The following is a 41,838-nucleotide window of genomic DNA, read 5'->3' on the forward strand; positions in this document are numbered from 1 at the left end:
GACATAGCCGCCCGAGGTGCCGTCCCAGCGCTTCTTCAGGGTGATGACCGACCGGTCGATCACGGCCGTCGCCCGGCCGAAGATGAAGTCGACGTTGCCGACGACGTAGGAGTTCGTCATGCGGACGCGGCCGAGCCGGTCCTTCGACGCCGTGTCCAGGAGCAGTGTGTCCTGGTCCCCCGTGACGATCACGCCGTCCAGGAAGACCTTGTCGGCCGCCGTGCGCAGGGCCACCGCCTGGTGCCCGGACAGGGACTGGTTCGCCTTCTCGTCGAAGTCGTTCGAGATCGTCAGGTTGCGGGCCTGGAAGTCGTCGGCCTCGACGGCGACCGTGGCGCTGCCCGCGGTGCCGTAGGTCCCGGAGCCGTCCGGCTTCGGCGTCCCGGAGGCGTTGCCGTACACGATCACCGTGTCCTTGCGGCTGCTGCCGGTGCCCTGGAGGGTGACGTGCGGTTTGTTGGAGGGGATCCTGACCGTCTCGCGGTACGTTCCCGGCTTGACCGCGATCACGACCCGGTCCGGGTTGTTCGCGGGTACGGCGTTCACGGCCGCCTGCACGGTCCGGTACTGGCCGCTGCCGTCCTGGGCGACCGTGAGGGTCGTCGCCGCCTTGGTGGCGGCCGGCGTCGTGCCGATCGAGCCGCGCGGGCCCGTGCCCGACCTGAGCAGCGACGGCACGTCCGCCGCCTTGTCGAGCGTGTAGGCGTAGTACGTCTTCGGGTCGAAGGCCGTGCCGCCGCCGCTCTCGTTGCGGCCGCTCGTGCCGGTGAAGACGCTGCCGCGCTGGACCAGGGCCGCGGTGCTGTCCCTGGTGACGGGGTTCCTCACGCCCTGGAAGTAGCTGTTCTCCAGGACCATCTTCGTCCTGCCGCGCGCGTAGTTGCCGTAGGCGGACGTGACGTCCGTGCCGGGGGCGTCCTCCAGGTAGTTGTTGTAGAGGTGCGCGTGCGCGGCGTTGTCGGTGGACGGGTTGCGCTGCTCGGTCTCGCGGAACCAGTTGTGGTGGACCGTGATGTCCGTGGTGACGTTGTCCGTCCAGCCGATGCCGAACGTCTTGTTGTTGTCGCTCAGCTTGTTCCAGGACACCGTGACGTTCGTGCTGTCCTTGCGGACGTCGATCAGGCCGTCCGCCATGTGCCGCAGGTCGTTGTGGTCGATCCAGACGTGGTGGGCGCCGTCCATCTGGATCGCGTCGAAGTCGTGCTCCTTGTCGTTCCACACGCCCTGGTACGAGTCCCGGATCGTGAGGTTCCGGATGATCACGTTGTGGACGCCGGTGCCGAGGAAGAAGCCGCCGCCGACGATCTGGCCGGCGGTGCCGGAGCCCACGATCGTCTTGTCCGAGGCGACCTTGATCTCCTTGCCGACCGGGGCCATGTCGATCGTCCCGGCGACGACGATGACGTACGGCTCCGCGGCCGTCGCGTACTTCTCCAGCTCCGCCTGCGTGCGCACGGTCACCGTCTCGCCGTCCCGGCCGCCGTACGTGCCGTTCTGGCCGAGGGCGTTGACGGAGGCGAAGCCGTCGGCGGTCGCGGTCGCCCAGTCGGGCGCGGACGCCGCGGCGGACGCCTCCCGGGCCCCTGAGCCGAACACGCCGAGGTCCGACCCGTAGACCAGGGTTCCCGTGGCGGTCAGGGCGAGGGGGAACCCGATGGCCAGGGCCTTCCTGCCCTTGCGGTGACGGGGCTTGCTGCGGTGCTCACTCATTCAGCGATCCAATCCGAGTGGGGGGGATGGTCCGCCGCTGAGTCGCCGCCCGGCACGGAAAGGTTGCCGCCGGCCGGAATCAGTCCGTCCTACGGCACCTCGGGAGGTGGCGTAGGCGCCCCCGGCAGGCGGATCGTCGCGGTCGTGCCGCCCCCCACCGCCGGGGTCAGGGTCACCTCGCCGCCCGCCTGCTGCACCGTCCGCGCCACGATCGACAGGCCCAGGCCGGAGCCGGGCAGGGCGCGCGCGCTCGGTGAGCGCCAGAAGCGGTCGAAGACGTGGGGGAGTTCGTCGGCCGGGACGCCGGGGCCGTGGTCGCGGACGGTGAGGACGCCGTCGGCCAGGCGTACCTCGACGGTGCCGGTCTCCGGGCTGAACTTCACCGCGTTGTCCAGGATGTTGACGACCGCGCGTTCCAGGGCGGCCGGTTCCGCCCGTACGTACCAGGGCCGGACGTCCGCCGTGATCGTCAGCTCCGGGCCGCGCAGGCGGGCGCGGCGCAGGGCCGACTCGACGACGTCGTGCCAGGCGAGGATCCGGGTGCGGCCCGCGTGCTGGCCGGTGTCGGGGCGGGAGAGTTCCTGGAGGTCGCCGATCAGCGCCGCCAGTTCCGTCATCTGTGCCTTCAGCGAGGCGAGCAGCGCCCTGCGGTCCGCCTCCGGGATCGGGCGGCCGGTCTCCTCGCTGCGGGTGAGGAGTTCGATGTTGGTACGCAGGGAGGTGAGGGGGGTGCGCAACTCGTGGCCCGCGTCGGCGATGAGCTGCTGCTGCAGGTCGCGGGAGCCGGCCAGGGAAGAGGTCATGCTGTTGAAGGAACGGGAGAGGCGGGCGATCTCGTCGTCGCTGTCGTCCTCGACGGGGATGCGGATGGCCAAGTCCTCGGTGCGGGCCACGTGTTCGACGGCCCGGGTCAGTTCGTCCACGGGACGCAGGCCGGTCCGGGCCACCCAGAGCCCGGCGGCGCCGGCGCCGACGACTCCGGCGCCCGCGACGAAGACGAGCACCAGGGCGAGGTTGCTGAGGGAGCTGTTCACCTCGCCCAGCGGTCGCGCGGCGGAGACGGCGACTTCCGGCACACCGGGCACGGTGTAGGTGAAGACGCGGTACCGGGTGCCGTCGGACCCGGTGGCGTTGTGCAGCGCGTCGGAGGACGAGCCCTCGGCCACGGCGTGGTCGGCGCCGGTGAGCGGGACCTCCTCCGTACCGATGATGAGGCAGCTCCCGCCGGTCCGGTCCACGAGCTGTACGGAGGAGCCGAAGGGGTTCTGTTCGTGCGTGACGGGATCGTGCGCGCACAGGCCGGTGCGCAGGTTGACGTACTGGCTCACCTGCTGCCCGTCCATGCGGTTCGCCTTCAGGGCCTCGTCCAGGGAGCTCACCAGCACGCTCTTCACCACGAACCAGCACGCCACCGCGGCCGCCGCCACGGCGAACGCCACCGCCGCCGCCACCAGCAGCGCCAGCCGGGCCCGGATGGGCAGCGCCCGGAAACGGCGGACCGGCCCTGTCACTCCGCGCCGCCCTGCCGCAGGACGTAGCCGACGCCGCGGACCGTGTGCACGAGGCGCGGTTCGCCGCCCGCCTCGGTCTTGCGGCGCAGGTACATGACGTACACGTCGAGGGAGTTGGACGACGGCTCGAAGTCGAAGCCCCAGACCGCCTTCAGGATCTGCTCCCGCGTGAGGACCTGGCGCGGGTGCGCCATGAACATCTCCAGCAGCGTGAACTCCGTGCGGGTCAGTTCCACGCGCCGCCCGCCCCGGACGACCTCCCGCGTCGCCAGGTCCATGGTCAGGTCGGCGAAGGTGAGGGAGTCGTCGTCCTCGGCGGTGGCCTCGAGGGCCGCCGCGTAGGAGCTGCGGCGCAGCAGCGCGCGGATGCGGGCGAACAGCTCGTCCAGTTCGAAGGGCTTGACCAGGTAGTCGTCGGCGCCGGCGTCCAGACCGGTCACCCGGTCGCCGACCGTGTCGCGGGCCGTCAGCATCAGGATCGGGGTCGTGTCGCCCGCGCCGCGGATCCGGCGGGCGGCGGTCAGGCCGTCCATGCGGGGCATCTGGATGTCGAGGACGACCAGGTCGGGCCGGTACGCCGCCGCCTTCTCCAGGGCGTCGGCGCCGTCGACGGCGACCTCGGTGCCGTACCCCTCGAAGGCGAGGCTGCGCTGGAGGGCTTCGCGGACCGCGGGCTCGTCGTCGACGATCAGGATGCGCTGGACGTCACGGTCGCGGTCGCCTTCTGCGGGGCTCATGGGCTCGGCTTCCTCGGGTGCGATGGGTGGACACGGTGGGTGCGATGGGTGCGGTGGGTGCGACGGATCCGGTGGGACACGGCTGCCCCCGCGTTCAGCGTCGCACGTTCTCGTGCCCGCTCAGCCGTCGGCGCCCGCCCGCAGCTTCGCCAGGTCGGCCTTGACGGTGTTGATCGGGATGGCGAAGCCCAGGCCGACGCTGCCCGCGCTCGCGGAGGACTCGGTCGCCGAGTACATCGCGGAGTTGATGCCGACGATGTTGCCGTTCATGTCGATCAGCGCGCCACCGGAGTTGCCCGGGTTGAGGGAGGCGTCGGTCTGGATCGCCTTGTACGTCGTCGTCGACGAGCCGGTGTCGCCGTTGAACTCCCGGCCGCCGAACTCGAACGGCCAGCCACCGCCCTGGCGCTGCTGTTGCTGCTGCTGGTCCTCGTCCGTCGAGACGGTCACGTCACGGTCCAGGGCCGAGACGATGCCGCTGGTCACGGTGCCGGTCAGACCCTCCGGGGAGCCGATCGCCACGACCTGGTCGCCCACCCGGACGCCGGCGGAGTCGCCGAGCGTGGCGGCCTTGAGACCGGAGGCGTTCTCCAGCTTGATCAGCGCGAGGTCCTTGCCGCTGTCGGTGCCGACGACCTGCGCGGTGTACTGCTTGCCCTCGTTCGTCGTCACCTTGACGGACGAGGCGCCGGACACGACGTGGTTGTTGGTGATGATCTCGCCGTCGCCGGTGATGACCACACCGGAACCGGTGGAGGAACCGGCGTTCGAGGTGGCGTTGATCTCCACGATGCTCGGGCTGACGGCCTGGGCGACCCCGGAGACCGTGCCCTTCTGGCTGGAGGGCACCACGGTGGTGCTGGTGGCGCTGGAGGCGACGGTGTCGCTGCCCGTCAGCTCCTGGATGCCGTAGGCGGTGCCGCCGCCGACGGCCGCCGCGACGATCGCCACGGCCGCGAGCAGGGCGACCGGGCCGCGACGTGCCGCCCGCTTCCTGGGCGGCTGCTCGGGCTGTGCGGGCTGCATGAGCTGTGCGGGCTGTGCGGGCTGTGCGGGCTGCGCAGCCTGCGGGGACTCCGCGGGCGGCTGCGCCGGCGGGGGCGGCCACTCGGGGTTGACGGGAGAGGAGGCGTGCTGCGGGGTGCCCTGGTACGGGTTCCCGTACGGGTTCTCTTGCGCGTGCTCGTACTCGCCGCTGCGGCGGAGGCTCTCGGTCATGTCCATGAGCCTCCCGCCCCCGGATGAGAGCGACCTGAGTGCTGCCTGAGAAGCCCGGCAGAACCTCGTATGCCCGATATAAGGACCCGGGTCGGGGTGGACAACCAGGCCAGCCGCCGGAGGCTACTCGCAGCCGCAGGACCGCCGTACCACCAGCCGCGACGGGAACACCTTCAGCCGCTCCCGTCGTGAGCCCGCCACCCGCAGACCGTCGTCGAGGACCAGGTCCACGGCGGCCCGGGCCATGGCCGAGCGGTCGGAGGCGACCGTCGTCAGCGGCGGGTCCGCCAGGCCCGCCTCCTTGATGTCGTCGAAGCCGGCCACCGCCAGCTCGCCGGGCACGTCGATGCGCAGCTCGCGGGCCGCGCGCAGCAGGCCGATCGCCTGGTCGTCGGTGGAGCAGAAGATCGCGGGCGGACGCCGGGGCCCGGACAGGAGCTCCAGAGCCACGCGGTACGCGTCGTAGCGGTTGTACGGCGCCTCGAAGAGCCGGCCCTCGGTGGAGAGCCCGGCCTCCTTCATCGCGCGCTTCCAGCCCTCGACGTGGTCGGAGACCGGGTCGCCGACGGACGGGGTCTCGGCGGTGCCGCCCATGCAGGCGACGTACTCGTACCCGTGCTCCAGCAGGTGGCGTACGGCGAGCTGGGCGCCGCCCAGGTCGTCGGTGACGACGGCGACGTCGTCGATGGCCTCGGGGCGCTCGTGCAGCAGGACGATCCGGGCGTCCCAGGCGTCGATCTCGGCGGCGGCCAGGTCGTTCAGGGCGTGGCTGACCAGGATCAGGCCGGAGACGCGCATGCCGAGGAAGGCGCGCAGGTAGTGGACCTCACGCTCGCCGACGTAGTCGGAGTTGCCGACGAGGACCATCTTTCCGCGCTCGGAGGCGGCCCACTCGACCGCGTGCGCCATCTCCGCGAAGAAGGGCTGGCGCGCGTCGGGCACGATCAGGCCTATGAGGTCCGTGCGCCGCGACGCCATCGCCTGGGCGACCCGGTCCGGCCGGTACCCCAGTTCCTTGATCGCGGCGAGGACACGCTCGCGCGTGGCCGGGGCGACCGGCCGGGGTCCGTTGTTGATGACATAGCTGACGACGGCGGTGGAAGTCCCCGCCAGTCGCGCCACATCGTCCCGAGTCACCTTGGCCACGCGCGGAGTCTACGCGGATGGACCCGCTCCGGGCAGGGCGTGTCACACCTTGGTCGACGTCGCCTAAGCGGTGCCCGGCGCCGCCGCCCCGGACTCGGCCCTGTCCTTCGCCTCGCCCTTCGCCCCGGCGTCCTCCGCGGCGCGCTCCGTCTTCTCGGGCTTCTCGGGCTTCTCGGGTTTCTCCGGAGTGACGAAGCGGTAGCCGACGTTGCGGACGGTGCCGATCAGCGACTCGTGCTCGGGGCCGAGCTTGGCGCGCAGCCGCCGTACGTGCACGTCGACGGTGCGGGTGCCGCCGAAGTAGTCGTAGCCCCACACCTCCTGGAGGAGCTGGGCGCGGGTGAAGACCCGGCCCGGGTGCTGGGCGAGGTACTTCAGCAGCTCGAACTCCTTGAAGGTCAGGTCCAGGACCCGGCCCTTGAGCTTGGCGGAGTACGTCGCCTCGTCCACCGACAGGTCGCCGTTGCGGATCTCCATGGGGGAGTCGTCGCCGACGATCTGCTGGCGGCCCATGGCCAGCCGCAGCCGGGCCTCGACCTCCGCCGGACCGGCGGTGTCCAGCAGGACGTCGTCGATGCCCCAGTCGGCGGTGACGGCGGCGAGGCCGCCCTCGGTGACGACGAGGATCAGCGGACAGCCGAGCCCCGTGGAGCGCAGCAGCTGGCACAGGCTGCGGACCTGGGGCAGGTCACGGCGCCCGTCGACGAGGATCACGTCGGCGCCGGGGGTGTCGACCAGGGCCGGGCCCTCCGCCGGGGCCACGCGGACGTTGTGCAGCAGCAGGCCGAGGGCGGGGAGCACCTCCGTCGACGGCTGGAGGGCGTTGGTCAGGAGCAGCAGAGAGCTCATCGCGCCCCACCTGCCCGGGTCGTCTCACGGTCGTGCACGGTTCGCTCGCCCATAACGTCTGGTTCCTCCTCGGTCCCTGCGAGGACGTTTACGGCACTGCTTCGTACGGGTGCGGATCCCGTGCCCGTGGGGCCCGCCGCGCGACCGGGAGGTGAACGCACGCCAACGCTCCCGAAAGCACGAAAGGACCCGGGGGCTACATCGCCCGAGTCCTCTGCCCAGCAGAATAGCCGACATGAGCATCCGTCCGTCAGGTCATGTGGCGCGTTCCACCCTTGGTCCGCATCGTGAGACGCCCCCCGGGGTGTCCCGGAAGACGACACGACGGACGCCCGCACGGACTTTCCTCCGGGCGGCCGACGGGGTCCGGATCGACGCCGTGTACGAGCCCGGCGCCAGCGGCCACGACGCCTGTGACCTGGTCTTCGTCGTCGCGCACGGCTTCACGGGCGACGCGGACCGCCCGCACGTACGGCGGATCGCGGCGGCGCTCGCGCGCCACGGGGCGGTGGTCACGTTCTCCTTCCGGGGCCACGGTGCGTCCGGCGGACGGTCCACCGTCGGTGACCGGGAGGTGCTCGACCTGGCGGCGTCGGTCGCCTGGGCGCGCGGCTTCGGGCACGCGCGCGTGGTGACCGTCGGCTTCTCCATGGGCGGCTCGGTGGTCCTGCGGCACGCCGCGCTGTACGGCGACGACGGCGCGGCCCGCACGGACGCCGTCGTGTCGGTGAGCGCCCCCGCCCGCTGGTACTACCGGGGGACGGCGCCCATGCGCCGGCTGCACTGGCTGGTGATGCGCCGCACCGGGCGCCTGGTGGGCCGCTACGGACTGCGCACCCGTATCCATCACCGGGACTGGGACCCGGTGCCGCTGTCGCCGGTGGAGGCGGTGCCGCGGATCGCCCCGACGCCCCTCCTGGTCGTGCACGGCGACCGGGACGGCTACTTTCCCGTCGACCACCCCCGGATGCTGGCCGAGGCCGCCGGTGACCACGGCGAACTCTGGCTGGAACCCGGCATGGGCCACGCGGAGCACGCCTCCGGCGAGGAGCTGCTGCGCCGGATCGGCGACTGGGCCGTGACGCGGGCGGGCTAGCCTGAGGTGTTCACTGCCGGGCGGCACGGACGCCGACCGGCACCGGCGACGAAGGATCCAGATGGCAAAGGTCACGGTGCGCTACTGGGCCGCCGCGAAGGCCGCGGCGGGGGTGGCCGAGGAGCCGTACGAGGCGGCCACGCTCGCCGACGCGCTCGGCGCGGTGCGCGAACGCCACCCCGGCGAACTCACGCGCGTGCTGCTGCGCTGCTCGTTCCTCGTCGACGGCGACCCCGTGGGCACCCGCGGACATGAGACGGTACGGCTGGCCGACGGCGGCACGGTCGAGGTGCTCCCGCCGTTCGCAGGAGGGTGAGCGATGACCAACCAGCCGCACCGACCGCATCAGTGGAATCAGCCGTACGAGGGACACGAGGGACACGAGGAATACCAGGCGTACGCCGGGTACGACGCCCAGGCGTGGCCCGGGCATCAGCAGCCCCAGGGGCAGCAGCCGTACCAGGCGTACGAGGACCCGGACGCCGCCCAGTACACGCAGCAGTGGCAGGGGCAGACCTGGGAGACCCGGATGCAGCCGCCGGTCTCGGCGGAGGAGACGGCGTACATGCCGCCGCAGACCCCACAGGCCCCGCAGCCGTACCAGCAGCCGGCCGCCGCCCCGTACGGAACGGCGACCGGTGGCCACCCGCAGCCGACGTACCCGGCACAGCCGCAGCCACAGCCGCAGCCGTACGAGTCACAGCCGTACGGCCCCCCTGCGCCCGCCACCACGGCCTCCGCCGCCGCCTCCACCCCCACCGCGCCCTCCGCCGTCACGGAGTCCCCCGAGGCCCCGGACTACGGCCCGGCGACCCTCGCCGGGAACACACGGATCACCGACGCGCAGCGCGCCCGCGCCGAGGGGCGCTCGCCGATCATCGACCCGGGGATGCAGCCCGCCGGGCTCACCGCGCTGCTCGGGCTCCTGCTGGCCGGTGCGGCGGCGCTCGGCACGTACGCGCTCCTCGTCCCGCTCGTCGTCCTCCAGGCCGTCACCTCGGCGGGCTGGTTCCGGCTGAACGGCATGTGGCCCGCCCGGCAGGGCATCGCGCTGGGCTTCGCGGGCGCGCTCGCCGCCGACGCGGCGCTGCTGGTGTCGGACCGCTCCCCGGCGGCCATCCTCGGCGCGCTCGGGATGTGGGTCCTGCTCTCCCTCGTCCTGCAACTGCGCTCGCACGCCGACCCCGACGAGCGGATGTACGGCCTGATGGCGACCGTCGCGGCGGCGGCCCTCGCCGTGATCGCGGGCGGGTACCTCGCCGCCGACGCGGACGCGGTGACGGTCGGTGCGGTCGCGGTGGCCGTCGCCGTCGTGGCCCGCGCCCTGCCGCTGCCGACGCCGGCGTCGGTGGTCGTCGCGCTGCTCGCGGCGGCCGGGGCGGGAGTCGTGGTCGGTTCGATGACGGGGCTCGGGACGCCGGGGGCGCTGCTCGGGGCGGGCGCGGCGGTGTGCGCGCTGATCGGCCACCGGGTGGCGGCGTACGACTACCCCTCCCGTTTCGTCCACTTCACGGCGGGCGTGGCGCTCCCCCTCGCGGCCGCGGCACCGGCCGTGTACGTGCTCGGCCGGGTCCTCGGCTGAGGCCGGCGGGGCCGTCCGACGTCCGTCGGGCACGGGTCCCGCTCCCCTCGGAGCCGGGCGCCGACCCGGCGCCCCCGTGCCCTCCGGACCGGCTCCCCTGTCACAGGTGATCGACAAAACGCCGGAGGCCCTTGCCGGTCGCGTTACCCTCGCGCTGGACGTCCGTCGGTCGTCGGGGCCGCCGTCTTTGACTGCACAGGGTTGGGGAAACACCGCATGCGCGCACTGCGAATACTGCTGATCGTCGTCGTGATTGTCGGCGGCCTCTTCGTGATCGCGGACCGGGTCGCGGTCAACTTCGCGGAGGGCGAGGCGGCGGACAAGCTGCGGAGCAACGAGAACCTGGCGTCGACGCCGGACGTCTCCATCAAGGGCTTCCCCTTCCTCACCCAGGTCGTCGGCGGCGAGCTGGACGACGTCGAGATCGGCATCGACGACTACGAGGCGGCCACCGCCAACAGCACCGAGAAGATCCGTATCGACGACCTCCGGGCGAACATGAAGGGCGTCGAGTTCTCGAGCGACTTCGGCTCCGCCACCGCCGCCTCGGCCACCGGCACCGCGACCGTCAGCTACGACGAGCTGATGAAGGCCGCCAGGTCCGAGCCGACGGACGTCGCGCCCGGTGTCAGCGCCAAGGTCATCGGCCTCTCCGACGGCGGCAACGGCAAGATCAAGGTGACGCTCCGGGCCACGGCCTTCGGCGTCGAGCTGCCCGAGCCGGTCGAGGTGCTCAGCACGGTCACGGTCAAGGACAACAACGTCGAGGTCGTCGCCGACGGCCTGCCCGAGGTCGGCGGCAAGGAGCTCGCCGAGTCGCGGATCCGGGCCATCACCGACTTCCAGCAGACGATCGACGAGCTGCCGGGCGGCGTCGAGCTCGACAAGGTCCAGGCGGCGAAGAGCGGCGTCGAGATCACGGTGAAGGGTTCGCACGTGCGGCTGGCCGGGTAGGACGACGGCGGCCGGCGGGCCGGTCCGCAGCCCCCGCGCAGGCAGGGCGCGGCGTCCGCCAGGCGAGACGGTGTCGTCCGTACCGCAGATGCGACGACGGGCGCCCCGGCCCGGGCGTCCTCGCGCGGCGCCGCGGGAGCCGCCTCCATCCCACATAACGGACGATCCCGTCTCAGAATGCGACACCCCGGTGACACGCCCCGCTGTCCGTCCCTACGATCGGGCCTTATGAAGCGCCAGGCGGACCTCACGAAGCGGCGGGCAGTGGACCTGTGCCGCGTTGCCGCCATGCTCTGTCGCACCTTCTGAGCGGACGGCGACGCCGCCGTCCGTGCCCCTCACCGCCCTGCTCAGGGCATCCGCGCGCCGCCCCGGCATGAGCGCGCACACCCTCTCACCGCACGTCCCGCCGCAACTGCCCCGGAGGAGAAAAAATGAGCCGCAGCGACGTCCTGGTCGACGCCGACTGGCTGCAGGACCACCTGGACGACCCGAACATCGCGATCGTCGAGGTGGACGAGGACACGTCCGCGTACGACAAGAACCACATCAAGAACGCGATCCGGATCGACTGGACCCAGGACCTCCAGGACCCGGTCCGCCGCGACTTCGTCGACCAGGAGGGCTTCGAGAAGCTCCTCTCCGCGAAGGGCATCGCCAACGACACGCTGGTGATCCTCTACGGCGGCAACAACAACTGGTTCGCGTCCTACGCCTACTGGTACTTCAAGCTGTACGGCCACGAGAACGTCAAGCTCCTCGACGGCGGCCGCAAGAAGTGGGAGCTGGACGCCCGCGAGCTGGTCGACGGCACCGAGGTGCCCGAGCGCCCGGCCACCGACTACAAGGCCAAGCCGCAGGACAAGTCCATCCGCGCCTTCCGCGACGACGTGGTCGCCGCCATCGGCGCGCAGAACCTGGTCGACGTCCGCTCGCCCGACGAGTTCTCCGGCAAGCTGCTCGCTCCGGCCCACCTCCCGCAGGAGCAGTCGCAGCGCCCGGGCCACGTCCCCTCCGCCCGCAACATCCCGTGGTCGAAGAACGCCAACGACGACGGCACCTTCAAGTCGGACGACGAGCTCAAGCAGCTCTACGTCGACGAGCAGGTCGACCTGGCGAAGGACACCATCGCCTACTGCCGCATCGGTGAGCGTTCGGCCCTGACCTGGTTCGTCCTGCACGAGCTGCTGGGCGTGGAGAACGTCAAGAACTACGACGGCTCCTGGACCGAGTACGGCTCCCTCGTCGGCGTGCCGATCGAGCTCGGCGCCAACAAGTAAGTCCGCCCCCTCTCAACCCCTCAGGAGTACGACATGTGCGGAGCGAAGGCCGGCGGCCCCGACGCCTCGACGATCAAGCCCGGTGAGACCACGATCCAGGGTCAGGTGACCCGCGACGGCGAGCCGGTGACGGGCTACGTGCGTCTGCTGGACTCCACCGGAGAGTTCACGGCGGAGGTCCCCACCTCCGCGACGGGCCAGTTCCGCTTCTACGCGGCCGAGGGCACCTGGACCGTACGGGCGCTCGTCCCGGGCGCCAGCGCCGACCGCACGGTCGTCGCCCAGCAGGGTGGCCTGGCGGAGGTCGCGATCGCCGTCTGACGGCACGCCGCGCGACGGCCGAGGGGCCGCGCCCACCGGGTTGGACACCTGGGGCGCGGCCCCTTCGGCATGCCCGGGTCCGACCCGGCGCGCGGGCCTACGCTTGAGGTATGTACGCACGGCGGCGGCATGTCTACTTCGTGATGATGGGCATCTGCATCGCGCTGTTCGTCCTGGCCTGGGGCGTCGTCCGCCTCTGGTCGGTGCCCGCGGCCGTCGGCATGTGCGTGGTCGCCATGGTGATCCCCCCGGTCGCGGCGATGATCGCCAACCGCCGGGGCCCCGACGACCGCTGGTGGGACGACCCCTCCGGCGACCCCAAGTCCGACGAGTGGTGGGACGAGCTGGACGGCAGGAAGGGCCCGCGGCCTTAGGGCCTGTCCATTCCCGCCTGCCGCGCGGCGCCCGGCACGCACGCTCGCCTTGCGATCGCACGCACCAGGCGCCGCGCGGCCCGCTCTCCGGGCGGACGACGGGAATGGTCGGACAGGCCCTGGACCTGTCGACGGACGCTGGGTGTATTGATCCCGAGCGGGCCGGCGGAACTCTCAGGCCGCTCTCTCGCCTCTCGTCGTTCTCAGGCCCTGTCCAGGCCCCCGACGAGGCGCTCCAGGCAGCGCACCGCCAGATCGGCGGGGGACCCGGGGCCCTCGGCCCCCGCCTCGGTGCCGGCCCAGGTCTCCAGGGCGATCCGGATGGCGTCGGTGGCGGCGGCGGCCACCAGGCGCACCTCCAGCGGATCGCAACCGCCGTCCGTCAGACGCGCGATCACCGGGACGAGCCGTTCCTCCGACTCCTGGTTCACGCGGTACCACACGGCGCGCAGCGCGGGATCGTCCGCGCCGGCCCGCAGCAGCCCGCGCGTCCGCAGCAGCGCCTCCGCGGCCCGGGCGTCCGGAGCCGCCAGCGCCTCCTCGACGGCGGTCCGCAGCGCCGGACCGAGCGGGGTGCCCGGCTCCGTGCTCTCCAGCAGCCCGCGCCAGCGGTCGGCGCCGACCGTCAGAAGGGGGCTGACCGCGTCCTGCTTGGAGCGGAAGTACCGGTAGAAGGTGCGCAGCGCGACCCCCGCGCGTTGGGCGATCTCCTCGGCCGTCGTGGCGTGCGGGCCCCGGGTGGCGAAGAGTTCGGCCGCCGCGTGCGCGATGTCGAGCTGGGTGGCGGCCTTGCGGCGCTCGGTCAGGGACGGGGGCGGCTCGGTGCTCACTCCAGAAGGGTACGACGCGCGACGACCCGATGGCATGCCGTGACGCAGTGGCAAAACGTGCCACACCGGCGTACGGTGAAGCGGAATCGAGGCGCCCGGCACCAGAGAGCGGGCGCCGCAAGGGCCCGGCCGGCGGACAGCCGCGGGCCGGGTTGGAGCACACATGAACCGCTACGAAGGCCGTCGCGTCCTGGTCACCGGCGGTGGCTCGGGCATAGGCCAGGCCACCGTGCTGCGCGTCCTCGCGGAGGGCGGCGCCGTCGTGGCCGCCGACGTCAGCGAGCCGGGCCTGACGGACACCGTGGAGAAGGCGGCGGACCAGGCGGACCGGCTCACCACCCTCGTCGTCGACATCGCCGACGAGACCTCGGTGCGCGAGGGCGTCAAGGCCGCGACAGAGGCGCTGGGCGGGCTGGACGTCCTCGTCAACGCGGCCGGCATCCTGCGTTCGTCGCACACCGAGGACACCAGCCTCCAGGAGTTCACCAGCGTCCTGACGGTGAACCTCGTCGGCACGTTCCTGGTGATCCGCGAGTCGATCCCGGCACTCCTTGAGGGCCGGGACGCGGCCGTGGTCAACTTCAGCTCGACCTCGGCGGCGTTCGCACACCCGTACATGGCGGCCTACGCGGCCAGCAAGGGCGGCATCCAGTCCATGACCCACGCCCTGGCCAGTGAGTACGCGGGGCGCGGCATCCGCTTCACCGCCGTGCAGCCCGGGTCCATCTCCTCCGGCATGACGGACGGCAGCGGGGTCAGCGGACAGAGCGTCGGCCCCGGGCTGCCCGAGGACGCCGACATGAGCCTCTTCGCGAAGCTCTCGCCCGCTCTCGGAAAGGGGTTCGCCGGCCCGGAGACGGTGGCGTCGGTCGTCGCGATGCTGGGCTCCGAGGACGGCCGGTTCATCACGGGCACCGAGATCCGGGTCGACGGCGGCACCCACTTCTGACACCGCCTCCGACACCGCCCCTGGAAAGGAGCGCACCATGCACGACCTGTCCGGCAAGAACCTGGTCGTCACCGGCGGTGCCCGCGGCCTCGGCGCGGAAACCGCCCGTCAGGCGGTCGCCGCCGGGGCGCACGTCCTGGTCACCGACGTCCTGGACGGCGAGGGCGAGGCCATGGCCCGCGAACTCGGCGCCCACGCCCGCTTCCTGCACCACGACGTGACCTCGCAGGAGGACTGGCAGCGGGTCGCCGACTTCGCCGTCACCGAGTTCGGCTCCCTGCACGGCCTGGTGAACAACGCCGGCATCTCGGCCGGAACGCCGCTGGAGTCGGAGTCCGTCGAGCACTTCAGGAAGGTGCTCGACATCAACCTCACGGGCGTCTTCATCGGCATGAAGACCGTGATCCCCGCACTGCGGGAGGCCGGCGGCGGCTCGATCGTCAACGTCTCGTCCGCGGCGGGCCTGATGGGCCTCGCCCTCACGGCCGGCTACGGCGCCTCCAAGTGGGGCGTACGGGGGCTCACGAAGATCGGCGCCGTGGAGCTGGGCACCGCCCGCATCCGCGTGAACTCCGTGCACCCGGGGATGACCTACACCCCGATGACCGCGGCCGTCGGCATCGAGCGGGGCGACGGCAAGTACCCGAACACCCCCATGGGCCGGGTCGGCGAGGCCCACGAGATCGCCGGCGCGGTCGTCTTCCTGCTCTCGGACGCCGCGTCCTACGTCACCGGTGCCGAACTCGCGGTGGACGGCGGCTGGACCACCGGGCCGACGGTCGCGTACGTCATGGGCCGGTGAGCGCCGGCGCGGGCGCGGGCCCTGGTCCCGGCCCCGCCGGTCAGTAGACCAGCGCCTGCGTCCCGTCCTCCAGCGCCTCCTGCACGAAGACCTGCGCACCCGCGATCCGCACGCCTTCGAGGACGTCCTTCTCGGTGATGTCCCGGCGGGCCGCGCACTGGGTGCACAGGGTCAGCCGGCCTCCCGCCAGGACCGAGTCCAGCAGGTCGGGCAGCGGCGCGGCGTGCGGCAGCTCGAACTCGGCCGCGCGGCCCGGCAGCGCGAACCAGGAGGACTCGCCGGTCAGCCAGAGGGAGACCTCGACCCCACTGGCCACGGCCACCGCCGCCACCGTGAACGCCTGGGAGCACCGCTCAGGGGCGTCGGCCCCTGCCGTCACCTTGATCACGAGCTTCTTCGCCATGGCCGAATCGTAGTCAACCGCGCCGCGACCCGGACCGCGGCCGTCGGTGCGCCCCCGGTCCCGGGGCGCACCTCGTCCGCAGGGCCGGACCCCGGCCGCTAAGCTGGGTCCCGGCCCTGTGCGCGCAGCACACGTACCGCACGCACCGCACTCCGCTCAATCGAGGAGCACCCCGTGGAGATCTTCTTCGAAGCCCTGCTGGTCCTGGTCTGCGTCGGCGTCCTCGCCTTCGCCGGTCTGACCGTGAAGAAGCTGTACCAGGGCCAGCGCTGATCCCGACGCCAGGAAGTAAGTCCCGCTCATGATCGAGATCCCGTCCGACCTCCACAAGGACCTCGTCCCCCTCGCCTTCCTCCTCGGCAACTGGGCGGGCGCGGGCGTGCACGACTTCCCCGGCGCCGAGAAGTGCAACTTCGGACAGGAGGTCACCTTCAGCCACGACGGCCGTGACTTCCTGGAGTACCAGTCCCACACCTGGGTCCTGGACCAGGACGGGAACAAGGTCCGCCCCCTGGAGTCCGAGCACGGCTTCTGGCGCATCGACGCGAACCGCAAGGTCGAGGTCACGATGACCCGCGACGACGGCGTCATCGAGATCTGGTACGGCGAGATGGCCGACCAGAAGCCGCAGATCGACCTGGTGACGGACGCGGTGGCCCGCACGGCCGCCTCCCAGCCCTACACCGGCGGCAAGCGGCTGTACGGCTACGTCAAGAGCGACCTGATGTGGGTCGGCGAGAAGCAGACCCCCGAGGTCGAGCTGCGCCCCTACATGTCGGCGCACCTGAAGAAGGTCGTCACCCCCGAGGACGTCGAGCGCTGGGCCAAGGCCCTGCCCGACGACATGCCCGACGACGGGATCGCTTTCTTCAAGTAGTCCTAGACTCTGGGGTGTGGTGAGCACCGACTGGAAGAGCGACCTCAGGCAGCGCGGCTACCGGCTGACCCCGCAGCGGCAGCTGGTCCTCGAAGCCGTGGACACCCTCGAACACGCGACCCCCGACGACATCCTCGGCGAAGTGAGGAAGACGGCGTCGGGGGTCAACATTTCCACCGTGTACCGCACGCTGGAGCTCCTGGAGGAGCTCGGGCTCGTCTCGCACGCCCACCTCGGGCACGGCGCGCCCACCTACCACCTGGCCGACCGGCACCACCACATCCACCTGGTCTGCCGGGACTGCACCAACGTGATCGAGGCCGATCTGTCGGTGGCCGCCGAGTTCACCGCCAAGCTGCGCGAACAGTTCGGCTTCGACACGGACATGAAGCACTTCGCCATCTTCGGGCGGTGCGAGGACTGCTCCCTGAAGGGCTCGACCACCGAGTCGTAGGCTAGGCCCATGAAGAGCCCCCTGCTGTCCCTGCCCGGCGCCGTTCCCGCCGAGGGCGTGGACGAAGGCGTCGCCGCCCACTACGGCGACCTGTTCCGCGAGCAGCGTGCCCTCGCCGACGGCACCGGCTTCGTCGACCTCTCCCACCGCGGTGTCGTCACCGTCACCGGCGAGGACCGGCTGGCCTGGCTGCACCTGCTGCTCACCCAGCACGTCAGCGATCTGCCGGTCGGCCGGGCCACCGAGGCGCTGATCCTCTCCGCCAACGGCCACATCGAACACGCCCTGTACCTCGTCGACGACGGCACGAGCGTCTGGGCCCACGTCGAGCCCGGCAGCCAGGGGGCGCTGATCGCCTACCTGGAGTCGATGAAGTTCTTCTACCGCGTCGAGGTCGCCGACCGCACCGCCGACATCGCGGTCGTGCACCTGCCGGCCGGTTCCATCGCCGAGGTCCCCGAGAACGCCGTCGTCCGGGAGACGCCGTACGGCCGTGACCTCTTCCTGCCCCGCGGCGAGCTGGAGGCCTTCGCCGCCCAGGCCGGTCCGCCGGCCGGCGTCCTCGCCCACGAGGCGCTGCGCGTCGAGCAGCACCGGCCCCGTCTCGGCTTCGAGACCGACCACCGCACGATCCCGCACGAGCTGGGCTGGATCGGCACGGCGGTCCACCTCCAGAAGGGCTGTTACCGCGGGCAGGAGACCGTCGCCCGGGTGCAGAACCTCGGCAAGCCGCCGCGACGCCTGGTCTTCCTGCACCTGGACGGCAGCGACGTCCACCTGCCGGGACCCGGCACCGAGATCCGCCTCGCGGACGACGGCCCCGACGGCCGGAAGATCGGTTTCGTCACCACGTCCGCACGCCACCACGAGCTCGGCCCGGTCGCCCTCGCCCTGGTGAAGCGGAACGTGCCCGTGGACGCCCGGCTGATGGCCGAGGACACGGCGGCCGCCCAGGAGACGGTCGTGGAGCCGTAAGGCAGTCCTGGCTAGACCTCGATCAGCACCGTGAACGGGCCGTCGTTCGTCAGCGACACCCGCATCCGCGCGCCGAAGCGGCCCGTCGCCACGGTCGCGCCCAGCGAGCGCAACCGCGCGACGACCTCGTCGACCAGCGGTTCGGCGACGTCGCCGGGCGCGGCGGCGTTCCAGGTGGGGCGGCGGCCCTTGCGGGCGTCGCCGTAGAGGGTGAACTGGCTGATCACCAGGAGCGGTGCGTCGATGTCGCTGCACGACTTCTCCTCGTGCAGCACCCGCACCGACCAGAGCTTGCGGGCCAGTTGCGCCGCCTTCTCCTTGGTGTCGTCGTGGGTGACGCCGACCAGGACGCACAGGCCCTCGCCCTCGATCGCCCCCACGGTCTCGCCGTCCACGACGACGCTCGCGCCGTCCACCCTCTGCACCACTGCACGCATCCCGTCATGATGCCGTGCGCCCCCGGGGTGTGGGCGCGCGGGCCCGTACGGGCTTCTTTTTCTTCACCTAACCCCCCATCTGGGGCTGATCACGGGCACTCGGTCACATAGCGGCCACGTGGGGTGGCACGATGCTCCCCAGACGCCGGTCGAGGGGACGGTTGAGGCACATGAGCACACCGAGTACGGGGCAGCCGCTTGGGACTGTCTCGTTGACACGCGCGGGTGGCCTGGAGGCCCCCCGGCCACCCGTGCAGCGCACGGACAGCCCCGAGCTGCCCGTGGACCCGCCGGAGCACGACCTGCCCGCGCTGAGCCTGCCGGAGCTGCGCACGCTGCGCCGGGACGCCCAGCGCGAGGAGGCCGACCTCAGCTACGTACGGCGGCTGCTGCAGGGGCGGATCGACATCCTGCGCGCGGAGCTGACGCGGCGCGGGTCGGCGTCCCTGGTGGACGCGGTCGAGGCGTCCGTGGTCGAGCGGCTGTCGGAGATCCTGACCGACGCCCCGGCCCGGCAGCGTTCCTCCGCCCGGCATGTGACGCTGGGCACGCCGCGCAGCGAGGAGGGGCGGCGGCTGGCCGCGGAGATGCTCGGCGAGGTGGAGCTGTCGGACCTGACGGCCCGCACCGACGTCGAGCTGACCGCCGCGATGGGACGGCTCGTGCGGTACGAGCAGCAGGTGTCCCGGCGCAGGCAGCGGCTCCAGCGCACGGCCGACGACTGCAGTGCGGAGATCGCACGCCGGTACCGTGAGGGGGAAGCACAAGTCGACGACCTGCTCGTGTGACACCGGGGGCGGCTTCTTGAGCCGCCGCCGGGCCCGGTGACCCCGGGACGTCGCCGGGCGGGTCTCCCGTCCGGAAGGCCACCGCCGATGTCCGCGCCCCAGCCGCCCCAGTCCGCGCCCACGTCCGCCCTCACGCCCGTCGTCCCGCCCGTCCTCGCCGAGGTCGTGCGGTCCGGCTTCGTCGAGGGGCGGCACCGGGGCAGTCTGGTCGTCCTGGGGGCCGACGGGGCCGTGGAGCTGGCGCTGGGGGAGGTGACGGCGCCGGTCTTCCCGCGCTCCTCCAGCAAGCCGATGCAGGCGGCGGGCGTCCTGCGGGCCGGGCTGGACCTCGCGGGGGAGCGGCTGGCGCTGGCCGCCGCGAGCCACTCCGGTGAGCCCTTCCACCGCGACCTGGTGCGCAAGATGCTGGACGAGCACGGCCTGGACCCGGCCCTGCTCCAGTGCCCGGCCGACCTGCCGCTGGACCCCGAGGAGCGGGAGACGTACCTGGCGTCGGGCGCGGTGCCCGACCGGGTCACCATGAACTGCTCCGGCAAGCACACCGCGATGCTCGCCGTCTGCTTGCAGCGGGGCTGGCCGCTGGACACCTACCTCGACGCGGACCACCCCCTCCAGCGGCTCATCCACAGGGTTGTGGAGGACGCGGCGGGCGAGCCGGTCGCCGCCGTCGGTACGGACGGGTGCGGGGCGCCGCTGATGGCGATCAGCCTGGTCGGGCTGGCCCGCGCGTTCCGCGCCTTCGTGGCCGCCGAGCCCGGCACGGCCGAACGCCGGGTGGCCGACGCGATGCGCGCGCACCCCGAGTACGTCGCCGGCACCCGCCGCGCGGACACCTGGCTGATGCGGGAGGTGCCCGGCACCCTCTCCAAGATGGGCGCGGAGGCCGTCCAGGCGGTGGCGCTGCCGGACGGCCGAGCCCTGGCCTTCAAGGTGGAGGACGGCGCGACCCGGGCCCTGGGCCCGGTACTGGCCCGCGCGCTGACCCTGCTGGGAGTGGAGGGCCCGGTGCTGGACCGCATCGGCCGCGCGCCCCTGCTGGGCGGCGGGCGCGAGGTGGGGGAGATCAGGGCGGCGTTCTGAACGAGCCGGGCGGTGGCGGTGGCGCGCCGGGCCGAACCGGGCGGGGCGGTGATGCGCCGTGCCGGTCGGCCGGTCGGACCCCCCGGTGGCTGTCGGGCGGGAACCCGTGGGGGGAGCGGGGTGCGTACGCCTTGCCGGCCGGCCTGGCGGGGTTTCCGGGGTCGGCCCGTCGGGGGGGCCGGGATGCGTCCCGGGGGTTGGTCGGCCGGGCGGGTCCCGTGGGGAGGGCGGGGTGGGTGCGTGTGCTCTGTCGGACGGGTGGGTCCTCGTGGCCGGGCCGGCCCGGCGGGGTGTCCGTGGTCGGCCCGGCGGCGGGTCGGGACGCGTGTTTCGGGTTGGCCCCTTCAGACGGGCGGGTCCCGCCGGGGATGGCGGTCCCCGTGGTCGGGCTGCCGTCGGCCCGGAGGGGCGGCGCGGGCGGGTGGCCGCAGGTAAATCCCCGCGACGCCGACGCGTTCGGCGACCTACCGTGAACGCATGACCCGCCGTACCGACGTCGACATACGCCCCGTCACCGAGGCCGAGTTCCCCGACTGGAACCGTGCCCTGAACACCGGTTTACTGCAGTCTCCCGCCGTGGGCGCGGAGCAGTTGGCGGCCCGCCGCCACCAGTTCGTCCCCGGTCGGCTCCTCGGCGCCTTCGACGGCGACCGCTGTGTGGCGACCTTCCGTTCGTTCGCGCAGGAGGTCACGGCCGTGGGCGGCGCCCCGGTCCCCGCCGACGCGATCTCCAACGTCACCGTCACCGCGACCCACCGCCGCCGCGGCCTGCTCACCCGCATGATGACGCAGGACCTGGCGGCGGCGAAGGACCGCGGGGACGTCGTCGCGACGCTGATCGCGGCCGAGTACCCGATCTACGGCCGGTACGGCTTCGGCCCCGCCACCACCATGACCGAGTGGACGGTCGACGTGCCCCGGGCCGGTCTCGACCCGCGCTGGGCGGCCCCGGAGGACGGCGGCCGGATCGACCTCGTGGACGGTGAGGACGTCCGCAAGCTGGGCCCCGAGCTGCACGAGCGGCTGCGTCGGGTCCAGCCGGGCGCGGTCAGCCGGGCCGAGCTGTGGTGGCTGGTCCGGACCGGCGTCCTGAGCGTGGACGGCTCCCCGTGGGTCGAGCCCTTCTTCGCCGTGTACCGCTCGCCGGACGGCGAGGTCGAGGGCATGGTCTCGTACCGGGCCGACGACCACTGGGGCGAGGCCAAGCAGCCGCTGAACACGGCGACCGTCGACTGGCTGCTGGCCGTGACCCCGGCCGCCGAGCGCGCCCTGTGGCGGTACCTGTGCTCGATCGACTGGGTCACGAAGCTGAAGAGCGGCTGGCGGGCCCCCGACGACCTGCTCCCGCACCTCCTGCCGGACCCGCGCGCGGCCAGGATCACCACGCAGGCGGACTGGCTGTGGGTGCGGATCCTGGACGTCGTTCGGGCGCTGGAGACGCGGACGTACGAGGGGCGGGGGTCGCTGGTGCTGGAGGTCGTGGACCGGGGAGGGCCGGCCGGCGGGCGGTGGCGGCTGGAGGCGGGAGCGGACGGGGCGTCCTGCGTGCCGACCACCGAGAGCGCCCACCTCGTGCTCGACGTGGCCGTGCTGTCGGCGTTGTGGCTGGGGGACGAGTCGGCCGTGCGACTGGCCGCGCTCGGCCGGGTGCGGGAAGAACGAGCGGGCGCCGCCCGTGTGGCCGACGCCCTGCTGCGTACGTCCAGGCGGCCTTGGTGCCCGGACATGTTCTGAGGCGGCTCCCTTCTGCCGGTGACGGTGGGTGTGCGCATCCGTAGCGCGTCTTCAGTTGTGGTGGTCGTGCCGTTATGTGGTTGTGGTTGTTGTGCGTGGTGCCGACTGACTGCCCGGGCTCCCGGCTCCCCTCCGGAAGGGGGCCCGGACAGCAGTACGTCGGTTCAGCCGGACTGGGCGAGCAGCATCACGAGGATCACCGCCCCCACACCGCCGATCACGGTGTTCTTCGCCTTGATCCCGATGGACAGCGCGACGAACGCGATGATGCCCATGGGCCCGTACTTCCACTGCACGAGCTGCTCGAAGCCGATGGCCAGAGCGGCGACGACGATGGCGATGAGCGGCATGGTGGACCCCCTGTCACCGTGGCGGCCAACCCTTGGACGAGTCGACCACTCTGCTCAAGTTGGTAACCAACTTACTCTACTTGTCTTCATCCAGGGAGGGGTTGTGCCAGCTTTCTGTGGAGTGAGGGAGGGGTGGCGAGAACCGAGCAGTGTTCTGGTCGCCCTGTGGCGCGGCGGGGTTTCAGAGGGCAGGCTTGGCCACCAGCAGCGCCAGCACCACCGCGCCGACGGAACTGACGGCCGGGCTCTTGGCCTTGATGCCCACCGTGAGCAGGAGCAGGCCGGCGATGCCGGAGGCCCCGTACCTCCACTGGACGATCTGCTCGAAGCCGACGACGAGGACCGCGGCGACGAGACTGAGGACGTGCATGGTCTTCTCCCCCTTGGAGCGGCCCTCCAGCCAACCCGAACCAAGTTGGCAACCAACTTCTAGCTAAGTTCTTCCGCTTGGCAACCATCTGTAAACGGGTTGCAAGTAACTCTCTTTAGATAGGTCGCAGTTGTAACATTTGGTTGTGACTCAGGAGAACGTGTCCGTGAACGGCGGCAGAAGGCTCTCGGCGCAGGAGATCGCCGACATCCTCCGGGAACGGATCAGCGGGGGTGAGCTCAGGGCGGGAGACCGCCTGCCCACCCAGGCCGAACTGGCCGATGAATTCGGGGTGGAGCGCGGCGTCGTCCGCCAGGCGCTGAGGGCGCTCCAGGAGCACGGCCTGCTCACGAACATCAGCAAGGGCAGCCCGCCCCGCATCGCCGAGCCGACGCCGAACCGGGCCGGGCCCCAGCCGACGATGACGGCGCTCGGACCGCGACTCTCGGCGGCGTTCTCGGTGCCGCACGTACGGGTGGACGTCGTGTGCCACACGTCGGAGACCCTGGTGCTGGCGCTCAGCGAGCCGATCCGCATGATCTACGAGGGCAGCGTCCGTCCCGAGTCGATCGACTTCCGCGTCCTGCTGCCGGCCCGGGACATCCCGCTGGCCTTCCCCGTCCTGGTGGAGGGCGAGGAGGACGCCCCGGTCCACCAGCGCTGGCTGCAGATGCGCAACGCGCAGGCCCGCGTGCTCGCGCACAACCTGCACGGCATACGCAACGCACGCCGCGTGGACGTGCGCATCGCCTTCCGCGCGTTGCCCTTCACCCCGCCGATGAAGCTGTACGTGCTCAACGGCGAGGAGGCGCTCTTCGGTTACTACATGGTCGAAAGGCGGCAGGAGGAGTGGGAGGGCCGGACCCTGGACACGTTCGACGCCCTCGGCTCCCAGTCCCTCCTGTTCTCCTTCACCCGACAGGGCGGTCACCAGGACGCGCGGTTCGTGGAGGAATCGGGCAAGTGGTTCGAGAGCCAGTGGAAGACCATCAGCACGGACCTGAAGCTCGACCAGTGACCACGGCGACCCCGGTGACGGCGACCCCGGTGACCGCGGAGCTGGGCCGTAGGCTCGCCCCATGAACGACCCCGGCCTGCGTGAACGCAAGAAGCAGCGGACGATCCAGGTGCTGTCGGACATCGCCATCGGGCTCTTCTTGGAGAAGGGGTTCGACGCGGTGTCCGTCGCGGAGGTGGCCGCCGCGGCCGAGGTGTCCAAGCCGACGCTCTTCCGGTACTTCCCGGCGAAGGAGGACCTCGTCCTGCACCGCATCGCCGACCACGAGGGCGAGGCGGCACGGGTGGCGGGGGAGGGGCCGGCCCCGCTCACGGCGCTGCGCCGGCACTTCCTGGCGGGGCTGGAGCGGTGCGACCCGGTGACCGGGCTCAGTGACCGTCCCGACGTACTCGCCTTCCACACGCTGCTCTACGGCACCCCCGCCCTCACGGCCCGGCTGCACACGCACCTGGAGCGGTCCGAGGCCGCGCTCGCCGACGCCCTCGGCGGTGACCTGGAGGCCAGGCTGGCCGCCGGGCAGATCATCGCCGTCCAGCGGGTCCTCGCGCTGGAGAACTGGCGCCGCGTCGCGACGGGGGAGCGGGTGGCCGACGTGCGGGAGGAGGCCGTGGTGGCGGCGGAGCGGGCGTTCGACAGGCTGGCGGCGGGGCTGCCGCGGCTCGCGGCCTGACCGGGCGAACGGGCGCGCGATCGGATAGGTGACTGGGTAATAAACGTTACTGAGTAACGTTATTCGGGTACGCTCGATGGAATGACACCACCCGACTCCGCCCTCCGGCACGCCCTCGCCCGTGAGCGTGCCCACCACGAGCACTGCCGTGCCGTCCTCGCCGCCATGGTCGACGGCGCCCGGGAACACGTCGTCACCGGTGAGGACGTCTCCGCCTCCGGCGCCGACGCCGAGGTGCTCGGACGCCGGCTGCGCGGCCGGGCCAGGGCGCTGCGCGAACTGCCGCCGGGGCCGCTGTTCTTCGGGCGGCTGGACTTCGCCGAAACGGACACCGTCGGCGAGCACGCGGGGCAGCACCCGCGGCCGGAGGCCGCCGAACCGGCACTGCACCTCGGGCGGCTGCGGATCAGCGAGGACCCCGCCGCCCCGCCCCTGGTCGTCGACTGGCGCGCCCCCGTCGCCCGCGCCTTCTACCAGGCCACCGCCGGCGACCCGCGCGGCGTCGCCGTCCGCCGCCGCTTCGGGTGGGCGCCCGGCAGCCGCGGGGACTCGGCCGACCTCACCGGGCTGGAGGACGAGCACCTCGGCCGGGGCGAGTCCCGGACGAGCGACATCGTCGCCCGGGAGATCGAACGGCCCCGCGTCGGGCCCATGCGGGACATCGCCGCCACCATCCAGCCCGAGCAGGACGACCTCGTCCGCGCCGGCCTCACCGCCACGGTCTGCGTCCAGGGCGCCCCGGGCACGGGCAAGACCGCCGTCGGCCTGCACCGGGCCGCCTACCTGCTCTACACCCACCCGCAGCGCATCCGCAGCGGCGGCCTCCTCATCCTCGGCCCCAACCCGACCTTCCTCTCCTACATCGCCGAGGTCCTGCCCGCCCTCGGCGAGACCGGCGTACGGCAGTCCACGCTGGCCCGGGAGATCGTCCGGCACCCGGTCACCGGCACGGACGACGAGCGGGCCGCCGCCGTCAAGCACGACGCCCGGACGGCCGAGGTGCTGCGCCGCGCCCTGTACGCGCGCGTGCGCGTCGACGCCGCCGACTCCCTCGCCGTACCGGACGGCTCCTACCGCTGGCGGGTCCCGGCCGAGGAGCTGGCCCGGATCGTGGCGGACGTACGGGACGAGGAACCGCCGTACACCGTGGGCCGCGAGCGGGTGCGGGCGCGGATCGTGCGGTACGTCCGGGACCGGGCCGAGCGGCGCGGCGGGCCGCGTACCGCCGCCTGGGTGCGCCGGATCGAACGGGCCCGGCCGGTCGGCGCGTACCTCGACTCCGTCTGGCCCGGGGTGCGTCCGGAGGAGGTCGTCGCGGGGCTGCTCGGCGACCCCGACGTGCTGGCGCGGGCCGCCGACGGGCTGCTGGACGACGACGAGCAGAAGGCGGTGCTGTGGCCGGCCCGGACGCCGGGGTCGTGGAGGTCGGCCCGCTGGTCAGCCGCCGACCTGGTCCTCCTCGACGAGGTCGCCGGACTCCTCGAACACCCCGAGGGCTACGGCCACATCGTCGTGGACGAGGCCCAGGACCTCTCCCCGATGGAGTGCCGGGCCATCGCCCGCCGGGCCTCCTTCGGTTCGCTCACCGTCCTGGGCGACCTGGCCCAGGGGACCACGCCGTGGGCCGCGCGGTCGTGGCGGACGGTCCTTGGGCACCTGGGCCGGCCGGAGGCGGCCGTGGTGCCGCTGACCACCGGGTTCCGGGTGCCGCAGGCGGTGGTCGGCCTCGCCAACCGGCTGCTGGCGCGGCTGGACGTGGAGGTTCCGGAGGCCCGCTCCCTGCGCGGCGACGGCGAGTTGACGATGCGCCCGACCGCGCCCGGCCAGGTCACCGGTGCGGTCGTCGACGCCGTACGGGGCGCTCTCACCCGGGACGGCTCCGTCGGTGTGATCGCCGCCGACGCGGACGTGCCCCGGCTGCGGGAGGCCCTCGACGCGGCCGGCATCCCGGCGGCGGGACCGGAGGAACTCGGCGCCCGGGTGGCCGTCGTCCCGGCGAGCGTGGTCAAGGGCCTGGAGTACGACCACGTCGTCGCCGTCGAACCGGCGGCGATCGCGGAGGCGGAGGGCCCCGGAGGGCGGGGCCTGCACCGGCTGTACGTGGTGCTCACCCGGGCGGTGTCCCGGCTGGACGTGGTGCACGGGCGGCCCCTGCCGTTCTGAGGCCGCCCGGGCCCCGTTCAGCGGCGGGCGGCGATCAGGTCGGCGACGCGGGTGAACCCGTCCGTGCCGTGGCCGAGCGCGATCACCCGCCGGGCCTGCCCTTCGATCACGCGCATCACGCTCGCGTCGATGCCGTGCGCCTCGGAGGCGTGGACGACGTGCGCCATGGTCGACGCGGCCGAGGTGATCGGGTTCAGCTCGCCCGAGTAGGTGCCGGCGTCGGTGTCGGCCGCGAACTCGGTGAACAGCGGCGGCAGGATCGCGGCGATGCCCTGGGCGAAGGGGGCCAGTTCCCCGCCGGTGACACCCTCCGCCCGGGCCACGGCGAGGGCGTGCGCGTAACCCGCCATCGCCGTCCAGAAGATGTCCAGGAGCGCGATGTCGTACGCCGCGGCCCGCCCGGTGTCCTCGCCGAGGTGGGTGTGGGTGCCGCCGAGCGCCGCCAGCACGGGCCGGTGCTCCCGGTACAGCTCCTCGGGGCCGCTGTGCAGGAACACCGCGTCGTCCGTGCCGATGGTGGGCGTCGGGGTCATGATCGCGCCGTCCAGGTAGCGGATGCCGTGCCGGTCGGCCCATGCGGCCGTGTCCCGGGCGCGCTGGGGAGTGTCGGCGCTCAGGTTCACGACCGTACGGCCCTTGAGGGCGGTCTCGACGGCGTCCTGGCGCAGTACGGCGTCGGAGGCGTCGTAGTTGACCACGCAGACGACGGTCAGCGGGGAGGCGGCGACCGCCTCCTCGGCCGACGCCGCCGCGGCCGCGCCCCGGGCGACGAGGTCGCCGTCCCGGCCCGGGGTGCGGTTCCAGACGGTGGTGCGCAGCCCGGCGTCCAGGAAGGCGGCGGCCAGGGCCCGGCCCATCGGACCGAGCCCGAGGACGGTGACGGCGGTGGCGGACTGGTCGGCGTGCTCGGACATGCTTAACTCCCGTAACGTATCGATGAATTGAAGTCAATTACTGAGGAAAGGGGCACGGCATGGCGCACCGGCGCCACGACCCGGACGTCTGTGGGGTGACCGCCGCGATCGCGGTGATCGAGGGCAAGTGGAAGACCACGCTGCTGTGGCTGCTGGAGTCGGGCCCGCACCGGCCGGCCGAGCTGCGCCGACGGGTGCCCGGCCTCACCGAGAAGGTGCTGACCCAGGCGTTGCGCGAGATGGAGGCGGACGGACTGGTGGACCGGCGGGTGTACGACGTGCTTCCGTTGAAGACCGAGTACTCCCTGACCGCGTTCGGCCGCGACCTCGCCGAGGCCCTCTCCCCCCTCTCCGACTGGGGCCACCGGCGCCTGGACAGGCTTGCCGACGACGGAGCCGGCGCCCGCGAGGCCACCGCCTCCTGACGTGCCCGCCCGTCCCCATCAGTCTCGGCCGACGGGGGGCGCGCTGCCCAGTACCCACAAAAAAGTGCGTAGCGCGCGACGGGCGGCGGGGTGGCGGGGCGGCGGAGGTGGTGCCACGGAAGGCGCACTCTTGCAAGCGGGCTGCTTGCAATAGTTAGCAGCGTGGTGCATCGTGGAGGCATGGCATCGCTCAACGTCGGCAATCTCGGTGAGTACCTGCGCGAGCAGCGGCGTCACGCGCAGCTGTCGCTGCGGCAGCTCGCCGAGGCCGCCGGGGTGTCCAATCCGTATCTGAGCCAGATCGAGCGCGGGCTGCGCAAGCCGAGCGCGGAGGTGCTCCAGCAGGTCGCCAAGGCGCTGCGGATCTCCGCCGAGACGCTGTACGTGCGCGCCGGGATCCTCGACGCCGAGCGGGACCGGGACGACGTGGAGACGCGTGCGGTCATCCTCGCCGACCCCTCGTTGAACGAGCGGCAGAAGCAGGTGCTGCTCCAGATCTACGAGTCGTTCCGCAAGGAGAACGGGTACGGCGTCGACGCGGACGCCCCGGCGGCGGCCCAGGACGGCCCGGCGGACGACGCCCCCGTCGGCGGCGCCTCCATACCCGGGCACCGCTCCCGCACGACCGGCGGCAGTGACGCCGGCCCGCAGCAGACGGCCGGATGAGCGGGCGCGGGCAACCGCCGGCCGGGACGCGGGACCACCACCACAAAACCCTCAGCCGAACGTACTTCCGGAGGACCATCACCATGGCCATCACCGACGACCTGCGCAAGACCCTCAGCGACCCCACCCCCCTCTACTTCGCCGCGGGCACCGCCGACCTGGCCTTCCAGCAGGCCAAGAAGGTGCCGGTGCTGGTGGAGCAGCTGCGCGCCGAGGCCCCGGCCCGTATCGAGGCCGTGCGCAACACCGACCCGAAGGCCGTCCAGGAGAAGGCGACCGCCCGCGTCAGGGAGACGCAGGGCACCCTCCAGGCCAAGGCCAACGAGCTCTTCGGCTCCCTCGACGCCGACTTCAAGAAGCTCGGCGAGACCGCGCAGGACCTCGCGCTGCGCTCGGTCGGTGTCGCCGCCGAGTACGCCGTCAAGGCCCGGGAGACCTACGAGAAGGTCGCCGAGCGCGGCGAGCAGGCCGTGCGCACCTGGCGCGGCCAGGCCGCCGACGGCATCGAGGACATCGCCGAGGAGGTGGAGGAGCTCGCCGTGGCCGTCGAGCCGAACAAGCCCGAGCCGGTCCGGGTCACGGAGGACAAGCCCGCCGCGGCGAAGCGGACCCCCGCCCCCCGTAAGGCCGCTCCCGTCAAGAAGACCACCACCGCCAAGAAGACGACGCCGCCCGCCAAGTAAGGGACGACGGGTCCGGCACGGGCCGGGCACCCTTGGGATGTCCGGCCCGTTGTACGGGTACGGTGGCCGCGTGATGACGACCCGAGTCTGGTGGTGGACGTTGTGCTGATGCAGGGGTTCGCAGGCTTCATGTGGCTGCTGAGCACGGCCCTGATCCTTTTCAGCGGCTTCGCGTTGATCGACGCCGCCACGCGCCGCGAGGACGCCTACCGCGCGGCCGACAAGAAGACCAAGCCGTTCTGGCTGATCATCCTCGGGATCGCCTTCGTGGTGAACCTGATCTTCAACATCCTGTCGTTCCTGCCGATCCTCGGGCTCATCGCGACGATCGTGTACATGGTCGACGTACGGCCCGCGCTGCGCGGTCTGCCGGGCGGCGGCCGCAACAGCCGGCGCGGCTCCAGCAGCGACGGCCCCTACGGCCCGTACAACGGCGGACGCTGAGGCACCCCGAAGGGGCGTGGGGAACAGCCCGGCCGGCCACAGCGGACCGGCCGTCGGCGGAAGCGGGGAATCCGGACGGGGGTCGTCCGTCCGGGCCGCTCAGGCCGTCCGGTCCAGCAGGACCACGGCCACGTCGTCCGCCAGTTCGCCGCCGTTGAGCCGGCGGACCTCGTTGACGGTCGCCCGCAGCAGCTCCTCCCCCTGCAGACCCGCGGAGAGCTGGCGGCGGACCAGCTCCACCATGCCGTCCTGACCGAGCCGCTCCCGGCCCTCACCGATGTGGCCCTCGATCAGGCCGTCGGTGTAGAGCATCAGGCTCCACTCGGCGCCCAGCTCCACCTGCGTGCGCGGCCAGCGGGCACCCGGCAGCAGGCCGAGGGCCGGGCCGTTGTTGTCGTAGGGGAGCAGCCGTGCGGGTGTGCCCGGGCCGGAGACCAGGGGCGCGGGGTGTCCGGCCAGGCACAGGCCGGCGCGGCGGCCGTCCGGGGCGATGTCCACGGCGCACAGCGTCGCGAAGATCTCGTCGTCCGAGCGCTCGTGCTCCAGCACTTGCTGGAGCGTGCCGAGCAGCTCGTCGCCGCAGAGCCCCGCCAGGGTCAGCGCGCGCCAGGCGATCCGCAGCTCCACGCCGAGCGCCGCCTCGTCCGGGCCGTGCCCGCAGACGTCACCGATCATGGCGTGCACGGTGCCGTCCGGGGTGCGGACGACGTCGTAGAAGTCGCCGCCGAGCAGGGCGCGCGAGCGTCCCGGGCGGTAGCGGGCGGCGAAGCGCAGCGGGGAGCCGGCCAGCAGCGGGGTGGGCAGCAGACCGCGCTCCAGACGGCGGTTCTCCTGGGCGCGCAGCCGGCCCTCGGCCAGCCGCCGCTCCGCCGAGTCGGACCTCTTGCGCTCGACGGCGTAGCGGATCGCCCGGCTCAGCAGCCGGCCGTCCAGCTCGTCGCGGAACAGGTAGTCCTGGGCACCGACCGCCACGGCCTCCGCGCCGCGCTCGGCGTCGCTGGAGGAGGTGAGCGCGAGCACGGCGTGCCGGGGCGCGAGCCGCAGTACGTGCCTGAGCACCGCCAGCTCGTCGGCCTCGTCGCCGTCACCGTCCCCGTCGGCTCCCGAGCGGGCCGGGGCCGGTGCCGACAGGGCGAGGTCCAGCAGGATGCAGTGGACGTCGTCGGTCAGCAGCCGCTCGGCCTCGGTGAGGTTGCGGGCGGTGCGGACGCGGATCGGCTTGCCGGCCTGGTCGAGCAGGTCGGGCACGATCGGCGAGCCGACCGGGTCGTCCTCGATCAGCAGCAGCGTCAGGTTCGTGGGGGCGTTCTCGCGCTGGTCGGTGCTCTGGGCGGTACTGGGGCCAGTGCTCGTGCCAGTGCTCTTGTCCCTGGTCCGGTCCGTGGTCTTCTCGCGCTTCTCCGTGGGGTTCTCTCGCCGGGTGGTGGGGTTGTCGGCCGGGTGCGTCCCGGTCGTGGCCTGTTCCTTGGAAGGGCCGCGGTCCTGGGGCGCGGCGGGCGCCTGACCACACTCCACGGCCGGGATCGCCCTCTGCCGCGGTACGGGTACGGGCATCGTCTTGTTTCCTTCCCTCCCCCCGAGGGCATGGCGGGGCGAGGGACCTCGACCCACCGACGGGGACCATAGCGGGTGACGGCGCCGCTGCGGAATGGTCCAGAACACGCCGGGCGGCCACCGGCCGGTGTCATATGCCGCGTTATGCACCGCAGTTGGACACGCCGACCCGGGGTCCGGGATGACGAACGTCACGCGGGGCGCGCCGCCGGGCGTGGACTGGGTCACGTGGCCCGCTTCACGTCCCGGCGCCGGTGCGCGCGGCCCGCGTCACCGCGTGGGCGCCGCCCGCGTGTCCGGCCGGACCACCCCGAGGATGGGCATCGAGCCCGCCCCCGCGATCGTCACCGAGCGGCCCGGGCGCGGGGCGTGCACGACGGAGCCGTCACCGACGTACATGCCGACATGGCTGGCGTCGTCGAAGTAGATGATCAGGTCGCCGGGGCGCATGTCCTCCACGGCGACGTGCTCCAGCTGCTTCCACTGCTGCTGCGAGGTGCGCGGGATCGCCTGCCCGGCCGCCACCCACGCCTGTGAGGTCAGTCCGGAGCAGTCGTAGGCCTTCGGGCCCTCGGCGCCCCACTGGTACGGCTTGCCGACCTGGGCGGTGGCGTACTCGACGGCCTTGCGGCCGCGCTCGGTCGCCTCGGCGTCGAGGTCCTCGAGGATGCCGGAGCCGAGCCAGGCGGTCTGGGCCCTGGCCTGGGCCTCCTTCTCCAGCCGGGCGAGGCGCTCCTTCTCCTCCTTCTCCAGCTCGGACTCCAGCTTCTCGGCCGCCGCGATCTGCTGCTCGATCTTCTTCTGGGCGGTCGCCTTGGCCTTGCGGTTCGCCTCCAGCGTCCGGAGCCGGGCGGAGGCGTCCGCCTCGTACGCCTTCAGGTCCTCCTGCGCGCGGGTCAGGTCGCCGAGCAGGCCCTTGGTCGCGCGCTGGCCCTGGACCACCCGGCCGGTGCCGTCGAGGAAGTCCTCGGGGTCCTCGCTCAGGATCAGCTTGGCCTCGTCGGGCATGCCGCCGGTGCGGTACTGGGCGCGGGCCGCGGCACCCGCGCGGTCCTGCAGCGCGTCCAGCTCCTCCTGGCCCTTGACGATCTTCTTGGCCAGTGCGACGAGTTCGGCGGACTGCTTCTCCGCCTTCTCCTCGGCGGCGTTGTACTCGTCCGTGGCCGAGGCCGCCGAGCGGTAGAGCGCGTCGAGCTTCACGCGTACGGCTTCCAGGTCCTTGCCGACGGGGGCGGCCGGGCCCGGGGAGGCGCTGGGGGCGCCGGGGGAGGGCGCGGGTCCCGGGTTCGCGAACGCCGTACCCGGCGCCGCGAGCACGGTGATCGCGCAGACCACGGTCACGGCAGCGGCCACCCAGCCATGCTTCCCCGTACGCATACGTCGCCTCCAAACTGATTTACCGTCAGTAACATACGTCGTCCGGGGGATCGTGCCATGCCGGCGCGGAAAGTGACAGAGGTCGTGCTTGCCTCCGCTTCTCCCCTGCTCCCGCCTCAGGTCTCCCGCCTTCGGCCTCACGCCTCACGCCTCAGGCCTCCCGCCTCAGGCCTCCCGCCTCATGCCCGCCCCTTCTGTCTCGTCGTAGGACGATTCCCCCGTTGGGGGACGAACGCCGCACGGAGATCGTTCCCGGCGCCGGCTCAGCCGCGCGGCGCCAGGGCCTCCCACCGCACCGTCACCTCGCCCTGGCGCCACCGCGCCGGTCCGTCCGCCACCGGCCAGTCGGCCGCCAGGTCCCGCACCGCCCGCATCCAGCGCTGGCGGGCGCCGTAGGAGGCGTAGGGCGCGGCGGCGGCCCAGGCGCGGTCGAAGTCGCGCAGGAAGGCGTGCACCGGTTCGCCGGGCACATTGCGGTGGATGAGCGCCTTGGGCAGGCGCTCGGCCAGGTCGGACGGGCGTTCCAGTGAACCGAGCCGGGTCGCGAAGGTCACCGTGCGCGGTCCCTGCGGCCCGAGCGCGACCCACACGTGCCGACGCCCGATCTCGTCGCAGGTCCCCTCGACCAGGAGCCCGCCGTGCGAGTGCTCCGACGCCGGTGCGAGCCGCGCGCACAGCCGCTGCCAGACGGCGGCGACCTCCGCCTCGTCGTACTGGCGCAGCACGTTCGCCGCGCGGATGAGGAGGGGCCGGCGGGAGAGCGGGATCTCGAAGCCGCCGTGCCGGAAGGCGAGCCCCGGGCGCGTGTAGGGCTCGGCCGCCGCCACGCGCGCCGGGTCGATCTCGACGCCCACCACGCGTGCGTGCGGCGCGACGGTGCGCAGGCGGTGCAGCAGCTCGACGGCCGTCCAGGGGGCCGCGCCGTAACCGAGGTCGACGGCGACGGGGTCGGCGGCGCGCCGCAGCTCCGCGCCGTGCGTGGCCGCGATCCAGCGGTCCATGCGGCGCAGCCGGTTCGGATTGGTCGTCCCGCGCGTGACCGTGCCCACGACGGGGGTCCTCCCGCTCGAGCGGAGCCGAGAGTGGGGGAGGGGGGTGGTGCGGGAGGGCATGCGTACGAGGGTATGCGGCCGCGTCCGCCTCCTCGACGCGCCGGGGCCGCCCGCCTGGACCCGCCTGGACCCCCCTGGTGCACCGGGCACACCGGGCGCGCCCTCCCCGGCCGTCTCCCCCGTTGACGCAACACCCTCTCGAACGGTTGAGCGATCTACAGTAATGATTCGGCAAAGGCCGGGAAACCGGAAATGGAAAGCCGCAGCCCGGCGTTCCGTCCCGTGGAGGGCGGTCCGTGTCCTTCGAACGGCATGCCCGCAGCGAGGAGGAACGGCTCGTGAGCCAGTACGTCAGCAGGCTCGGGCGTCGCTCACCGGCGGCAACCGCGCGGCGCAGACTGACGCGCAGGCCCCGCCGCGTCGCCATGCTCTCCGTGCACACCTCACCGCTCCACCAGCCCGGCACCGGCGACGCCGGCGGCATGAACGTCTACATCGTCGAACTCGCGCAGCGCCTCGCCGCGATCAACATCGAGGTCGAGATCTTCACGCGGGCGACCACCGCCGCCCTCCCGCCCACCGTCGACCTGGCCCCCGGCGTCCTTGTCCGGCACGTCGACGCCGGACCCTACGAGGGCCTGGCCAAGGACGACCTCCCCGCCCAGCTGTGCGCCTTCACCCACGGCGTCATGCAGGCCTGGGCCGGCCACCGCCCCGGCTACTACGACCTCGTCCACTCCCACTACTGGCTCTCCGGCCACGTCGGCTGGCTCGCCGCCCAGCGCTGGGGCGCCCCCCTGGTGCACGCCATGCACACCATGGCCAAGGTCAAGAACGCCAACCTGGCCGACGGCGACACCCCCGAACCGGCGGCCCGCGTCATCGGCGAGACCCAGATCGTCGCCGCCTCCGACCGGCTGATCGCCAACACCGCCGAGGAGGCCGACGAACTGGTCCGGCACTACGCCGCCGACCCGGCCAAGGTCGCCGTCGTCCACCCCGGAGTGAACCTCGACCGGTTCCGCCCCTTCCCCAAGGGCTCCGAGCCCCGGGGCCCGGGACAGGCCACGACCGCCCGCGCCGCCGCCCGCGCCCGCCTCGGCCTGCCGCAGGACGCGCTGATCCCGCTCTTCGCCGGCCGCATACAGCCGCTCAAGGCCCCCGACGTGCTGCTGCGCGCGGTCGCCGTACTCCTCGACCGACGCCCGGAGCTGCGCTCCCGCATCGTCGTCCCCGTCGTCGGCGGCCCCAGCGGCAGCGGCCTCGCCAAGCCCGAGGGCCTGCAGAAGCTCGCCGCCCGGCTCGGCATCGCGGACGTCGTGCGGTTCCGCCCGCCCGTCGGACAGGAGCAGCTCGCCGACTGGTTCCGGGCCGCGTCCGTGCTGGTCATGCCGTCCTACAGCGAGTCCTTCGGGCTGGTCGCCATAGAGGCCCAGGCCGCCGGTACGCCGGTGCTCGCCGCCGCGGTCGGCGGACTCCCGGTCGCCGTGCGCGACGGGCACACCGGCTACCTCGTCGAGGGCCACGATCCCGCCGCGTACGCGCGCGTGCTGGGCGAGTTCGCCGACCACCCGGAGCTGACGGCCCGGATGGGCGACGCCGCCGCCCGGCACGCCCAGTCCTTCGGCTGGGACAGCGCCGCCGCCGCGACGGCCGACGTCTACACGGCCGCGATCCACGCCCACCGCCGTCGCGTACGCTCCCACCATGGCTGAGGCAGCACAGAAGGCAGCGCGGGTCGTCGAGGGCGCCCTCGAGGACGCCGAACTGGAGTGGGAGAGCCCCGAGCCCGGCAGTTACGTCGTCAAGCTCCCCGGCACCCGCAAGCTGTCGACGACGGTCTCCCTCCTCGTCGGCCGGCACTCCCTGTCCGTCAACGCCTTCGTCATCCGCCACCCCGACGAGAACGAACCGGCCGTCCACCGCTGGCTCCTGGAACGCAACCTCAAGCTGTACGGCGTGAGTTACGCCGTCGACCGCCTCGGCGACATCTACGTCGCCGCCAAGCTGCCCCTGGCCGCCGTCACCGCCGACGAGATCGACCGCCTCCTCGGCCAGGTCCTCCAGGCCGCCGACGGAGCCTTCAACACCCTGCTGGAGCTGGGCTTCGCGTCCGCCATCCGCAAGGAGTACGCGTGGCGGACCGCGCGCGGGGAGTCGACACGGAACCTGGAGGCGTTCCAGCACCTGATCGAGCGCCCCGGGGCCTGAGCCGCGACACGGCCCCTCACGGCCCGCACGGTCGTCGCGGTCAGTGCCGCCCGCCGCTGGTGCGGTAGCGCCCGGGCGTGACGCCCACGAGTTTCTTGAAGTGCCGGGTCAGATGGGCCTGGTCGTAGAAACCGGTCGCGGCGGCCACCTCGGCCGGGACGAGTCCCGCCAGCAGCAGCCGCCGGGCCCGGTCGACGCGGCGGGACATCAGGTACTGGTGCGGAGCGATCCCGTAGGCGCCGCTGAACGCCCTCACCAGATGGGCCGGATGGGCGGGCACGAGACCGGCCGCCTCCTCCAGGCCGATCCCCTCGACGACCCGCTCGTCGAGCAGCTCACGCAGCCGCCGGGCGAGCACGGGGTCCCGGCGCGCCGGGCCGACCCCGCGACGGGGCAGCAGGTGGGAGCGGAGCCGCTCGCCGATCAGCGTCAGCCTGCTCTCCGCCTCCAGCTCGTCACCGGGCCGGGCCAGCGCGGCGTGCACCTGCCCGACCCGCCGCCGCAGCACCGGGTCGCGCAGGTCGGGAGCGTCGACGGCCGGCCCGATCAGCTCCTCGCCCAGCCGGGAGCCGTCCAGGTACAGGACGCGCTTGCGGAAGCCGTCCGGCGTGGCGGGGGAGCCGTTGTGCGGCACGTGCGGCGGCAGCAGGGACACCGTGTCGTGCGGGGTGCCGTGCTCGTGCCGGTCCAGGTCGTAGCGCACCGCGCCGTCGTCGACGATGAGCAGCGTCCACGCCTCGTGGACGTGCATCGGGTAGGCGTACTCGGTGTAGTGGGCGTGGAAGACCTCGACGACGCCCGGGACACGGGGGCGCCAGGCGGAAACCTGCTCCTGCCGAGCCGGCGGTCGTACGGGGGCCATGCAAAAAACGTACAAGACCCCGCCGTGCGCCGACCGGCAGTCTCACCGTATGAGCACCCACGACGCAGCCCCCGTCCGCTTCGACACCAAGATCGCCGTCCTGCTGCGCGAGGACCTGGAGACCTGGCAGCGCCTCAATGTGACCGCCTTCCTGGTCAGCGGCCTGAGCACGCAGTTCCCCGAGGTGATCGGCGAGCCCTACGCGGACGCCGACGACATCGCCTACCTGCCGATGTTCCGCCAGCCGGTGCTGGTCTTCGAGGGCACCAAGGAGACGCTGACCAACGCCCACGCGCGCGTGCTGTCGCGCGCCCTGCCCCGCGCGCTGTTCACGTCCGACCTCTTCACCACGGGCAACGACCGTGACAACCGGGCGGCGGTACGGGCCGTGCCGACCGCGGAACTGGACCTGGTGGGACTGGCGGTGTACGGCCCGAGGAACGCGGTGGACAAGGTGCTGAAGGGGGCGCGGATGCACCCGTGAGCACGCCGGCCGGCGTGCTCACGGTCAGGCCGTACGGGGTCAGGCCGTACTGACCTCGGACTTCGGTGCTGTGGGCAGCTCCTCCGAGGTCACCGCATCCTCCGCGGTCACCGCGCCCTCGTTCACCGCCTCCTCGGCCGGCAGCCGTCGCATGAGCAGCCAGTACCCCACCGCCGCGACCGTGCCGACGACCGCGCAGATGCCCCACAGCCAGTCGGCGCCGTAGTGGTCGATGACGAAACCGGACATCAGCGGGGCCACGAGCGCGGCGACGGCCCACGACGTGCTGTACATGCCCTGGTAGCGCCCGCGCCCGTGCACCGGCGAGAGCCGCACGACGAGCCCGGTCTGGGTCGGCGCGTTGACGATCTCGGCCAGCGACCACACGCACACCGTGAGGGCGAAGACGCCGACCGACCCGGCGAAGGCGGTGAGCCCGAAGCCGTACCCGGCGAGCAGGGACGAGCCGACGAGCAGCAGCCGCGGATCGCGGTGCTCGATGAACCGCGTGACGGGAATCTGCAGGACGACGATCAGGACGCCGTTGACGGCGATGGCGAGGCCGAAGTCCGCGGGTGTGAAACCCGCCTCACCCATGGCGACCGGCAGCCCCAGGTACCCCTGCTGGAAGATGAGCGCGACGAGGAACGACAGCCCGACGACGCTCATGTAGCGCCCGTCGCGCAGCACGGTGCCGAGGGAGACACGGTCGCTCTCCGCCGGACCGCCGCCCGTGCCACCGCCCTTCTGGGGCCGGGACTCCGGCAGCTTCACGAAGACGAGGACGGCGCAGACCATGGTCATGCCCGCCTCGATCAGGAACCCGGCGAGATAGCTGACCTCGGCGATGAACCCGGCCGCCATGGAGGAGATCGCGAAGCCGAGGTTGATGGCCCAGTAGTTGAGCGAGAAGGCCCGGATACGGTCCTCGGGCCGCACGATGTCCGCCATCATCGCCTGCACGGCCGGCCGCGATGCGTTGCTCGCCATGCCGACCAGGAAGGCGACGGCCGCGATGGCGACCGGGTCCCGCATGAACCCGAGCAGCGCGACGGACAGCGCGGTGGAGACCTGCGCGACGAGCAGCGTGGGCCGCCGCCCGAGCCGGTCGGTCATCACCCCGGCCCCGAGCGAGGACACGACCCCGCCGAGCCCGTGCAGGGCCGCGACCAGACCGGCATACGAGGCGGAGTAGCCGCGGTCGAGGGTCAGGTACAGCGCCATGAAGGTGGCCACGAAGGCACCGAGCCGGTTGACCAGCGTGCTGGTCCACAGCCACCAGAACTCGCGGGGAAGCCCGGAGACGGATTCACGCGCGGCACGTCTCAGTCCGGCGACTGGCATGGGACCCCCGAAGAGCAGATGTAAGCGGCTGATACAGCGATCGCAACTTACATTCGAGCCGTTCTCGAGGGCCAACCAATTAACAGTTCCCGTCAACCGTCCGCCCTGCGGGCGCGGTGCGCGGGCGATCAGGCGGTTCGATTACGCTCGGAACCATGGCCGACGCACCGTACAAGCTGATCCTCCTCCGCCACGGCGAGAGCGAGTGGAACGAGAAGAACCTGTTCACCGGCTGGGTGGACGTCAACCTCACCCCGAAGGGCGAGAAGGAGGCGACGCGCGGCGGCGAGCTGCTCAAGGACGCCGGCCTGCTGCCCGACGTGGTCCACACGTCCGTCCAGAAGCGCGCCATCCGCACGGCCCAGCTCGCGCTGGAGGCCGCCGACCGCCACTGGATCCCCGTCCACCGCCACTGGCGCCTGAACGAGCGCCACTACGGCGCCCTCCAGGGCAAGGACAAGGCCCAGACCCTCGCGGAGTTCGGCGAGGAGCAGTTCATGCTGTGGCGCCGCTCCTACGACACCCCGCCGCCGCCGCTGGACCGCGACGCCGAGTACTCCCAGTTCAACGACGCCCGCTACGCGGTGCTCCCGCCGGAGCTGCGCCCGCAGACGGAGTGCCTCAAGGACGTCGTCGTCCGCATGCTGCCGTACTGGTTCGACAGCATCGTCCCCGACCTCCTCACCGGCCGCACGGTCCTGGTCGCGGCGCACGGCAACTCGCTCCGCGCCCTGGTCAAGCACCTCGACGGCATCTCCGACGCCGACATCGCGGGCCTGAACATCCCGACCGGCATCCCGCTGTCCTACGAACTGGACGCCGAGTTCAAGCCCCTGAACCCGGGCGGCACGTACCTGGACCCGGACGCGGCGGCGGCCGCGATCGAGGCCGTGAAGAACCAGGGCAAGAAGAAGTAGCCCCACATGATCAAGCCCCCTGCCAGCGGTTTTTCTGCTGCCAGGGGGCTTCGTCGTGGGCAGGGGCCTAGGAGCGCTGGTGGCGCCAACGCCTAACCGTCACGCGGAAGGTCATCAGGAAGGCGAGTGGAAGCGAGACGACCGCTGGGACGTCGACCCAGAAGCCGTACCCGGCCTCGCTCATACCGATCATGCAGAACGGCAGAGCACGCGGGCAGATGTCGATGGTCAGGCCGAATCGTGGCATGCTTGTCCTCTCCAACGTATCGAGAATCTGTTTCCCCAGGTTTGCGAACGCGGGTGGAGATAGGGCCGCCTCCGTTGCACCGGAGGCGGCCTTTCCAATCCGTGAGCAGAACTTAATCATGGATCACCTGACCGTCAAAATCGCTGCGCATACCCCTGGGGGGAAGGCGTCGATAATCGCGTCTTCACGGTCGAGCTGAGTCAGCTTAAGCGCCTGCGAGGGCTGCTGAGGTGCACTTCCTATATTTGTGCCGTACCTGATGTGGCCCGCCCGCTCGGGAGGCCGGGCGCCCGGCCGCGCGCCCGGCCGTCCGGGAGGTCAGCCGCCCGTGCGCCCGGCCGGGCAGGCGGCGGCGTCCGTGATTTTGTTTCTGTGATTTGGTTTCGGGTGTCGGTTCATGGATGGTGATTTGAAATGCTGTCGTCCGTGATTTTGTTTCTGTGATTTGGTTTCGGGTGTCGGTTCATGGATGGTGATTTGAAATGCTGTCGTCCGTGATTTGGTATCCGTGATTTGGTTTCGCGTGGGCGGGACGCTGCTGGATTCGCCTGACTCGAATCTCGGTCGGGCGAAGACAGAGGCCACGGCCTTACGGATGCGCTCCTGGCTCGACGGCATGAGGTGCGCGTACACGCGGAGCGTCAGGCCCGGGTCTGAGTGACCCAGGTACTCGGCGAGGGCCTTGATGTTCTCGCCAGCGTCCAGGAGCACCGAGGCGTAGAAGTGGCGTAGGGCGTGCATGCCGTTCTCGCGTGACTCCGCGTACGGCTGGCCCCGATCAGGCACGGGGGTGACGCCGGCCGCGGCGAGCGCCGGTTTCCATGCCTCCTCGTTGAGCGACGTCCGCCAGGCGTGCCCCCCGCGCGGCCCGGTGAATATGAGCCGCTTGGTCACCGGTGGACCGTCCGCCACCTTCCACGGCAAGGTGACATCGACAGGCGGGAACCGCTTCATGTGTTCCCGAAGCGCATCGGCGACCGGGCCGGGAAGCGGCACGTCCCGCAGCTTGCCGCCCTTCGGAGGTGCGAACACGGCCTTGCTGCGGCTCAGCTTCAGTTGCTGGACCGCGTGGAGCGTGTCCGAGGTGAAGTCGATCGCGTCGACGGCCACGCCCAGAATCTCGCCCTGGCGGAGCCCGCAGCCGCCTCCCAGGTCGACCATGGCTTGGAAGCGCTCGGGCATGGCAGCCCGGACGGCGAAGACTCGCTCGGGTGTCCACGGCGTGACGCGCGTGTTGTCGACGGTCGGCGGTCGAACCGACCGGGCGGCGCACGGGTTCTGCGGGAGGTGGCCGTCGTCCACGGCCGCGCTCAGCGCCGCCCGCTCTTTGGCACAGGCACATCCTGGCATCGAGCACTGACACAGGGCGCCGAGGCGGTCTTCTGGGAGACAGCGGACTGAGCCGTGGTTGAGGCATACGGTCCATGCCTTCGAACGCACGTGAGTGTCTAACTGAGTGACAACGCCAACGATCAGCGGCGGACAAGCACGGACGCCAGCGGACCATTGCAGCAGGTGAAAGGCACACTGGCCGCTGGTCTAGCTGTACTGTCCAGCCAGGTTGGTCGAGTTTGTGTGACGACACGCTCTGAATCTGTAGGACGGCGAAGGCCTCCGGTTGTGGAGTGGAGCTGTCGAGGAACCGCTCCGCCAACCAGGAGGCCTTCGTGTCCCACGCTAACGCTGCCCTGACGCCCCGTGCACGTCTTCGCCTGGCGCGTCTGATCGTGGATGAGGGATGGCCGGTCGCCCGTGCGGCCGAGCGCTACAACGTGTCCTGGCCCACCGCGAAGCGGTGGGCCGACCGGTACGCCGAAGCCGGGCCGGCCGCGATGGCCGACCGGTCCTCACGCCCTCACAGGAGCCCGGCCCGGACCCCTCAGCCGCAGGTCCGCAAGATCGTGCATCTGCGCTGGAAGCAGCGACTGGGACCGGTCCAGATCGCCGGACGGCTGGGCATGGCCGCTTCTACCGTCCACG

Annotated in this window: 45 protein-coding genes and 1 pseudogene (1 of these 46 running past the window's edge); 27 read left to right on the forward strand and 19 right to left on the reverse strand. The window is 72.2% G+C overall.

From position 1 onward, the window contains the following. The 6 genes from RM812_RS27320 to RM812_RS27345 all read right to left on the reverse strand — a co-directional run. Positions 1-1,710: the 5' portion of a pectinesterase family protein gene (locus RM812_RS27320; RefSeq protein WP_311577460.1), read on the reverse strand. Its footprint begins 354 nt before the window's first position; the window shows 1,710 of its 2,064 coding nt (coding positions 1-1,710); it begins with the start codon at positions 1,708-1,710; the stop codon falls past the left edge of the window. Positions 1,711-1,799: 89 nt separating this feature from the next. Continuing rightward, a complete protein-coding gene (locus tag RM812_RS27325; RefSeq protein WP_311577462.1) occupies positions 1,800-3,221 on the reverse strand; it encodes a sensor histidine kinase in 1,422 nt (473 codons plus the stop codon). Next, positions 3,218-3,958 carry a response regulator transcription factor gene (locus RM812_RS27330; RefSeq protein ID WP_311577465.1) on the reverse strand — a complete coding sequence of 247 codons (741 nt, stop codon included), beginning with the start codon at positions 3,956-3,958 and terminating at the stop codon, positions 3,218-3,220. Before RM812_RS27330 ends, RM812_RS27325 begins: the two co-directional genes overlap by 4 nt. Positions 3,959-4,078: 120 nt before the next feature. Then, entirely contained in the window at positions 4,079-5,176 is a 1,098-nt protein-coding gene (locus tag RM812_RS27335) for a S1C family serine protease (RefSeq protein ID WP_311577467.1), read from the reverse strand. Between the two features lie 123 nt (positions 5,177-5,299). Next, positions 5,300-6,322 (reverse strand): LacI family DNA-binding transcriptional regulator, encoded by a 1,023-nt coding sequence (locus tag RM812_RS27340; RefSeq protein WP_311577469.1) that lies wholly within the window; start codon positions 6,320-6,322, stop codon positions 5,300-5,302. 63 nt (positions 6,323-6,385) lie between these two features. Continuing rightward, positions 6,386-7,171: a winged helix-turn-helix transcriptional regulator gene (locus tag RM812_RS27345; protein ID WP_311577471.1), complete on the reverse strand. Its 786-nt coding sequence runs from the start codon at positions 7,169-7,171 to the stop codon at positions 6,386-6,388. Between the two features lie 235 nt (positions 7,172-7,406). Between RM812_RS27345 and RM812_RS27350 the strand changes: the two genes are divergently transcribed. The 7 genes from RM812_RS27350 (at position 7,407) to RM812_RS27380 (ending at position 12,778) form a co-directional block, all read left to right on the forward strand. Continuing rightward, a complete protein-coding gene (locus RM812_RS27350; protein ID WP_311577473.1) occupies positions 7,407-8,267 on the forward strand; it encodes an alpha/beta hydrolase in 861 nt (286 codons plus the stop codon). Positions 8,268-8,328: 61 nt separating this feature from the next. Further along, complete coding sequence (locus RM812_RS27355) at positions 8,329-8,583, forward strand: MoaD/ThiS family protein (protein WP_053133327.1); 255 nt, start codon at positions 8,329-8,331, stop codon at positions 8,581-8,583. Between the two features lie 3 nt (positions 8,584-8,586). Then, positions 8,587-9,849 carry a hypothetical protein gene (locus RM812_RS27360; protein WP_311577477.1) on the forward strand — a complete coding sequence of 421 codons (1,263 nt, stop codon included), beginning with the start codon at positions 8,587-8,589 and terminating at the stop codon, positions 9,847-9,849. Positions 9,850-10,065: 216 nt separating this feature from the next. After that, the gene (locus RM812_RS27365) at positions 10,066-10,803 is read left to right on the forward strand and encodes an LmeA family phospholipid-binding protein (protein ID WP_311577479.1); all 738 of its coding nucleotides are present in this window, start codon (positions 10,066-10,068) and stop codon (positions 10,801-10,803) included. 434 nt (positions 10,804-11,237) lie between these two features. Further along, on the forward strand, positions 11,238-12,083 hold the full coding sequence (locus RM812_RS27370; RefSeq protein WP_311577484.1) for a sulfurtransferase: 846 nt from the start codon (positions 11,238-11,240) through the stop codon (positions 12,081-12,083). 33 nt (positions 12,084-12,116) lie between these two features. Beyond that, positions 12,117-12,404: a DUF1416 domain-containing protein gene (locus RM812_RS27375; protein ID WP_100569102.1), complete on the forward strand. Its 288-nt coding sequence runs from the start codon at positions 12,117-12,119 to the stop codon at positions 12,402-12,404. 110 nt (positions 12,405-12,514) lie between these two features. Then, on the forward strand, positions 12,515-12,778 hold the full coding sequence (locus RM812_RS27380) for a DUF3099 domain-containing protein (protein ID WP_311577491.1): 264 nt from the start codon (positions 12,515-12,517) through the stop codon (positions 12,776-12,778). Positions 12,779-12,981: 203 nt separating this feature from the next. On the opposite strand, the gene RM812_RS27385 is transcribed toward RM812_RS27380, so the two are convergent. After that, entirely contained in the window at positions 12,982-13,608 is a 627-nt protein-coding gene (locus RM812_RS27385; protein ID WP_311577494.1) for a TetR family transcriptional regulator, read from the reverse strand. 163 nt (positions 13,609-13,771) lie between these two features. Between RM812_RS27385 and RM812_RS27390 the strand changes: the two genes are divergently transcribed. Next, positions 13,772-14,557, forward strand: coding sequence for an SDR family NAD(P)-dependent oxidoreductase (locus RM812_RS27390; RefSeq protein ID WP_311577496.1), 786 nt, complete (start codon positions 13,772-13,774; stop codon positions 14,555-14,557). 37 nt (positions 14,558-14,594) lie between these two features. Beyond that, positions 14,595-15,359: a glucose 1-dehydrogenase gene (locus RM812_RS27395; protein WP_311577499.1), complete on the forward strand. Its 765-nt coding sequence runs from the start codon at positions 14,595-14,597 to the stop codon at positions 15,357-15,359. A gap of 40 nt (positions 15,360-15,399) precedes the next feature. On the opposite strand, the gene RM812_RS27400 is transcribed toward RM812_RS27395, so the two are convergent. Continuing rightward, positions 15,400-15,762 (reverse strand): DsrE family protein, encoded by a 363-nt coding sequence (locus tag RM812_RS27400; RefSeq protein WP_311577502.1) that lies wholly within the window; start codon positions 15,760-15,762, stop codon positions 15,400-15,402. A 301-nt stretch (positions 15,763-16,063) separates the two neighbouring features. Between RM812_RS27400 and RM812_RS27405 the strand changes: the two genes are divergently transcribed. From RM812_RS27405 to ygfZ, 3 genes are read left to right on the forward strand one after another with little or no spacing between them, the layout of a single operon-like run. Beyond that, positions 16,064-16,639 (forward strand): FABP family protein, encoded by a 576-nt coding sequence (locus RM812_RS27405; RefSeq protein ID WP_311577504.1) that lies wholly within the window; start codon positions 16,064-16,066, stop codon positions 16,637-16,639. A gap of 16 nt (positions 16,640-16,655) precedes the next feature. Beyond that, complete coding sequence (locus tag RM812_RS27410) at positions 16,656-17,093, forward strand: Fur family transcriptional regulator (RefSeq protein WP_311577507.1); 438 nt, start codon at positions 16,656-16,658, stop codon at positions 17,091-17,093. A gap of 9 nt (positions 17,094-17,102) precedes the next feature. After that, a complete protein-coding gene (gene ygfZ, locus RM812_RS27415) occupies positions 17,103-18,068 on the forward strand; it encodes a CAF17-like 4Fe-4S cluster assembly/insertion protein YgfZ (protein WP_311577510.1) in 966 nt (321 codons plus the stop codon). 11 nt (positions 18,069-18,079) lie between these two features. Here ygfZ and dtd read toward each other — a convergent pair whose 3' ends face one another. Further along, positions 18,080-18,505, reverse strand: coding sequence for a D-aminoacyl-tRNA deacylase (dtd, locus tag RM812_RS27420; protein ID WP_311577512.1), 426 nt, complete (start codon positions 18,503-18,505; stop codon positions 18,080-18,082). 170 nt (positions 18,506-18,675) lie between these two features. On the opposite strand from dtd, the gene RM812_RS27425 reads away from it, so the two are divergent. The 3 genes from RM812_RS27425 to RM812_RS27435 all read left to right on the forward strand — a co-directional run bounded on the left by RM812_RS27425 (position 18,676) and on the right by RM812_RS27435 (position 22,107). Further along, complete coding sequence (locus RM812_RS27425) at positions 18,676-19,293, forward strand: RsiG family protein (RefSeq protein ID WP_311577514.1); 618 nt, start codon at positions 18,676-18,678, stop codon at positions 19,291-19,293. 87 nt (positions 19,294-19,380) lie between these two features. Continuing rightward, positions 19,381-20,373, forward strand: coding sequence for an asparaginase (locus tag RM812_RS27430; protein WP_311577517.1), 993 nt, complete (start codon positions 19,381-19,383; stop codon positions 20,371-20,373). A 477-nt stretch (positions 20,374-20,850) separates the two neighbouring features. Further along, positions 20,851-22,107: a GNAT family N-acetyltransferase gene (locus RM812_RS27435; protein ID WP_311577520.1), complete on the forward strand. Its 1,257-nt coding sequence runs from the start codon at positions 20,851-20,853 to the stop codon at positions 22,105-22,107. Between the two features lie 164 nt (positions 22,108-22,271). On the opposite strand, the gene RM812_RS27440 is transcribed toward RM812_RS27435, so the two are convergent. Both RM812_RS27440 and RM812_RS27445 read right to left on the reverse strand, forming a co-directional pair. Continuing rightward, on the reverse strand, positions 22,272-22,457 hold the full coding sequence (locus tag RM812_RS27440) for a hypothetical protein (RefSeq protein WP_311577523.1): 186 nt from the start codon (positions 22,455-22,457) through the stop codon (positions 22,272-22,274). Between the two features lie 181 nt (positions 22,458-22,638). Further along, the gene (locus tag RM812_RS27445; RefSeq protein WP_311577526.1) at positions 22,639-22,827 is read right to left on the reverse strand and encodes a hypothetical protein; all 189 of its coding nucleotides are present in this window, start codon (positions 22,825-22,827) and stop codon (positions 22,639-22,641) included. Between the two features lie 139 nt (positions 22,828-22,966). On the opposite strand from RM812_RS27445, the gene RM812_RS27450 reads away from it, so the two are divergent. The 3 genes from RM812_RS27450 to RM812_RS27460 all read left to right on the forward strand — a co-directional run bounded on the left by RM812_RS27450 (position 22,967) and on the right by RM812_RS27460 (position 26,678). Further along, positions 22,967-23,845: a GntR family transcriptional regulator gene (locus RM812_RS27450; RefSeq protein WP_311577529.1), complete on the forward strand. Its 879-nt coding sequence runs from the start codon at positions 22,967-22,969 to the stop codon at positions 23,843-23,845. A 61-nt stretch (positions 23,846-23,906) separates the two neighbouring features. Beyond that, complete coding sequence (locus RM812_RS27455; RefSeq protein ID WP_311577532.1) at positions 23,907-24,515, forward strand: TetR/AcrR family transcriptional regulator; 609 nt, start codon at positions 23,907-23,909, stop codon at positions 24,513-24,515. A gap of 81 nt (positions 24,516-24,596) precedes the next feature. Further along, positions 24,597-26,678 (forward strand): HelD family protein, encoded by a 2,082-nt coding sequence (locus RM812_RS27460; protein WP_311577535.1) that lies wholly within the window; start codon positions 24,597-24,599, stop codon positions 26,676-26,678. Between the two features lie 17 nt (positions 26,679-26,695). Here RM812_RS27460 and RM812_RS27465 read toward each other — a convergent pair whose 3' ends face one another. Then, a complete protein-coding gene (locus RM812_RS27465; RefSeq protein WP_311577538.1) occupies positions 26,696-27,592 on the reverse strand; it encodes an NAD(P)-dependent oxidoreductase in 897 nt (298 codons plus the stop codon). A gap of 59 nt (positions 27,593-27,651) precedes the next feature. Here RM812_RS27465 and RM812_RS27470 point away from each other — a divergent pair, with 59 nt between their 5' ends. The 4 genes from RM812_RS27470 to RM812_RS27485 all read left to right on the forward strand — a co-directional run bounded on the left by RM812_RS27470 (position 27,652) and on the right by RM812_RS27485 (position 29,810). Continuing rightward, entirely contained in the window at positions 27,652-28,017 is a 366-nt protein-coding gene (locus tag RM812_RS27470) for a winged helix-turn-helix transcriptional regulator (protein WP_311577540.1), read from the forward strand. A 180-nt stretch (positions 28,018-28,197) separates the two neighbouring features. Then, complete coding sequence (locus RM812_RS27475; protein ID WP_311577543.1) at positions 28,198-28,683, forward strand: helix-turn-helix domain-containing protein; 486 nt, start codon at positions 28,198-28,200, stop codon at positions 28,681-28,683. 83 nt (positions 28,684-28,766) lie between these two features. Then, positions 28,767-29,366 carry a hypothetical protein gene (locus RM812_RS27480; protein WP_311577546.1) on the forward strand — a complete coding sequence of 200 codons (600 nt, stop codon included), beginning with the start codon at positions 28,767-28,769 and terminating at the stop codon, positions 29,364-29,366. 108 nt (positions 29,367-29,474) lie between these two features. Beyond that, positions 29,475-29,810, forward strand: a complete 336-nt coding sequence (locus tag RM812_RS27485; RefSeq protein WP_311577549.1) for a DUF2516 family protein — start codon at positions 29,475-29,477, stop codon at positions 29,808-29,810. Positions 29,811-29,909: 99 nt separating this feature from the next. Here the strand turns inward: RM812_RS27485 and RM812_RS27490 are convergent, their stop codons facing one another. From RM812_RS27490 to RM812_RS27500, 3 genes are all read right to left on the reverse strand, one after another. After that, complete coding sequence (locus RM812_RS27490) at positions 29,910-31,364, reverse strand: PP2C family protein-serine/threonine phosphatase (protein WP_311577551.1); 1,455 nt, start codon at positions 31,362-31,364, stop codon at positions 29,910-29,912. A 270-nt stretch (positions 31,365-31,634) separates the two neighbouring features. After that, a complete protein-coding gene (locus RM812_RS27495; RefSeq protein WP_311577554.1) occupies positions 31,635-32,741 on the reverse strand; it encodes a C40 family peptidase in 1,107 nt (368 codons plus the stop codon). 263 nt (positions 32,742-33,004) lie between these two features. Next, positions 33,005-33,790, reverse strand: coding sequence for a class I SAM-dependent methyltransferase (locus RM812_RS27500; protein ID WP_311577557.1), 786 nt, complete (start codon positions 33,788-33,790; stop codon positions 33,005-33,007). Positions 33,791-34,131: 341 nt separating this feature from the next. Between RM812_RS27500 and mshA the strand changes: the two genes are divergently transcribed. Together mshA and RM812_RS27510 are read left to right on the forward strand one after the other, a co-directional pair. Further along, positions 34,132-35,508, forward strand: a complete 1,377-nt coding sequence (gene mshA, locus RM812_RS27505; protein WP_311577587.1) for a D-inositol-3-phosphate glycosyltransferase — start codon at positions 34,132-34,134, stop codon at positions 35,506-35,508. Beyond that, positions 35,501-36,004, forward strand: a complete 504-nt coding sequence (locus RM812_RS27510; RefSeq protein ID WP_311577560.1) for a type III secretion system chaperone family protein — start codon at positions 35,501-35,503, stop codon at positions 36,002-36,004. The genes mshA and RM812_RS27510 overlap by 8 nt, the downstream gene beginning before the upstream one ends. 40 nt (positions 36,005-36,044) lie before the next feature. Here RM812_RS27510 and RM812_RS27515 read toward each other — a convergent pair whose 3' ends face one another. Further along, positions 36,045-36,866, reverse strand: a complete 822-nt coding sequence (locus tag RM812_RS27515; protein WP_311577562.1) for an AraC family transcriptional regulator — start codon at positions 36,864-36,866, stop codon at positions 36,045-36,047. Between the two features lie 49 nt (positions 36,867-36,915). On the opposite strand from RM812_RS27515, the gene RM812_RS27520 reads away from it, so the two are divergent. Beyond that, positions 36,916-37,350 (forward strand): DUF2000 domain-containing protein, encoded by a 435-nt coding sequence (locus tag RM812_RS27520; RefSeq protein ID WP_311577565.1) that lies wholly within the window; start codon positions 36,916-36,918, stop codon positions 37,348-37,350. Between the two features lie 39 nt (positions 37,351-37,389). On the opposite strand, the gene RM812_RS27525 is transcribed toward RM812_RS27520, so the two are convergent. Then, the gene (locus RM812_RS27525) at positions 37,390-38,694 is read right to left on the reverse strand and encodes an MDR family MFS transporter (protein WP_311577569.1); all 1,305 of its coding nucleotides are present in this window, start codon (positions 38,692-38,694) and stop codon (positions 37,390-37,392) included. Positions 38,695-38,849: 155 nt separating this feature from the next. On the opposite strand from RM812_RS27525, the gene RM812_RS27530 reads away from it, so the two are divergent. Beyond that, positions 38,850-39,611: a phosphoglyceromutase gene (locus RM812_RS27530; RefSeq protein WP_311577572.1), complete on the forward strand. Its 762-nt coding sequence runs from the start codon at positions 38,850-38,852 to the stop codon at positions 39,609-39,611. Between the two features lie 67 nt (positions 39,612-39,678). Here the strand turns inward: RM812_RS27530 and RM812_RS27535 are convergent, their stop codons facing one another. Both RM812_RS27535 and RM812_RS27540 read right to left on the reverse strand, forming a co-directional pair. Next, the gene (locus RM812_RS27535; RefSeq protein WP_311577575.1) at positions 39,679-39,858 is read right to left on the reverse strand and encodes a hypothetical protein; all 180 of its coding nucleotides are present in this window, start codon (positions 39,856-39,858) and stop codon (positions 39,679-39,681) included. Between the two features lie 570 nt (positions 39,859-40,428). Further along, a pseudogene (locus RM812_RS27540) lies at positions 40,429-41,181 on the reverse strand (tyrosine-type recombinase/integrase); the annotation flags it as partial. A 344-nt stretch (positions 41,182-41,525) separates the two neighbouring features. Here RM812_RS27540 and RM812_RS27545 point away from each other — a divergent pair. Continuing rightward, on the forward strand, positions 41,526-41,838 hold a 313-nt coding region (locus RM812_RS27545), incomplete at its 3' end, for a helix-turn-helix domain-containing protein (RefSeq protein ID WP_311577578.1).

It is taken from the genome of Streptomyces lancefieldiae (assembly GCF_031845825.1).
Lineage (GTDB): Bacteria > Actinomycetota > Actinomycetes > Streptomycetales > Streptomycetaceae > Streptomyces > Streptomyces lancefieldiae.

Excerpts from the sequence above, each read along its gene's own strand:
- RM812_RS27360 (WP_311577477.1), top strand. The coding sequence starts at position 8,587 with ATGACCAACCAGCCGCACCGACCGCATCAGTGGAATCAGCCGTACGAG.
- RM812_RS27470 (WP_311577540.1), top strand. The coding sequence starts at position 27,652 with ATGGCGCACCGGCGCCACGACCCGGACGTCTGTGGGGTGACCGCCGCG.
- RM812_RS27335 (WP_311577467.1), bottom strand. The coding sequence starts at position 5,176 with ATGACCGAGAGCCTCCGCCGCAGCGGCGAGTACGAGCACGCGCAAGAG.
- RM812_RS27490 (WP_311577551.1), bottom strand. The coding sequence starts at position 31,364 with ATGCCCGTACCCGTACCGCGGCAGAGGGCGATCCCGGCCGTGGAGTGT.
- RM812_RS27520 (WP_311577565.1), top strand. The coding sequence starts at position 36,916 with ATGAGCACCCACGACGCAGCCCCCGTCCGCTTCGACACCAAGATCGCC.
- RM812_RS27430 (WP_311577517.1), top strand. The coding sequence starts at position 19,381 with ATGTCCGCGCCCCAGCCGCCCCAGTCCGCGCCCACGTCCGCCCTCACG.
- RM812_RS27405 (WP_311577504.1), top strand. The coding sequence starts at position 16,064 with ATGATCGAGATCCCGTCCGACCTCCACAAGGACCTCGTCCCCCTCGCC.
- RM812_RS27525 (WP_311577569.1), bottom strand. The coding sequence starts at position 38,694 with ATGCCAGTCGCCGGACTGAGACGTGCCGCGCGTGAATCCGTCTCCGGG.
- RM812_RS27435 (WP_311577520.1), top strand. The coding sequence starts at position 20,851 with ATGACCCGCCGTACCGACGTCGACATACGCCCCGTCACCGAGGCCGAG.
- RM812_RS27495 (WP_311577554.1), bottom strand. The coding sequence starts at position 32,741 with ATGCGTACGGGGAAGCATGGCTGGGTGGCCGCTGCCGTGACCGTGGTC.
- RM812_RS27445 (WP_311577526.1), bottom strand. The coding sequence starts at position 22,827 with ATGCACGTCCTCAGTCTCGTCGCCGCGGTCCTCGTCGTCGGCTTCGAG.
- RM812_RS27365 (WP_311577479.1), top strand. The coding sequence starts at position 10,066 with ATGCGCGCACTGCGAATACTGCTGATCGTCGTCGTGATTGTCGGCGGC.
- RM812_RS27455 (WP_311577532.1), top strand. The coding sequence starts at position 23,907 with ATGAACGACCCCGGCCTGCGTGAACGCAAGAAGCAGCGGACGATCCAG.
- RM812_RS27515 (WP_311577562.1), bottom strand. The coding sequence starts at position 36,866 with ATGGCCCCCGTACGACCGCCGGCTCGGCAGGAGCAGGTTTCCGCCTGG.
- RM812_RS27355 (WP_053133327.1), top strand. The coding sequence starts at position 8,329 with ATGGCAAAGGTCACGGTGCGCTACTGGGCCGCCGCGAAGGCCGCGGCG.
- RM812_RS27375 (WP_100569102.1), top strand. The coding sequence starts at position 12,117 with ATGTGCGGAGCGAAGGCCGGCGGCCCCGACGCCTCGACGATCAAGCCC.
- RM812_RS27345 (WP_311577471.1), bottom strand. The coding sequence starts at position 7,171 with ATGAGCTCTCTGCTGCTCCTGACCAACGCCCTCCAGCCGTCGACGGAG.
- RM812_RS27395 (WP_311577499.1), top strand. The coding sequence starts at position 14,595 with ATGCACGACCTGTCCGGCAAGAACCTGGTCGTCACCGGCGGTGCCCGC.
- RM812_RS27380 (WP_311577491.1), top strand. The coding sequence starts at position 12,515 with ATGTACGCACGGCGGCGGCATGTCTACTTCGTGATGATGGGCATCTGC.
- RM812_RS27475 (WP_311577543.1), top strand. The coding sequence starts at position 28,198 with ATGGCATCGCTCAACGTCGGCAATCTCGGTGAGTACCTGCGCGAGCAG.
- RM812_RS27465 (WP_311577538.1), bottom strand. The coding sequence starts at position 27,592 with ATGTCCGAGCACGCCGACCAGTCCGCCACCGCCGTCACCGTCCTCGGG.
- RM812_RS27535 (WP_311577575.1), bottom strand. The coding sequence starts at position 39,858 with ATGCCACGATTCGGCCTGACCATCGACATCTGCCCGCGTGCTCTGCCG.
- RM812_RS27330 (WP_311577465.1), bottom strand. The coding sequence starts at position 3,958 with ATGAGCCCCGCAGAAGGCGACCGCGACCGTGACGTCCAGCGCATCCTG.
- RM812_RS27510 (WP_311577560.1), top strand. The coding sequence starts at position 35,501 with ATGGCTGAGGCAGCACAGAAGGCAGCGCGGGTCGTCGAGGGCGCCCTC.
- RM812_RS27460 (WP_311577535.1), top strand. The coding sequence starts at position 24,597 with ATGACACCACCCGACTCCGCCCTCCGGCACGCCCTCGCCCGTGAGCGT.
- RM812_RS27440 (WP_311577523.1), bottom strand. The coding sequence starts at position 22,457 with ATGCCGCTCATCGCCATCGTCGTCGCCGCTCTGGCCATCGGCTTCGAG.
- dtd (WP_311577512.1), bottom strand. The coding sequence starts at position 18,505 with ATGCGTGCAGTGGTGCAGAGGGTGGACGGCGCGAGCGTCGTCGTGGAC.
- RM812_RS27370 (WP_311577484.1), top strand. The coding sequence starts at position 11,238 with ATGAGCCGCAGCGACGTCCTGGTCGACGCCGACTGGCTGCAGGACCAC.
- RM812_RS27350 (WP_311577473.1), top strand. The coding sequence starts at position 7,407 with ATGAGCATCCGTCCGTCAGGTCATGTGGCGCGTTCCACCCTTGGTCCG.
- ygfZ (WP_311577510.1), top strand. The coding sequence starts at position 17,103 with ATGAAGAGCCCCCTGCTGTCCCTGCCCGGCGCCGTTCCCGCCGAGGGC.
- RM812_RS27485 (WP_311577549.1), top strand. The coding sequence starts at position 29,475 with ATGCAGGGGTTCGCAGGCTTCATGTGGCTGCTGAGCACGGCCCTGATC.
- RM812_RS27480 (WP_311577546.1), top strand. The coding sequence starts at position 28,767 with ATGGCCATCACCGACGACCTGCGCAAGACCCTCAGCGACCCCACCCCC.
- RM812_RS27530 (WP_311577572.1), top strand. The coding sequence starts at position 38,850 with ATGGCCGACGCACCGTACAAGCTGATCCTCCTCCGCCACGGCGAGAGC.
- RM812_RS27400 (WP_311577502.1), bottom strand. The coding sequence starts at position 15,762 with ATGGCGAAGAAGCTCGTGATCAAGGTGACGGCAGGGGCCGACGCCCCT.
- RM812_RS27390 (WP_311577496.1), top strand. The coding sequence starts at position 13,772 with ATGAACCGCTACGAAGGCCGTCGCGTCCTGGTCACCGGCGGTGGCTCG.
- RM812_RS27425 (WP_311577514.1), top strand. The coding sequence starts at position 18,676 with ATGAGCACACCGAGTACGGGGCAGCCGCTTGGGACTGTCTCGTTGACA.